Consider the following 57,201-nt stretch of genomic DNA (forward strand, 5'->3'; position numbering starts at 1 on the left):
GCTCTGCTCGTTCATCGCCTCCAGCTTGGCGCGCAGCTCCTCGGCGTTGACCACCATGGAGCGGAACTTGAGCATGTTGAACGGCTTGCCGTGCAGGCCCACCCGCTTCTGCTTGAAGAAGATGGGGCCGCGCGAGGTGAGCTTGATGATGGCGGCCACCGTGATGAGCAGCGGCGAGAGCACCACCAGGCCCGCCGACGACGAGATGATGTCGAACAGGCGCTTGATGGCCATCTGGTGCGGCCGGGGCGCGTGCGTCACGAAGTGCAGGTAGCCGTCGGCCACCGCGTGGTTGTGCTCCGGGCGCGCGCGGTCCATGCGGAACGGGTGGGCCGGCAACGCGAAGGGGATGCCGAAGCGCTCGCACAGCTTGATGGCCGCCTGCATCTCCTGGCCGTGCTTCTGCACGTTGCCCGAGATGTAGACGACATCCACCGGCACGCGGCAGAGCACCTCCTCCAGCTGCTCCACCTTGCCCAGCAGCGGGCCCGGCGAGTTGGCCGTGGTCTGCTCGTTGCTGAAGGCCAGGTAGCCGGTGACGCGGCGCCGGCCGTGCTCCGCCAGGTGCTCGCCCGTCAGCCGGCCCATCGCGCCGATGCCCAGGATGAGCGCCTCGTCGATGGGCTCCTCGCGCACCGCGAGCCTGCGGAACACGAACTGCCGCAGCCCCACCACGCTCAGCCACAACAGCAGCGGGAAGAAGCTCAGCGCCACCACGGGCATGCCGCCCGCCAGCAGCAGGCGCGACAGGTAGAGCATGCCGGTGACGGACACCACCGTGATGGACACCAGCGCCAGGTCATCCAGCGGCGCCCGGTCCGAGAAGCGCGGGTCATACAGGCACAGCGCCGTGCCCAGCAGCAGCCAGGCCAGTCCCGCCTCGCCCAGCAGCAGCCACAGGTCCAGGTTCGCCAGCTGCAGCGAGTGCCCCATCAGCACCGTGGAGCCCAGCAGCGCGACGACCACCAGCAGCAGATCCACCAGCAGGTTCAGCTTCGCCGCGAAGCCCGGCGCCAGGCGCCCGCGCGTGGGCTTCTGCACCACGGGTGGAGGAGGCGCAACCAGTCGCGGCGCCTCCGGAGCCGGCGCTGGCTTCACGGCCTCACCCGCCGGCGAATTCTCGGAGACTTCCTTCTGGACCGATGCGGTTTGCATGCCAAGCTCCCCACGTCCCAGGAAACAGCCCCGGGGTGACGCCGCCCACCTGCGGAAGTGGGCGAGAAATCACGGCACCACCACGCTCTGGACCGCCGAAGATTGTATGGGCCCTCGAAAAGTGCACGCAAGCAAGCTGAGAATTGCCGCCGCCTTCAGACCCCTGGGGTCAGGTCCGACCGCGCCTGATGAAAAATCAACCCTCCCTCCCATCGATTACAGGCGCATCCCCCGGAGAGTGATCAAAACGCATCAAATATGCTGATGACAACCCAGGGGGTTGCTTGCTCGGTCCCCCAACAGGTTTTCCCGGGAGTGCATTGTCGGGGTTTTCCGGGAGTGGGTTGGCGCGCCGTGTCGATGGGGCCGGAGCCGGGCTCACGGGCCGGCCGCGGAGAACGGCGCGAGGATGCGCTCCACGTAGCGCTCCACGGAGAAGTCCCGCTCGGCCTTCTGCCTGCCCCGCCGGCCCATGGCCTCGGCCTCTTCCGGGTGGTCGAGCAGCCAGCGGATGCGCTCGCGCAGCTGGGCGGGGTTGGAGGGCTCGACGTGGAAGCCGGTGACGCCGTCCTCGATGAAGCCCTCCACGTACGGGTTGCGCGTGAGGATGACGGGCTTGCCCATGGCCATGCCCTCCAGCGCCACGGTGATGCCGCTGATGATGGGCCGGGCCAGCGGCACCACCACCACCCGGGACTCGGCGTAGAGCTGGCGCAGGTTGGCGTAGGTGCCCCACGAGCGCATCTCCACGTTCGGCGGCAGCGGCCGCGCCTGCGTCTGCTTGCCCGCCACCGAGTAGCGCCACACCGTGTCCGCGGCGATCTTCACCTCCGCGTCCAGCCCCGTGGCCGCCTCGATGAGCGAGTCGTAGTCGCGGTTCACCGCGCCCGCCGCGCACACCTGCCGCTTCGTGGGCTGCTCGGGCCGGGGCTGGAAGTACGCCGTGTCCACCCGTGAGTAGATGACGGAGACGCGCTCGGGTGGCAGGCCGTACTGCTCCACCAGCACGCGCTGGCTGTGCGGCGACAGGCACAGGAAGTGGTCCACCCGCTTGCCGAGCCCCAGCTTCGCCAGCGCCAGCCAGCGCTTCTTGCTGGAGACGTTGTGCACCAGCAGCACGATGCGGCGCTTGCGGCGGCTCAGCAGCCGGTCCACCCCGAGGAACTGGATGGCGGGGAACTCCTCGGCCAGGAAGAGGTTCTGGTGCTCGCGCGTCTCGCGCCACGCGGCCAGCGCGAAGCGGGCGCAGTCCACGTTGGAGGCCGGGTTCAGCCCCCGCTGCGCCATGGAGAGCACCTGCGTGAAGACGCCGCGGCTCATCGCCGCGAACTCGCCCATGGGGCCCTTCTTCTCCAGCGCGTCGTTGACGCGGCTCACCGGCTCGCCCACGCCGATGTATGCGGAGTCTTTCGGCATCGCGTCCCTCTGGCCGTCAGCGGCCCGTGTGGACGCCATCTATCACGTCCCCTCGGCGGGGCGCGCTGGCAGTGACACCGTGAAGACGGTGCCCACGCCCCGCTCGCTCTGCACCTCGATGTCGCCGCCCAGCCGGCGGACGATGTCCCGGCTGATGGAGAGCCCCAGCCCGGTGCCCGTCGTCATCCCCTTCGTCGTGAAGAAGGGCTGGAAGACGCGCGACAGGTGCTCGGGGGCGATGCCCGGCCCCGTGTCCGCCACCTCCACCAGGGCCCGGTCCCCCACCCGGTGGGACGAGACGCGGATCTCCCGGCGCGGCCCCTTCCAGTCCGCCAGCGCCTGCGCCGCGTTGATGAGCAGGTTGCTGAAGATCTGCGACACGCGGCTGGGGCTGCCCCGCACGTGGAGCCCCTCGGCCAGGTCCACGATGACGGTGGCCGCCGGCGTCGTCTCCGCCCGGGTGATGCGCAGCGCCGAGCGGATGGCCTCGTTCAGCTCGAACCAGCCGGTCGCCGCGTCATCCATGCGAGACAGGGCCCGCATGTCCCGGACGATTTCACAGATGCGGCGCGTGCCCTCGTGCGCCTCGCTCACCGCCTGGAGGACGGACTCGAACTCCTCCTGCTCGCGGGGGCCCCACACGGGCCCGGTCCCCGCGGGCCGGCCGTCGAGCTCCGGGTTCAGGCTCCGGCCCAGCGTGGCCAGCCCCTCCTGGATGTAGCTGAGGTTGCTCAGCACGAAGCTGGCCGGGTTGTTGATCTCATGGCTGATGCCCGCGGCCACCAGGCCCATGGAGGCCATGCGCTCGGAGGCGGAGAGCTGGCCCGCCATCCGCCCGTTCTCCAGCGCCAGCACCGCGTGCGAGGACAGCAGCGAGGCCCGGTCCAGCTCTCCCCGGCTCAGCGGCCGCGTCTCGGAGCGGCGCAGGACGACGAGCACCCCGAGCAGCCGCTCGCCCGCCGTCAGCGGCAGCAGCAGCGCCGACACCTCGGGGGGCAGCTCCTGGAAGTCCTTGAAGCGCCAGTCCCCGCCCAGCGGCCCCAGCACCGCCGGCGTCTGGTCCTGGTGGAGCAGGCGCACCATCCGCTCGCCGAGCGACAGGCCGAGGGCGCTCTCCTTCTCGTCGGCCAGCCCGTGGGCGTGCGCCACCTGGAGCTTGCCGTCCGTGTCCGGCAGCGCCAGCAGCACCGCGTCCGCGGACATGAAGGAGCGCACGCTCTCCACGATGGCGCGCGGCAGCTGCTCGAGCGCGTTCTGCTCGAAGAGGGCCTGGCTCAGCCGCACCAGGTCCGTGGAGACGTTGAAGCGGCGCTTCTCCAGCGCGCGCGAGACGCAGGAGAACAGCTCCTGGAGCTTGAAGGGCTTGCGCAGCAGATCGAACGCGCCCGCGCGCATGCACTCGATGGCCGTCTCCAGCTCGGCGTAGGCGGTGGCGACGATGACCTCGGTGGAGGGCGAGGCCTCGCGCACCCGGCGCAGCAGCTCCACCCCGCCCAGGCTCGGCATCCGCACGTCCGTCACCACCAGGTCGAACGAGGCCTTGCGCAGCCGCTCCAGCGCCTCGGAGCCGTTGCAGGCCTCGGTCACCTCGTGCCCCTCCAGCGACAGCATGTCGCTGAGGAGCTGGCGGATGTCCCGCTCGTCATCCACGATGAGAATCTGTCCGCCCATGCCCGGGAAGTCCCTACTCCGCCGCCGGGAGGACGAGCCGGAAGACGCTGCCTCCGGAGGTGCCTGGAACGACGCTCAGGTCCGCGCCCATGCGGCGCAAGAGCCGCCACGCCAGCGCGAGCCCGAAGTTCAGGCGCATGGTGTGTCCGGCGCGCGAGTCCACCTGGATGTGCGGATCGAAGATCTCCGCGCGCCGCGCCTCGCTCAGCCCGAGCAGCGGATCCTCCAGCCGGATGACGGGGCGGCCCGCCTCGTAGCTGGCGCGGATGGCCAGCGGGACGGGGGCCGTGCCCGGCTTCGGCGGCGTGGTCTCGCACAGGAAGGCGAGGATGCGCCCCAGGCTGGACTCGAGATCATCCCGCCCGACGCGGGCGAAGACGGGCGCGGCGGCCTCCACCTGGAGCGGCCGGCTCAGCAGCCCCTCGCGCATCCACGTGGCCAGCAGCGGCACCACGTCCACGCGCTCGACGGGCGCCACGGGGCTGCCGCCGGACAGGGCGCGCAGCTCCGTCAGCAGCGCCTCCACCCGGCGCATGCCCTCCATGGCGTCCCCGGCGGCCTCCTCCGTGTCCTGGATGGAGGCCTCGGCCTGCTGTCCGGCGGCGGTGAGCAGCTTGCGCGCCAGCTCCGCCAGGCTCGGGTCGTCCCGCCGCGAGAGCTCCGCGGCCACCTGGCGGGCGGTGGACCACAGGGACTTCACGTCCCGCGAGTACGAGGTGAGCGTCTGGAGGCTGGCCTTGGTGAAGGCCAGCGGGTTGCTCAGCTCGTGGGTGATGCCGGCGGCCAGCTTGCCGACGGTGGCCAGCTTCTCGGCCTTCACCAGCTCCTCGCGGGTGGCCTCCAGGTCCTTCACCCGGGCCTCCAGCTCGCCGTTGAGGCGCGCCGTCTCCAGCGCCAGCGCGAGCTGGGCCGCGAAGAGGCTGCCGCGCTGCAGCTCCGAGACGGAGAACACCGGCTGCCCCACGCCGCGCAGCAGGATGAGGCTGCCCGCGGGCGCCGCCCCCACCTGCAGCGAGTACGCCAGCGCCGAGCCGATCCGGTCCACCGGTGAGAAGGGCCAGTCCCGGGACGAGTTCACCACGCAGACGGGCTCCTGGCCCTCGATGGAGCGCCGCGCCAGCTCGCGCAGCGCGTGGGTGGGCACCTCCAGCCCGTCCGGGGAAGAGCAGACGTTCAGCTCGCCCGAGCCCAGCTCCGGCAGCAGCAGCCGGAAGGCCTGGTGCGGCACCAGGTCCAACGCCAGCTCGCCCAGGTGCGAGAGCACCTCGTTGCGCGTGCGCAGCGAGAGCAGCGCGCAGCTCACCTCGTACAGCGGCACCAGCGAGCGCAGGCGCCGCTTCTCCACCGCGCGCAGGATGAGGTGGCGCAGCTCGGCGATGTCATACGGCTTGCGGATGTAGTCGTACGCGCCGTGCTTCATGCAGGCCAGCGCCGTCTCCAGGCTCGCGTAGCCCGTGGCGACGATGACCTCCATGTCCGGATCCAGCTCGCGCAGCGCGGCCACCGTCTCCACGCCGTTCATGCCCGGCATCTTCAGGTCCGTGATGGCCACGTCGAAGCGGCGGGTGCCCAGCACCTCCACCGCGGCGCGGCCCCCGTCCGCCGTCACCACCTCGAACTCGTTGGCGGGCAGCGAGAAGGCCAGCATCTCGCGCATGTCCGGCTCGTCGTCGATGACGAGCACGGAGATGCCGCCGCCGGGCGTCAGCTCCTGCACGCTGCGCTTCGGCAGGGCCGAGGAGGAGCCCCGGGAGGCGGGCACCCCTCCGGCGCTGAGCTCCCAGGAGACGGCCAGCTCCCTTGCCGGAGCCTCGGGCGGATGGACTCGTGGATTCATTTCCATGCGGTCGCCTCCATGCGCTGCGCCTGGGGGGGCGCGCCTGCCGCCGGGAGCCACAGCCGGACCGTCGTCCCTGCTCCCGGGGCCGTCTTCACGTCGATGGCGCCCCCGTGCGCCTCGACGATGTTCCTTGTAATGGACAAGCCGAGCCCTGTCCCCTGGCCGACAGGCTTCGTCGTGAAGAACGGGTCGAAGGCCCTCTGGAGCACTTCCTCGGACATGCCACAGCCGGTGTCCGTGACGACCACCTCGATGCCGGTGTCCTGCGCCACCGCCCGGGCACTCATGCTCACCGAGCCACCGCTCGGCGTGGCATCCAGCGCGTTCGCCAGGAGGTTGAGCAGCGCCGACTCGATCTCCTGCACGCAGACCTCCAGCTCGGGCAGCTCGCCGGGCGGCGTGAGGATCTCCAGCTCGATGTTGGCGCGCCGCGCCTGTCCCTGGACCAGCTCGCGCAGCCTGGCGAAGAGGTCCGGCACCGCGACGCGCTCGCGGAAGGGCACCTTGTTGCGCGAGAAGTCCAGCAGCGCCCGGACGAGCTGCGCGCAGCGCTGGGCCTGCCGCTCGATGGCGGCCACCGCCGTGCGCGAGCCGTCATCCAGCGTGGAGCGCCGCGCCATCCCCTGCGCGAAGCCGAGGATGATGCCCAGCGGGTTGTTGAGCTCGTGCGACAGGCCCGCGACCAGCGTGCCCATGGCCGCCATCTTTTCCGACTGCACGAGCGACTCGCGCAGGCGCTTCACCTCGCGCTGGTCGCGCATGATGAAGACATAACCCAGGGGCTGGGCGGCCGCGTCCGCGATGCGCGTCACCAGCAGCTGCACCGGGATGGCGCCCTGCGTGCGGCTCAGCAGCCCCACCTCGGACTCCACCGGCCCCTCGCTGCCCGAGCGCGTCATGAGCTCGGCCAGCGCGCCCTGCTGGCTGGCCGGCACCAGCCGCTCCAGGAAGGGCCGCTCGGAGATCTCCTCCTGGCTCCACCCGAAGAGGCGCGCTGCGGCCTCGTTCCACACGTGGGCGTGGCCCTGTAAGTCACACATCGCGATGGCGGCCGGAGAGGCCGAGGTGATGTGGGCCAGCAGCGCCAGCTCGTCCCGGGAGCGCTCCAGCTCCGCCGTGCGGTGCTCGAGCTTCTCCATCATCTGGTCGAACGTCCGGGCGATGGAGCCCAGCTCGTCCCGGGACTGGAGCCGGACGCGCTGGCTCAGGTCCCCTCCGTCGACGATGCGCCGCAGGGTGCCCTCGATGCGCCCGAGCGGCCGCAGCAGCAGCCGGGTGCCCCAGATGACCAGCCCGGCGAACACCACCGCCAGGACGGCGCCCGCTCCCATCATGCGCTGGCGCAATTCCTGGAGCGGCCGGAGGATGCGCTCGGCCGGCGCGGAGAGCACCAGCGACCAGACCAGCCCGTGCTCGCGCGAGAAGCCCTTCAGCGGCGCGACCAGGTAGAAGGTGTCCCCGAGCAGGAAGGTGGAGTCCTCGCCCGAGACGGCCCTGGGGTTCCACACCCGCCGCAGCGCCTCCGGGGAGAGCGGCCCGAAGAGCGGCCCCTGCTCGGACAGCAGCGTGACACCGAAGCCCTCCCGCGCGGCCGTCTCGCGCAGCAGCGCGACGTCGAACTCGGACACCACCGCGCCCAGGGTACGCCCCTGGGACGAGAGGGGCAGGCCATACAGCAGGCGCGAGCGGCCCTCTCGCTGGACCAGCGCGACGGCGGGCTGGCCAGTGCTCACGCCCGGCCACCAGGGCTCGCGCGCGAAGTCGACGGAGCTCTCCGGGTGGGCCGGGTGCAGCCCGTTGCGCGCGATGACGCGCCCGCCCGCATCCAGCACCCACACGTCCGACACCTCTCCGCCCAGGCCCGGCAGCTGCAGCCGCTGCATGAAGGGCGCGAGGTACGCCTCATGTCCCCGCGGCTCGGTGACGCTGTTGATCAGGAACGTGTTGCCCGCCAGCGACTGCATGAAGGACCACTTGAAGGCCAGCTCCTCCTCGATGTCCGTGGAGGAGATGCGCGACTCGAGCCGCAGTTGCTCGCCGATGCTCTGCTCGAGCGCCTCGCGCGCGTTGCCGGAGACGGTGAAGATCAGCGCCCCCACCGTGGCCAGGTCGATGAGGAGGAAGAACAGGAGGACCTTGCCTCGCAGGCTCCGGAAGAAGCTCACGGCCGGGCCTCACTCAACACCAGGGCCGCGCACAGCATCCACCCCGGTCGTTGCATGTACGCCCCCCATCGCGGCCCCCCAGGGCTCGCCCTGGATGGAGACGGTGATAACCGGACGAAAACCTGCGCGCAGGAATAGGACGGCGTCACGGACCTGGCAGTCCCCCCCTGGGACCGACGACGGGAAATCCCGCCGCCCGGGGAGCCTCTGCGCACCGCCAGAGGAGCTCTGACCGATACATGACAATGTATCAGGTTCGTAGCCAGAGCCTGCAAGCAGGCAGGCTCCCCGGTATGGTGACGGGTGTGAACACCCCTCGTTTCATCCCGGGCCATGAGCCCCCCGCTCGCGGTCGTGAGCAGGCCCTGCTCTTCGCCGCGCACGGGCTGGAGCTGCTCGTCGAGGAGCGCGATGGCGCCCTCTGCTTTCCCAAGGGCGCCGTGCTCCCGGAGCTGGCCCAGGCCGGGCACTTCCTCGGCACGCTGGATGGCGTGGACTGCTACGCGGCGCCCTACCCGAAAGGGCAGGAGCCGCCCCCGGGCCTGAAGCTGATGGGCGCGCGCGGCCTGTTCCTCAAGGTGGACGAGGTGCTGCTCTCGGTCGCCGGCCGGGCCCTGGCCATCGCCGAGTGGGACATCACCCACCGCTTCTGCGGCCGGGACGGCACGCCCACGCAGCTGGTGCCCGGCGAGCGCTCGCGCAAGTGTCCCGCCTGCCGCACGCCGTTCTACCCGCGCATCTCCCCGGCCGTCATCGTGCTCATCACCCGCGGGGACACCATGCTGCTGGCGCGCGCGCCACAGTTCCCCGAGCCCTTCTTCAGCACGCTGGCGGGCTTCGTGGAGCCCGGCGAGTCCCTGGAGGAGGCCGTGGCGCGCGAGGTGAAGGAGGAGGTCGGCGTGGAGCTCCAGAACCTGCGCTACTTCGGCAGCCAGCCGTGGCCCTTCGGGCGCTCGCTCATGGTGGGCTTCACCGCCGAGTACGCGGGCGGAGAGCTGCGCATCGACGGGCGGGAGATCGCCGAGGCGCGCTGGTTCACCATCGACGAGCTGCCGCGCATTCCTCCCCGCGTGAGCATCGCGCGAGCCCTCATCGACAGCTTCATCGCGAGGGTGAAGGCCAGCCGGGGGCCGCCGGCTCCGTAGCGCGCTCACCCCAGAGGGCCACGGGAGCCGGGTCCCCAGGTGAAGTAGATGAACAGGCCGGGCAGCGCCCACAGCGCCGACAGCACCAGGTGCGCCACCCCCAGCGCGCGCGCCACCTTCGCCTGCGGGATGCCGCGCAGGGGCCCCTCGCCCCGCTCGATGCGGCGCAGCTCGCGCGTGGCCACCCGCATCGCGGCCACGCCCAGCACCAGGTGGGGCACCGCCGCCAGGAACAGGACGAGCGGGAAGACGAAGATGCCGGCGATGCACCCGCCAATGAGCCACTTCACCGCCCGGGAGGGAGGCCCGTTCCTGCGCAGCCAGTCCATGCAGTCGGCGCAGAAGGCCTCCTCGCCCAGCACCTCCGTGCAGTCGCCGCACAGGAAGGTGCCGCAGCGCGAGCACGGCGCCACCGCGGCCGTGTCCGGGTGCCTCGCGCAGCGCGCGCCAGCGAGCTCAGGCGTGACGATGCACCACCTCCCTGCCGAGGCCTTGGCGCCCTGGGCTCAGTAGCCCGGCGGCAGGCCCGTCATCAGCCGGGCCAGGCCGTGCGTCCCCAGCCCCAGGAACACGGCCGCCAGCACCGAGCAGCCGAAGAAGCCCGCGAGGATGAGGTTCTTGCGCGGGTGCTCGAACTGACTGAAGGCGTAGAAGAGGATGTAGAAGGGGATGAGCAGCACCATCATCCCCGTGCCCACGCTGCGGCGGAACGCGTGGAGGAACAGGAAGAAGGCGCAGGCGACGGTGACGAGCCCGAAGAGGGCGGCGAGCGGCAGGAGCGGCACGGTGGCCCACAGATAACACGGTCCGGGCTTTGCGGCGGCCCCGAGCGCATATAAATGATGCTCACCCGCCACCCCTCCGAGGTGCCCCTGCCATGGCCAGGCTCAAGACGGTGCTCACCTTCATGCTCGCCGGTGCCTTCCTGGGCAACCTCGTCGCGTCGCTGGCGGCCCCCCAGTTCATGGAGTGGTACAACTCCACCGCGCTGGCCACCCAGACGATGTGCAACCTGCCCGAGGTGGTGCGCAAGGTGACGGACGACCTCATCCGCGCCCAGCTCATCGGCTCGGGCATCGGCGCCGGGGCCTTCCTCGTGCTGGGCATCCTCTTCGTCCGGGCCCGCACCAAGAAGGAGCGGGCCACGCCGCCGCCGCCCGCGGCGCCCACTCCCACCGCCACGAACTGAAGCGCGCGCGCGCCTAGCGCGGGTGGACCAGGATGGACGTCCAGCTGATCAACGTGGCGTTCTCGGGGTCCTTGATCGTCACCTTCAGCACGAAGGTCCGCGGCGAGCTCACCTCGGGCGCCACCCAGCTCGGCTCTCGCACGGTGACGTCGCTGAACGAGCCGGCGGGCGCCAGCGGCTCCTGGAGCCAGTTGTAGACCAGCGGGTCCCCATCCTTGTCCGTCACCACGAGGTGCATCTGCACCTCGTCCCCGGAGGCCACGTCTCGCGAGGAGACCATGGGGCCCTCGGTGACCAACGGCGAGTTGTTGAAGCCCGTACCGCACCCCGTCCCCAGCGCCGCCACCACCAGCAGCGCCACGACGGCCCAGCGTGAACTCGACGACTTCATGGACGATCCTCCACTCACCTCATCCAGCTCTGGAGGGGACACGATGGCCCCACGAGCCGCACGTTACCCTTCCGGTCCCACACCCGCATGGGACTCAGGTCGAGGGTGTCACGCCGAGAGCAACTCCACGGTGAAGCGCGCGCCTCCCTCCGGGCGGTTCTCCGCGCTCAGCGAGCCGCCGAACCCCTCCACGTACTCGCGCGAGAGCGCCAGCCCCAGCCCCGTGCCCTTGCCCTGCGCCTTGGTGGTGAAGAAGGGTGTGAACAGCCGCGGCAGGTGCTCGGGCGCGAAGCCCGGCCCGTTGTCCTCCAGCACCAGGCACACCCGCTCCCGCCGCGCCTGCACCTTGAGCGCCACCCGCGGCCCCGCCACGCGCGCCTCCTCCAGGGCGTCCGCCGCGTTGAGCAGCAGGTTGAGCAGCACCTGCCCCAGCCGCCGAGCGTCCGCCCGCACCAGCGGCACCTCGGGGGGCACCTCCACCTCCACCGCCAGCTTCTTGAGCCGCACCGAGGCCAGCCGCATGCTCTCCTCGATGACGGTCGGCAGCGGGCAGGGGCTCGGCTGGCGAGCGGCCTCGGCCTCCGTGGCGCCGCGCGCCATCCGCGTGAGGTCCTGGACGATCTGCTGGATGCGCGCCACGCCCTCCTGCGTCTCCTTCAGCGCCGCCGCGTGGTCCGGCGTGAAGCGGCCCTCGCGCGGCAGCTCCTCCTGGAGGAAGCGCAGGTTGGCCTGGATGAAGGCCAGCGGGTTGTTCACCTCGTGCGCCACGCCGGCCACCAGCCGCCCCACCTGCGCCAGCCGGTCCGCCTCCTGCGCCCGCTGCTGCGTGGCGCTCAGCGCCTCCTGCGTGGCCCGCCGGTGGGACTCGGCCTCCGCGCGCTCGCGCTTCATCCGCGCGTAGAAGTACGAGGCCTGCACCGCCACCAGCCCCGAGGCGCCGATGAGCAGCCCCCACGTGGCCACCCGCGACACCGGCTGCCCCTCCAGCACCAGCAGCGTGAGCCCCGACACCAGGCAGGCCACCGCGCTCCACAGCGAGCGGTACACCGCCCCCATCGACAGGGAGATGCCCATCATCGGCAGCGCGCACAGCCACGCGAACGTGGGGCTCTGGCTGCCTCCCAGCCGCCAGATGACCAGCGACAGGCAGACGTTGGGCAGCAGCAGCCCGGTGATGAGCCACCCCACCATGCCGCGGCGCACGGGCGACACCACGCGGTGCACCACCCACAGGCTCGCCAGCGTCAGCACCGCCCAGCTGGCGCGGATGGCCAGCGTGTCCCACGGCACCCGGGCCGGCGAGGACAGCACGTCGATGCCCCAGAAGGGCAGGTTCGTGGTGGCCATTCCCACCACCGCGCGCTCCCGCTTCAGCGCGGAGCCTCGCGCGCTGGCGTCCGACGCGGCCTGCGGCTGGGCGGGTTCCCCCTCACTGCGGGGCACGGAATCCAAGAGAAAGCTCACTTCCCACTGATTTCAGGATTTTTAGCAAAATCCATTCTCACGGCGAGCCATGAGCGTCAAGTACCCGAAATCACAGTTGTATGCCCCCCAGGCGAGCGAGCGAGCCGCTGTGGAGCGGCGCGTCGCCTCAGGCCCGTGAAGGGGCGCGCCGGCGTCGGCGCACGGGGGCAATCAGCTGGAGCTTCTCGAGCCGGGACAGGCGCTTGAGGGCGGCCTCGCGGCGCAGGGCGGCGCTTCGGTCCTCCGCGGGCTCGCTCCACACCAGCGTCACTGGCAGGCGGGCCCGGGTGTACGCGGCGCCCTTGCCCCGCCCGTGCGTGGCCACCCGGCGCTCCAGGTCGTTGGTGGCGCCGGTGTAGAGCGTCCCATCCCGGCAGCGCAGCATGTAGACGGTCCAACCGCCAGAGGCGTCCGACACGCGCGCGACTCTACCGCAACGGCGCTCAGTTGCTGGAGGGCTGCTCCGCCCACTCCCAGCCCACCGCGAGGGGCAACCGGATTCCCTCCCACGGCTCCTCTTCTTCCTCGGGCAGGCCACACCCGGCCATCACCTCGGAGACGAGGAGGAGCGGATCATCTTCCCAGGCTTCGAGAATGTGAGCCTCGCTGATCAGCCCCAGGAGCGCTCCCGTCTCTTCCACGACAGGAAGCAGCCGAAGCTGGTGCTCCTTCATGACCCGCAGGGCACACAGAAGCGTGTCTGTGGGTAAAACGGTGACAGTAACCGATGCCGTCATTTCCTCGCTCATCCCGTGCTGCTGCATCTCAAGGCCTCCCAAGCCAATCTGCAGGGGAGTACTGCAACGGGCCTGCCGACCCAATTAATTGCTCACTTTTCAACGGGGCGCCCGACCTGCCAGGGCGTAAGCTCCAGGCGTGAGGCGAATCCAGACGCCGAGGCTGGTCCGCATGGCGGACCTCTTCTCCAAGGCGGTGAGCCGTAGCGGCGAGGGGCTGCTGACGCTGCCGTTCCGGCCGGACGAGCTGTACCGGGTGCCCACGGATGACGGGGCGGGCATCGCCCTGGGGCGCTACCACGCGCGCGGCGAGCGCCGGTACGCCCAGCCCGTCATCCTCTGCCACGGGCTGGGCGCCAATCGCTTCCACATGGACTTCGACGAGCGCTACAGCCTGGCCCGGTACCTGGCGCGCGCCGGCTTCGAGACGTGGGTGATGGAGCTGCGCGGCCGGGGGCTGGCCGGGAGCGCCTCGGACTTCACCTTTGATGATCAGGCCGAGCACGACGTGCGCACCGCGGTGCGTACGGTGGTTTCTACCGGGGCCAAGGAGGTGCTCTGGGTGGGACACTCCAAGGGCGGGCTGATGCTCTATGCCCACCTGGCACGCAACCCGCAGGCGCCGGTGCGGGCCGCGGTGACGATGGGCAGCCCGTTCACCTTCGCGGTACAGCCGGGCCTGCGCATCTTCATGAAGCGCATCGAGCCGCTGCTGCGGCTGGCCACCATCCCCACGCGGCGGATTACGAACATCGCCTTCCTGGGCGCGCCGCCGGGGCCGATGACGCGGTACATGATGCTGGCCGACAACATGGATCCGGACGTGGTGCGCCGGGCCCTGGCCAACGTGCCCTCGGACCTGGCCGGGGGCGTGGTGCGGCAGTTCGCGCGGTGGATCGACACGCACGCCTTCACCACCTACGACGGGAGCTTCGACTACCGGGTACCGCTGGCCGAGGTGCGCGTGCCCTTCCTGCTGCTGGGTGGGAGCCGGGACTTGCTGGCGCCGCCGCTGGCGGTGGCGCGGGCCAAGGAGCACCTCGGCGGGCCGGTGAAGCTGGTGATCGCCGGCAGGGCGCACGGCTTCGCGGAGGACTACGGCCACGCGGACCTGGTGCTGGGCCGCCGCGCGCCGGACGAAATCTTCCCGCTGGTGGAGACGTTCCTCTCCGCGCACGCGACCCGCGCCTGAGCCGGTGGCTTCGGTTGTTCAGGCCCGCTCGTCGTGCTAGCCCGAGCGCCCGCCTCCATGCCCGCCCCTCTTCGCTCCCTGCTCCTGCTCTCGCTGATGCTCGCGGCGTGCGAGCGCGCTCCGGCGCCCGGCCGCGCCGTGGTGGACGTGCGGCACACCCGCCAGGAGGGCGGCACGCCGGTGGCGCGCTGGCAGGGAGACAGCCTCAGCGCCGAGGCCCTGGAGCAGCGCTTCCTGGAGATGAGCCCGGCGCTGCGCGAGCGCTACCAGACGCCGGAGGCGAAGCGCGAGTACGTGGAGAGCGTGGCCCGCTTCGAGCTGCTCACGCGCGAGGCCATCGCCCGAGGGCTGCAGGATGACCCCGAGGTGATGGCCAGCCTGAAGCGCGCGCTGGTGAACCGGCTGATGCGCCAGCAGCTGGAGCAGGCCCCCGCCACCGTCACGGACGCGGAGGTGGCCGAGGCCTACGCGCGCCAGCGGGCGGACTTCTCGCGGCCCGCCCAGGTGCGCCTCTCGCACATCTTCCTGGCCGCGCCTCGGGGTGACGCCGCGAAGGTGGCCGCCGCCCGGACGAAGGCGGAGGAGCTGATGAAGCAGCTGCGCGCGCTGCCGCCCACGGACTTCGACACCTTCCGGAAGCTGGCGCGCGAGCAGAGCGAGGAGCCGCGCTCCCAGCCGCTGGAGGGAGACATGCGCTTCCTCACCGACGAGGCGCTCGCCCGCGCGTACGGGCCCGAGGTGCTCGAGGCGACACGCGGGCTGACGGAGTCCGGCGCCCTGGTGGGCCCCGTGCAGACGGAGCAGGGCCTGCACCTGCTCAAGCTCCAGGGGCGACTGCCGGCGGTGGACCTCTCGCTGGAGGAGGTGCGCGAGCAGCTGGCCGAACGGCTGCGCGGCGCGAAGCAGACCCGGGCCTGGGCGGACTTCCTCGAGGACGTCGCCCGCCGCCAGGCGCTCTCCATCGACGAGGGCATGCTCTCGCGGGTGAAGGTGGATGTGTCAGCGCCCATGCGCGCACCTTCGGGGCCCATGCCGGGCACGGTGCCTGCCCCCCTCGCTTCCGGGGGAGGGATGCCATGAAGGCAACCTTGCCAGGCGGAGGGGCGGGGAGGACCGTTGCCCTTCTGCCGCGTCCCTCGTAGAGGAAAGCCTGCATGCGCCCCTTTCCTACCCGTTCCTCCTCGCTCCTCCTCGTCCTGGCGCTCGGCGCCGTGGGCGCGGTGGGCTGCAACAAGCCCCCTCAGCAGGAGCCGGACGACAGCGTGGTGGCCACGGTGAATGGCGAGGTGCTCAGTCGCGCCGAGTTCGAGCTGGAGCTGTCGCGGGAGCTGTCCTCCTCCGAGGCCCCGGAGCGCACGCCGGAGGAGATCGAGCCCTTCAAGCGGGCGCTGGTGGACTCGCTGGTGAAGCGGATGCTGCTCTTGCAGGAGGCCAAGCTGCAGAACATCACCGTCACGCCGGAGGAGGTGGACCGGCAGATGCTGCGGCTGACGGGGGACTACCCCACGGACAGCTTCAGCGACGCGCTGGCGCAGGGGCAGCTGTCGCTGTCGGAATTGCGCGCGCGTGAGTCCCAGCGGCTCATCATCGAGAAGCTCTTCTCGATGCACGTGTACGCGCGCGTGGCGGTGACGGAGGAGGAGCTGCGCGCGTACTACACGGCGCACGAGTCGGAGTTCCAGGAGCCCGAGCAGGTGCACGCGGCACAGCTGGTGGTGAAGGGGCTGGACGAGGCGAAGCGGGTGCAGGCGCAGCTGAAGGCGGGCAAGAAGTTCGCGGACCTGGCGCGCCGCTACTCGCTGAGCGCGGACGCGAAGGTGGGAGGAGACCTGGGCTTCTTCCCGCGCGGGCAGATGCCGCCGGCGTTCGACGCGGTGGTCTTCAACATGCGGCCGGGACAGGTGTCGGACGTGGTGTCCACGGAGTACGGCTACCACCTGTTCAAGGTCATCGAGTTCAAGCCCGGACGGAAGCATGAGTTCGCCGAGGTGCGCGGGCAGGTGGAGTCGCGCATCGTGGCGAAGAAGCAGTCCGAGGCGCAGGAGGCCTTCGAGAAGGAGCTGCAGGCGAAGGCGAAGGTCTGGGTGAACGAGTCGGCGCTGCAGGCCATCCGTGGAAGGCCTGTACCGCAGCCGACCGTGGCGAAGTAGAACGGGCTCTTGGGCCTCGGGGTTGCCTGGGGCCGGCATGAGGGACGAGATGAAGACGTGGGTGAGTGTCATCGCGGTGGCCGCGCTCCTGGTGGGCGGCGTGGCGCGCGCGGAGCTGGTGGACCGGGTGGCCGCGGTGGTGAACCGCGACATCATCGCGCTGTCCGAGGTGCAGCAGCGGGCGGCTCCGGAGCTGGCGCGCCTGGCGGCCGAGCGGGATCCGCGCAGGCGGGCCGAGCAGCGCAGCCAGATCCTCAAGCAGGCGCTGGACATCCTCATCGCCGAGAGGCTGGTGGAGGCGGAGGTCCGCGAGCTGGGGCTGACGGTGACGTCGGCCGAGATCGAGGAGGCGATGGCGGACGTGCGCAAGCAGAACAACATCAGCGACCCGGCGCAGTTCGAGCAGCTGCTGTCGCGCGAGGGCTACACGATGAAGAGCTACCGGGAGTTCCTGGGCAAGCAGATCGCCCGGGGCCGGCTGATGCAGCTGAAGGTGGCGACCAAGGTGAAGATCTCCGAGGAGGACCTGAAGGCGGCCTACGCGCAGTACTCGAAGCTGGAGGGCGAGGAGGCGGAAGTGCACGCGCGCCACATCCTGGTGTCGGTGGATCCGAAGGCGACGCCGGAGCAGGTGGAGGAGGCGCGCAAGAAGGCGGTGTCCATCGCGGAGGAGGCGCGGCGGCCGGGGATGGACTTCTCGGCGCTGGCGAAGGCGCGCAGCGACGGCCCGAGCCGGGAGGACGGCGGAGACCTGGGCTTCTTCCGTCGCGGGGTGATGGTGCCGGCGTTCGAGAAGGCGGCGTTCTCGCTGAAGGTGGGCGAGGTGAGCGAGCCCATCCGCACCAACTTCGGCTGGCACGTGCTGAAGGTGGAGGAGCGGCGCGCGGTGGGGGTGACGCCGTACGAGGAGATGCGCCCCAAGCTCGAGCTGAAGCTCCGGGAGGAGAAGACCGAGAAGTTCGTCGAGCAGTACGTGCAGGAGCTGCGCAAGAAGGCCATCGTCGAGGTGAAGCTCTAGCCAGGTCCGAAGGTCTAGCCTCCCGGCGAACCGGTCGCGAACTGGTATGACAAGCAGACCAGTTCGGACAAGGTTCGCCCGGCAGGAGGGTGGACCGGACGCGGGGGCGAGCTCGGGAAGAGGGTCATGGCACTACCCATCGTGGGCATCTCGCTGGGGGACGTCTCAGGCATCGGCCCGGAGGTGACGGCGGCGGCGCTGGCGCTGCCCCGGGTGCGCCGGGCGCTGGTGCCGGTGGTGTTCGGGGACGGGCCCACGCTGGCGCGCTTTCCGATCTTCCGGAGGTACGCGCGGGCGACGCCGGAGACGCTGGGCCGCGCGGTGGGCCCCACCGTGTGCGAGGTGACGACGCTGGCGGAGAAGGATCGCCGGCCGGGCAAGCCGACGCGCGCGGGGGGACAGGCGCAGTACGCCTTCGTGACGGCGGCGATCGAGGCGGCGCGCGCGGGGAAGGTGGACGCGCTGTGCACGGCGCCGGTGTCCAAGGAGCAGATCTCCCGCGCGGGCATTGCCTTCATGGGCCACACGGAGGTGCTGGCGGAGGCCTTCGGGGTGGAGGTGTTGATGTTGATGGACGGGCCGCGGGTGCGGGTGGCGCTGGCCACCAACCACGTGCCCGTGTCGGCGCTGCCGAAGCTGCTCACGGTGGAGAAGCTCACCGAGCAGCTCGAGCTGCTGTCGCGGGAGCTGAAGCCGGTGGTGGGCCGGCGGCCGCGCATCGCGGTGCTGGGGCTCAACCCGCACGCGGGCGAGGGCGGGCTGCTGGGACGCGAGGAGGTGGAGATCATCTCTCCAGCCATCAAGCGAGCGCGGGCGGCGCGGGTGGACGCGCACGGGCCGGTGCCGGCGGACGGGCTGTTCGCGCGGCCGGATGACATCCCCTACGACGCGGTGCTGGCGATGTACCACGACCAGGGGCTCATCCCGGCCAAGGCGCTGGACTTCGAGCGCACGGTGAACGTGACGCTGGGACTGCCGGTGCCGCGCACCTCGCCGGACCACGGCACGGCGTACTCGCTGGCGGGCACGGGCCAGGCCAGCCGCGTGCCCATGGTGGAGGCGCTGCTCAAGGCAGCGCTGATGGCTCAGGCCCGGAAGTAGCTCGCAGGCCCCTTCGGCTCAGAAGACGAAGGGAAAGCGGATGGGCCCCATCTGGGTCTGGTGCTGCGGGAACTTCCAGTCCCTCACCAGCCCCTCGATGCAGGTCGCCAGCGCCGTGCCGCGCAGCGCCTGGGTCTCCATCGCGATGCCATACGTGGAGCCGCTCGGGTAGACGAACCACCGCATCACGAACCTGCCAACGGTCAGCCCGGGGATGGACTCCTTGTGCCGCCGGATGCACGAGGCGATCGCCGGCTGGTTGGTGACCACCACCTTCTGGACGTCCTCCGGCGTCAGGCTCTCCGGGACTGCCTCGGCAGGATCGGGCGGGATCCACACCGACTTCACGCCCTTCGACTCGGGCACCTTGCGGACCGCGTCCTTCGTGAAGCCCAGCTCCCGCGCGAATTCCTTGTCGAACTCCTCGTACTCGCCCGGTTCCGCCGCGTCCGTCGACTCCGCAGCGGCCTTCGCTATCGGCGCGGGGGCCTGCGCCACCGCTGGCTGCTGCATGAAGGGCATCTCTTCCTCCGTCTCCTCCAGGGACGGATCCTCGATGTCACGGCGCTCCTGCGCAGCCTGCGCGGCGGAGACCTTCCTGGCCTGGGCCATCTCGCGCGACTTGACGTTCGTGGGCTGCGTCGGACGCAGGGACTCCTGCGCGGCGTGAGCGATCGCTCCAGGCTCCGGCGAAATACCTGCCTGCGGAATCACCGCGGCCTGGGCAATGGCTCCCGGAGCAGGCTCAGCCTGAGGCGCAGGCTCGCTCGAGGCAGTCACACGCCCAGGAACCAGCGGTCCCGGCAGCGCCTCCTCGGAGGCATCCTTCGCCGTCCTCCAGTCCCCAACGGCCGACTCCGACTGCAGGGAGAGCGGCGAGTCCTTCACGGACAAGACACGCTCGGGCACGGCCGTCGCCGGCGGAGGCGCCACCGCGGCCACCGTCCCCGCGGGCACATAGGCGGCCGCCACCTGGGTCCGATCCGGCAGGCTGTCCCGCACCATCCAGAGCATTCCCGTCACGAGCAGGCTCGCGGCGCTCACGCCCACGAGCGCCCCCGCCGTCACCCACAGCGTCCGGTTGGGCGCCTCGACAGCAGGCGCGGGCACCACGGGAACGTTCCACCCGGGCTGCGCCAGATGAGGAGCCACCGCCAGCCCCGGCAAGGGTGCCTGAGGAGGAGCCCACGGGGCCTCCACCGGGAGCGCCGCCACGGGCGCAATGGGCTCCACCTCCTCGAGCAGCTTCGGCTTCAGATGCTCCGGGATCGGGCACTCCCCACCATCGAGATCCTTCGAGTTCTCCGCGGGCTCCTCGGGAGGCGGCAGCGTGCGCAGCCACTGCTCCTCCGCGGCGGCCAGCGCGAGCACACCCTGGAGACGCTCCGCGGGCTTCTCCTCCACCGGCGGGGGCTTCACCTCGGGCTCGGGCTGAACGAACAGCTCGCGATCCAGATAGGCATCCAGCTCCGTGTCGAGCGCCTCTTGCACATCCTGTTGGACGCCACTGCCCGGCCGGCCCTTCCACTCGGCACCACGAACGAAGGACAGCGCACCGGCTTCCGTCTGATTCTCGACCACGCCCCACCCCCGACCCGTACTGACCCGACCCAGATAGGCCGTGAGAAAGTAAGAACGCGTGGGTGGCGCGCCACCACGGTGTTCATCGGTGGGCAGTGGTTCCTTCCGCTATCCGTCAGACGCGCTCCGGAGCGTCGGGTGTCCCACCCGGCAGCCCTCCCTGGGGGCGCATCCTGCCCGAAGCACGACACTCTCCATCGATTGCGTGGGGCGGCTCCGAGCCGGAGTCTCCGACCTTGGCAGGATGTACTCCCAGAGGATCACATGCGCTCAATCGCCATGCTGCTGTGTCTGCTGTGGAGTCTGGCCGCGCAGGCTCAACAAACGATGGAGCTGGCTCAGGCCCCTTGTACGAGCACCTATGACTGCTGCTTGATGCGCAACCCTGGCACGCCGCAGGTCTGTGGTGGAAGAATAGGTGCCACCAACACCGAGGGGACAGCGGCGCTGGCGACTGCCGTGGATGGCAAGGCGCTCGCGAGTCAGCTGGCTCACATGGCGGCGCATCTTGCTCGGCTCCTCGCATTGTCGGAGGTAGGCGGGGTTCCTCCGGGTGAGCCTCCGAACAAGGACACAGACAAGCACTGGTGGACGGAGATCAAAGCGAGCCTGAAGAACGTCAAGCATTTGCTCAAGAACGCCAGGAGTCGGCGGCAAGTCCTGGCGGAACTCCGAAAAGACGGCCGATTCTCCGAGCAGCAGGTGGCAGACCTCGAAGCGCGCCTTGCCGAGGCCGCCAAGAAGATGGGAGATGACACACCGATGAACCTTCTCCCCAGAGAGTAACGAGCGATGGAGCCCTCCCTCGTCGCACAGACCTTGCTCCCGGACCTTCCTGATGAGGAGCCCTGGTACGAACTGAAGTTCCAGTTCCAGGAACTTCATGAGGATTGCTCCCGGCTCCTGAGGAAGCTTCTACCTCTCGCGCCCCAGCTGACCATCAACGCCAGGTCCCGACATATCTACGACGAGTTGTTCGATATCCATGGAGTCGTCCATCACGATGCGAAGGACCATGCCCGGCGCGCGATGGAACTGGCGGGTTATCTCCTCACCCGCTCACCGGGTTCCATCCCGGAATGGAACCCGGGTGAGGACGGAACCGCGGATTTCTCCATTCCGCTCGAGGTCAGCGCCTGCACCTCGCTCGACACCGCCCGCGCCAGACTGACTTTCCACGTGGAAGGGCTACGCTCCGCCATCGACAAGGCGCTCCAGGCAGTCCTCCGTGCGGCAAGTCTCCGCGGAGCGCGCCATCAGGTGCTGGAAGCCGTGCAGGCTGAAGCCACCGGGATCTACGAAACGCTCCACAATGTAGCTCTACCCCACGCCCAAGCTGCCTACTGCTGGTCCGAGCAACACTGGCGTCTGGCCGACCCGGAAGGCGCCGCCGCCCACGACCAGCGCTCCGCGGAGATCGACGCGGAGCTGGCCTCCCTTGAGGAAGAGTAGCCTCAAGGCCCGATAGGACTACCGGGCCACCGCGCGGGCCTCGGGGAACGGAGCAGGCTCCCTCACGGGCGCGAGCCTCCGCATGGAGGCCTTGCCCACCACCACGTCCACCATCTTCCGCACGCGCGTCCAGACGCTCTCCTGCACGTAGGGCACACCGTACTTCTCGCACAGCGCCCGAACCTTCGGCTGCGCCTCCCGGTACTTGAGCATCGGCAGGTCTGGCCAGATGTGGTGCTCGATCTGGTAGTTCAGCCACAGGTGCGCGAAGTCGTTCAGGTCCCCGCCCGTGCGGTAGTTCGCACTGCCCACCACCTGCTGCACGAAGCGCGCCCCCCGGCTCTCGGGCGACGCGTCGAAGCGGTACAGGTCCTCACCCGTGTGGTTGGGCCCCACCACGAGGAAGGTGTGCAGGTTCGTCAGCAAGTCCGCCAGCACCGAGTTACACAGCACGCTGAACGCCGCCCACACGCCCAGCGGCAGGAACAGCGCCGGGAAGAGCAGGAAGTGGAAGGCCGCATAGGGCGCGTAGCACTTCAGCACCAGCTCCCACCGCTCCGCCCGGGTGAGCGAGGCGCCCTCCCGCCGCCCCTTGCGCCGCAGCGCGCTCAGCGTCTCCGGCGCGTAGTAGCTGGCCCGCCACGTCAGCGCGAGCACCCCCAGCAGCAGGTAGCGCAGCCCCAGCGGCCGGCGCGTGTCGCGCAGCGTGCCCTCGGCGTTGCGCTCGAGCAGATCCGGATCCGCCTCCTCCCCCGTGTGCGAGTGGTGGAGCACGTTGTGCTCGAAGATCCACGCCTCCGGCATCATCCAGTCCAGCCAGTCGAGGAAGCGGCGCCCGCCGCGCGCGAAGCCCTTGCTCGTGCGCGCCGCCGGCACACCCGGCACCCGATCATACCCGCGGTGCCCCACGTGGTGCATCAGGAGCCAGCGCGTGGAGCGGCCCAGGCTCAGCGCCGCGGCGCTCAGCGGGTTGGGCGCCAGCCAGCTCGTGGCCACTCCCAGCAGCGTGGCCACCCGCCCCCAGCGCTCGATCTTCCGCAGGTGCGCGGCGTCCGCCTCCCCCAGCGAGGCATCCAGCTCCTCGCGAAGCGCCTTCAGCTCCCGCTGGAAGGCCTCCATGTCCACGGTGGAAGGATCAAAGGCGCTCTGGGAGGGGGACATGCGAAGGGGCTCGGGCGAAGGTGCGCCGCGAAGCCTATCAATGTTCCCCCTCAGACATGGGAGGCTTCGGACGCGGGAGCTCCATACGGCCGCTCCGGCGGCACGCGTGGCAGCGAGAGCCGGAAGCACGTCCCCTTCCCCGGCTGGCTCTCCACCTCGATGTGGCCCCCGTGCGCGGTGATGATGCCGTGCACCACCGCCAGCCCCAGCCCCAGCCCCATCCCCGGCGGCTTGGTCGTGAAGAACGGCTGGAAGAGGTGGTTCAGGGTCTCCGACGACATGCCCGTTCCCGTGTCGCGCACCTCGATGCGCACCCACGTGCCTTCCTGCCGCGTGGAGATGCTCACCTGTCCCTGCTCCGACGTGGCCTGGCCCGCGTTGACCAGCAGGTTCACCAGCACCTGGGCCATCTGCCGCGGGCGCCCCACCACCGGCCCCACCGCTCCCAGCTCGCACTCCACCTGGCAGTGCCGCAGCTGGCTGTGCGCGATGCGCAGCGCCATGCGGACCTCCGCGTTCAGGTCATACTCCTCGAACGCCTCCGGATCGCCCCGCGCGAAGCGCCGCAGGTCCGCCACGATGCCGTTGACCCGCCTGATGCCCTCCAGCGTCGCCGGCAGCACCTCGTCCCGGTGCTCCTTCAGCGGCTCGGCCAGCTCGGGCAACTCCTTCAAGTCCCTGAGCAGCAGGTTGATGTTGCTGGCCACGAAGCTCATCGGGTTGTTGATCTCGTGCGCCACCCCCGCCGCCATCATGCCCAGGCTCGAGAGCTTCTCCTGCTCGATGGCGCGCGCGTGCATGCGGCGCATCTCCTCGTGGGCCCTCTCCAACCCGGAGCGCTGCTCGAGCACCTTCTCCAGCGCCCCCCGCAGCAGCGAGCCGCGTCGCTCCGCCAGCAGGTAGCCGAAGACACCCAGGATGGTGAAGGCCAGCGCCATGTCGGCCCTGGCCCCATCCAGCAGCGCCATCGAGTTCAGCAGCACCAGATAGACGGCGGTGCGCGGGCGCACCCAGCGGTCCAGCCCGTGGTACCACAGCATGTTGTACGGCACGAAGGCCCAGACCAGCGGTGACCACCCGGTGGCATGTCCGCTCACCGAGATGCCCGCCACGTTCAGCAGCATCCGCGCCGTCTCCACCCAGGCGCGTGACAGCCTCCGCGCCAGCCGCTCCAGAAGCCACACATTGGCGAAGGTCAGCACCACCGCCACCGCCATCACGGTGAGCACCTGCCCCCACCGTCCCCAAAACCAGACGAGGATCGACAGGTTGATGGCCATCGGCCCCATGCCCGCGATGGCCTGGATGCCTCGGTGGACCTGCTCGGGATCGGCGTCCGGCAGCCCCTGCGTCGAGCCTTCCGGGCGCTGCCGCGGCTCCACGTCCGCTGAGCGCTGAGTCGAGCGGGAACTCATCGGACCCCAGCAAAGTCTGTCATGGGTACCCCCCCCTGCTTCCGCCTGCGGAATCCTATCATCTAGTCTGACGGAAAAGCTTTCAACCCTGGAGAGTCCCTGAATGGCAGACACGCTTGGGCAGCACTATCGTCCCCACGAGCAGCCTCAGCTGGATGATCCGCATCCCTTCCTGGCCCGGCTGCGTCGCGAGGCGCCCGTCGTCCTGGCCCCGGCCTTCCACCTCTGGCTGATCAGCAAGTACCAGGACGTGCTGTCCATCCTGAAGGATCCCCGGCGCTTCAGCTCGCAGGACATCCTGCGCTCGCCGGTCGAGCTGCCACCCGACGTGAAGGGTGTCGTGGAGGAGGCGGGCTTCACCCAGGACTATCCCCTGCTCGGAGATGATCCTCCGGCCCACACGCGCATCCGCGGCTTCGTGAGCAAGGCCTTCTCGGCCGCCCGCATGGCGGCGATGGCGCCGCGCATCCAGCAGATCACCGACGAGTACCTGGACGCCCTGGAGCGCCAGGCGGCCGGGAGCGCGGACATCGTCGCCGGGCTGACCTATCCGATGCCCATGCGGATGGCGACGGAGCTGCTGGGGATTCCCAAGGAGGACATGGATCGCATCAAGAAGTGGTGCGAGGAGCCCGTCCTCCTCTTCAACAGCGGCCAGACGCACGCGCAGCAGCTGGAGCGCGCCCGGCGCATCGCCGCCTACTGGCGCTACCTGAGGGACCTGGTCGAGGAGCGTCGGCGCAACCCCCGCCCGGACGACCTCCTCACCACCCTCATCGAGGCCCGCATCGAGGGGGAGAAGCCCCTGGACACCCGGGAGATGGTGAACCTGTCCAGCGTCCTCGTGTTCGCGGCGCAGGAGACGACCACGAACCTGATCGGCAATGCGCTGGTCCACCTGCTGCGCCACCCCGAGGCCTGGCGGCTGCTGTGCGCCGAGCCGGCCCGCGCTCCCCAGGTGGTGGAGGAGGTGCTGCGCTACGACGCGCCCGCCTCGGCCATGATGCGCTCGACCACCGAGGACGTGGTGCTCTCGGGCACCGCCGTGCCCAGGGGGGCGCGGCTGCTGCTGCTCTTCAACTCGGCCAACCGGGACGAGGACATCTTCGAGCACGCCGACCGCTTCGACATCACCCGTGAGAGCTCGGCCCGGCACCTCGGCTTCGGCTATGGCACCCACTTCTGCGTGGGCGCGCCGCTGGCGAGGCTGCAGGCGCGCATCGCCCTGGAGACGCTCGCCCGACGCCTGCCGGACCTGCGCCAGGTGCCCGGCGAGCCTCCCGTCTACGCGCCCAACCTCCTCAACCGTGGGCCGCAGCGGCTCATGGTGGCGTGGAAGGACTGAGCCCACCCGGAATTTCCGGCTGAAACTTTTCGCCTGCTCGCGAGGTGCTCCAGCTGCTCTCCGGAGAGAAGTACGACACCGCCGAGCAGTGGAAGGCGTGGCTCGCGCGCCAGCCCAGGTGAGCCGCCCGGCGACTACCAGCGCTCCTTGTCGGACTGGGGCGACATGGGCGAGGACGGCGCGGACACGCCGTTGATGTTGAGGCCCCCGTGCATGAACATGGGCGCGCCCAGGAGGAAGCCGGCCGGGAAGTTGAGCGTCGGCTTCGACACCTCGTCCAGGGCCGCCACCTGCTGCGGCGTCAGCTTCAGCTCCAACGCGCCCAGGTTGTTGTCCAGCTGCTCCAGCGTGCGCGCGCCGATGATGGTGGAGGCCACGCCCGGCCGGTTCTGCACCCACGCCAGCGCCACTCGCGCCACGGTGGTGTCCTGCTCCTTCGCCACCTTCTGGAGCACGTCGACGATGGAGTAGGCCTTCTCGCTCAAGTTGGCGTCCACCCACATGCCACGGTCCGCCTTCACCTTGCCCGCGTTCTCGCGCGTGTACTTGCCGCTCAGCACGCCGCTCTTGAGCGGAGACCACGGGGTGATGCCCAGCCCCAGCTCGCGCGCCATCGGCACCAGCTCGCCCTCCACGGTGCGCTCGATGAGCGAGTATTCGATCTGCAGCGCCACGAACGGCGCCCAGCCCTTGAACTGCGCCAGCAGCTGCGCCTGCGCCACCTTCCACGCCGGCGTGTCCGACACGCCGATGTAGCGGACCTTGCCCGAGCGCACCAGGTCATCCAGCGCGCGCATCGTCTCCTCGATGGGCGTGTGCGGGTCGTAGCAGTGCAGCCAGTACAGATCGATGTAGTCCGTCTGCAGCCGGCGCAGGGATTCCTCGCACGCGGCCATCAGGGACTTGCGGCCCGCGCCGCCGCCGTTCGGGTCGCTCGGGAAGAGGTTGCCGAAGAACTTGGTGGCGATGACCACGCGGTCGCGCTTGCTGGGAACCCGGCCGATGTGGTCGCCGATGATCTTCTCCGAGTGGCCGCGCGTGTAGATGTTCGCGGTGTCGATGAAGTTGCCTCCCCGCTCCATGAAGCGGTCCAGGATGGCGTTGGAGGCCTCGACGCTGCTGCCCCAGCCGAAGTCCTCGCCGAACGTCATCGCTCCGAGGCAGAAGGGGCTGACGCGCAGGCCAGAGCGGCCGAGGGTGAGATAGGCATTGAGTGCCATGGGTGCTCCAAGGAGTTGGGGTGAAGTGGCGCGGATTGTTAGCGCCGCCCCGCCGCGCTCGCCACCCGATCCTTGCTGGGCTCGGCGCCCAAACGGACGTAGGCTCCGAGGCTCGACCGAGCAACACGGAGCCTGCATGTCCGCGACCCCCGAGGTGTCCGATCCCCACGGCCTGATGACGCGCCAGTTCCAGGTGGACCCCTACCCCACCTACGATCGGCTGCGAGAGGAGGCCCCCGCCTACTTCAGCGAAGCCTGGGGCGGCTGGATCCTCACGCGCTACCAGGACGTGCAGGGTGGCTTCAAGGATCCGCGCCTCTCCTCCAACCGCGCGGGAGCGTTCGGGGCCATGCTCCCGGCGGCCCTCAAGGAGCGGCTGGCGCCCGTCGTCACCAGCCTCAGCTCCTGGGCGCTGCTCATCGATCCGCCGGCCCACACGCGCATCCGTTCGCTCGTCAACAAGGCCTTCACCCCGCGGCTGGTGGAGTACCTGCGGCCCCGCATCCAGGAGCAGGTGGACCTGCTGCTCGACAAGGCCGAGGCGACGGGGAAGATGGACATGGTGCAGGACGTGGCCAACCTGCTGCCGGTGGCGGTGATTGGCGACATGCTCGGCATCCCCCGCGAGGACGGCCTGAAGCTGCGCGCCTGGGCCAACGCCTTCGCCGTCTTCTTCGGCACCACCAAGTACACGCCGGAGGTGCTGGACCTGATGCGCACCGGCATCGTGGAGATGGAGGAGTACTTCCGGGGCCTCATCGCCCAGCGGCGCAAGAGCAACACCGTGGGCAGCGATCTGCTGAGCACGATGATGGCGGCCGAGGACCAGGGCAACATCCTCTCCGAGCAGGAGGTGCTGGCCACGTGCTCGCTGGTGCTGTTCGCCGGCCACGAGACGACCACGCACCTGCTCGCCAACGGCCTGTACCTGCTGCTGAAGAACCCGGAGCAGCGCGAGGCCCTGCTGAGCTCCGACGAGCAGCTCGCCGCCTCGGTGGAGGAGATCCTCCGCTACGAGAGCCCCATCCAGCGGCTCAGCCGCGTCATCGCCGAGGACTTCGAGCTGCACGGGCAGACGCTGCGCAAGGGCCAGAAGGCCTTCCTGATGATCGGCGCGGCCAACCGCGACCCCCGCCAGTTCCCCGGGGCGGAGCGACTGGATCTGCGGCGCCAGGACAACCGCCACATCGCCTTCGGCTTCGGCATCCACTACTGCCTGGGCGCGGCGCTGGGCCGGCTCGAGGGACAGATCGCCCTGCGCACGTTGATGCGCCGCTTCCCCCACATGAAGCTGGAGCAGGAGCCGGAGCGCCTGGAGAACGTGGCCTTCCGCGGCTTCAAGTCCCTGCACGTGGCCCTGCGATGACCGCCGCCGCGAACGCGCTGGGGCTCGAGTACCAGCCGCTCGCCCCGCCTCAGCTGGATGATCCGTTCCCGCTCTATGCCCGGCTCCGGCGGGAGGCGCCCGTCACCTTCGCGCCCGGCTTCCACCTCTGGCTCGTCAGCCGCTACCAGGACGTGATGACCGTCCTGAAGGACACGCGGCGCTTCAGCTCGCGCGACATCCTGCGCCCGCCCGTCGATCTCCCCAAGGAGCTGGTCGAGCTGCTGACGGCCTCCGGCTACTCCGCCGACTATCCGCTGCTAGGAGATGATCCGCCCGCCCACACGCGCATCCGCGCCCTGGTCGGCAAGGCGTTCTCCCCGCCCAACGTGAGCGCCATGGAGCCGCGCATCCGGGCCATCGCCCGCGGCCACCTCGACGCGCTACTGCGGAACGGCACCCGCGCGGACCTCATCTCGAACCTGGCCTGGGCGCTGCCCATGGACGTCATCACCGAGCTGCTCGGGGTGCCCCACGCGGACCGGAATCAGATCCGCGAGTGGACCGAGCACGAGAAGCTCATCTTCGTGCCCCAGATTCCCCCCGATGCGCTGCGGCGCGCCGTCGAGGGCGTGGCCGCCTTCCGCCGCTACCTGCGGGCGCTGGTCGAGGACCGCCAGAAGAACCCTCGGGAGGACATCCTCTCCACGCTCATCTCGGCGCGCATCGACGGCGAGAACCCGCTGACCACGCTGGAGCTGATGAACCTGGCCTCGGTGCTCGTGTTCGCCGGCAACGAGACGACCACCAACCTGATCGGCACCACGCTCCTGCACCTGCTGCGCAAGCCCGCGCTCTGGGAGGAGCTGCGCGCCAACCCCGCCGCCATCCCCAACACCATCGAGGAGGCGCTGCGTTTCGACGCGCCCGTGGTGGGGATGATGCGCACGGCGACCGAGCCCGTGCAGCTCGGCGGCGCGAACATCCCGGCCGGGGCCCGGCTGCTGCTCCTGTTCGCCTCGGCCAACCGGGATGAGACCGTCTTCACGGACGCCGAGCGCTTCGACCTCCACCGCGCCAACGCGAGCCGCCACCTCGGCTTCGGCCATGGCACCCACTACTGCGTGGGCGCGCCGCTGGCGAGGCTCGAGGCGCGCGTGGCCCTGGGGCTGCTGATCGAGCACCTGCCCAACCCGCGCCTGGCGGCCGGGGAGACCATCTCCTACCTCCCCAACCTCATCCACCGGGGGCCCGGCCGCCTGATGGTGGAGTGGGACGCTCCGCCCGCCCTGTGAGCACCGAGAGGCTCCCCTGCGCGTGGGAGCCTCCCGGCGTCTCAGGGCTCAGGCCACCACGAAGGTCGCGCTGCCGCGCAGCTCCACGGTGTCATGGGTCTGCAGCTGGACGTTGGCCGGCAGGCGCGGAGGCAGCCGGCTGCGCGTGAAGATCGCCACCGCCTCGACGGGCTGCTCGGCGACCGTCGACATGAGCGCGACGCGCGGGATGAGCACGGAGAAGATGAGCGAGCCGGCGTCCGCGTCCGGCTCCAGCGTGATGCTCACCAGGGTGCCGATCTCCGACTCCACCTGGCGGATCTCCTCGCCGCGCGCGTTCACCTCGTGCACACGGTCCTTGTAGTGGAACAGCGGCTGACCCGTGAAGCTGGTCGCCGAATAGGACACGGAGATGCGCCGGTTCTGGAGGTTGAACGTGTTGGCGAGGATGACGGGCGGGCGAACGACGGTGGTGGTCTCTGCGGTAGCGGTGTCCATGAAGGTTCCTTGTTTCCGGGTATGCCGCGTGGGGTCATCACGCGGCTGCAGGGTTGGAGGAACCTCCGTGTGGATGTGATGGGGCTCGGCTCAAGCAGCCTGGCCTTCGAGCGCTGAGCGCGCCTGGCGCACTGCCTCGCCGACCTGGGCGCGCAGCTTCTCCGGATCAAAGGGCTTCTCCACCCGGGGGTTGCGCACCCGCTCCAGGAAGGCCTTGGCCGCCGGCGTGTACGCCCCACCGGTGATGAACACCATGCGCTGGGCCCGCTCCGGCACCGCCGCCTCGAGGTGCGCGTGCAGCTCCATGCCCGTCATCTCCGGCATCATCAAGTCACAGAGGATGACGTCGAAGGCCCCCTCGGGCGAGGTGAGCAGCTCCAGGGCCCGCCGCGAGCTCACCACCACCTCCACCTCGTGCTCGCGCGCGAGCGTGCGCCGCAGCGCCGAGCTCACCAGCGGATCATCGTCCACCACGAGCACCCGGCCCCGTACCGAGCCGCCCGTCCGCGCCTGCCCGGCCCTCGGCGCCCGCTCCGGCTTCGCGGCCGTCGCGGGCAGCGTCACCCGGAACACCGTCCCGTGCCCCAGCTGGGACTCCACCTCGATGCGCCCGCTCATCGAGGTGATGAACGCATGGCACAGCGCCAGCCCCAGCCCGGTGCCCACCCCCACCGGCTTGGTGGTGAAGAACGGATCGAAGATGCGGCCGATGACCTCGGGAGGAATTCCGCTGCCCGTGTCCCGCACCTCCGCCACCACGTACCCCTCCGCGCCGCGCTCGAGCACGAGGCGCACCTCGTTCTGCTCGGGCCGGCCCTCCGGCAGCGCCTGGGCCGCGTTGATGATGAGGTTGAGGAACACCTGCGCCAGCCGCGCCTCGTTGCCCTCCACGAGCGGCACGTCCCCCGAGTAGTCCCGCACGAGCTGAGCGCGGGGGCGCAGCTCTCCGGCCGCCATCTTCGCCGCCGAGTCCATCACCGCCCGCAGGTCCACCGGCCCGCGCGTGTCCTCGTCCTGGCGCGAGAACGTCCTCAAGTCCCGGACGATGCGCCGCACCCGGTCGGCGCCCATCAGCGCCTCGCGCAGCACCTGCTGCATGTCGCGCAGCCGCTCGCGCAGCGGCTCCGAGCCGTCCGCCAGCCGCCCGAGCATCTCCGCCTCCTCGCAGGCGTGCTCCAGGTTGGACACGATGTAGGAGAGCGGGTTGTTGATTTCATGCCCCACGCCCGCGGCCAGGGTGCCCACCGCCGCCATCTTCCCCGCCTGGACGAGCTGGGACTGGGTGGCGCGCAGCGTGCGCAGGTTCGCGTCCAGCTCCTCGTTGGCGCGGGCCAGCTCCTGGGTGCGCTCCTCCACGCGGGCCTGCAGCCAGCGCTCGCGCTGCTTGAGCCGGCCCACGCGCCACACGTAGATGCTCGCCGCCAGCCCGCCCACACCCAGCGCGCACAGCAGGTAGAACCAGCCCGTCTGGTGGAACCACGGCCGCAGCGTCACCTCCAGTACGGCGCCGGGCTCGCCCCAGCGCCCCTCTCGATCGAGCGCCTGCACCTGGAAGGTGTAACTGCCCGGCGGCAGGCGCGTGTACGTGGCCACCCGTCGGCCCTCGGCGTTCACCCAGCCGCTGTCGTGCCCCTCCAGCCGGTAGCGGAACTGCACCCGCGGGGCGCCCTCCACCAGGATGGAGGTGAAGCGGATGTCCAGGTCCCGCTGTCCGGGCTCCAGCTCCAGGCGCTCCGTGAGTGGCACCGGCTGGCCCTGGACGCGGACCTCCTCGATCCTCGGCTGGGGCGGGGTGTGCTGGAGCCGGACGTCCTTGGGGTTCACCATCACCGCGCCCCGCAGGTTGGCGAACCACAGCCGGCCATCCCGCGTCTTCCACCCCGCGAGCTGGGAGCCGCCGTTGCACTCCCCCACCCTCATTCCATCGCGGTCGTCGAAGAAGACGCCATTCACGCGCTGGCGACTCCCCTCCGCCACCTCCTCCAGCTCGCGCTGGCTGACCCGGGAGACGCCCTTGTTGCTGCTCATCCAGAAGAAGCCGTCCGAGTCCGGCAAGATGGTGAAGATGGTCTCGTCCGGCAGCCCGTGCGCCGCGGTGAAGGAGTCGAAGCGCCCGTCCTTCAAGCGCGAGAGGCCCGAGTTGGTGCCCACCCACAGCGTTCCATCCGGCTCCGCGTACAGGCTGTTGACCGCGTCTCCCACCAGCCCGTCCTTGCTGGTGAAGCGGGTGAAGGTGCCGCGAGAGAAGCGAACCAGCCCCGCGTGGGTGCCCAGCCAGAGCGTCCCCGAGTCCTCCCGGATCATCGCCAGGACGTACTCGGGAGCGAAGCCCTGCTCGGGGCCGTACACCGTGGCGCGTCCTTCGCGCACCTCCACCAGGCCCACGGACGTGGCGAACCACATGCCGCCGCCCGGCTCCAGCACCAGGGCCCACACGGTCATCCCCACGGGCAGGCCCGGCAGCGGCCCCAGCAGAGCGAAGCGCTGGCCGTCGTAGCGGTAGACCCCGGTGACGGTCCCCACCCAGATGACCCCGTCCGAGCCTTCCGCGAAGGAGAGGACCCGCTCGTCTTGCAGCCCCTGCGCCGGCCCCATGCGGGTGACGACCCCGTCCTTCACCCGCTCCATGCCCCCCGCCCCCGAGCCCAGCCACAGCACGCCATCCTGGGCCTCCAGCACCAGCCGGGCGCCGTCGAAGGTGGACCCCTCCGGCTTGCCGAACGGCACGAACGGGCCGTTGCTCAGGTGGTGGACGCCATTGTTCCGCGTCCCGACCCACAGGTGCCCGTCCCGGTCCTCCAAGAGGGCGTACACCCCGTCATCCACCAGCCCCTTGCTGCCGGTGAAGGGGGTGAACCCCGCCGCGTTGTGGCGCAGCAGCCCCTGGACGGTGCCCACCCACAGGTTGCCGTCGCGATCCTCCAGGAGCCGGATGACGTGCACGCTCGGCATCCCCTGCTCCGGGCCGTACGCGGTGAACCTGCCCTCTCGCAGGGAGAGCAGCCCATGCGTCGTCGCGATCCACAGCGTCCCATCCCGGGTCTGCTCCAGGCCGAAGACCTGTCGGGGCTCCGGGGTGGGCCAGGCAGTGAGCCTCACCGTGTCCCTGGAGACGTGGCCCATGCCCACCGAGGTTCCCACCCACGCTCCGCCCGCGCCATCCACGATGACGGCCTTCGTGCCTCCCGCGGGCAGGCCCTCCTGGGGCGTATAGAACCGCCAGGGGCCCTTGCCGGACACGGGGGCTCGCGCCAGCCCCACGCTCGAGCTGATCCACACGGACTTGCCATCCGCGGCGAGCCCCTGGATGGAGGCCTCCGCCAGCGGGCCCGCCTCGGGGGGACGGCGGAGCTGGCCGTTCTCGAAGCGGAAGATGCCCTGGTTGGTGCCCACCCAGAGCACGCCGGCGGCGTCCTCCACCAGCGCGAAGATCTCCTGCTCGGTCACCTCCGGCGAGGTCCTCCGGTCGAAGACGGCGAAGCGCGTGCCGTCGAAGCGGGCGAGCCCCTCGTACGTGCCGAACCAGAGGTAGCCGTCCGCCGTCTGCACGGCGGAGAGGACCGAGTTCTGCGGCAGGCCGTTCTCGCTGTGCCAGCTCTCGTGGTTGTACTGGGAGATACGCCGATGCGGCTCGAGCGCCAGGGCCGGCGTGCCCAGCCCCAGCACCGCGACGCACCAGAGCCCGAGGAGCCCGCTGGCCCCTCGCCAATGTCTCCGTGTTTCCATGGAGCGCATAGTGTCCAGCACAGGGGCCTCCGTCCGCAAAGCAGGGGCATGACAGACCCCCCTGGCACGCTATTCCCGGCGTTTGGGAAGCCGGGCCTGGGCTCCCTGTCCGGGCTCGGGCGAGCGGGGCTAGAGTGACCCTGTTGGGAGGAGCACCACATGAGCGAAGTGGTCCCCGTCTCGAAGGGTCGGACGACGCTGATCGGGTTCTCGACGCCGCGCAGCTTCAACCCCGTCTCGTGGCTGGTGCGGCTGTTCACCAGGAGCGAGTGCAGCCACAGCTTCTTCGTCTACTGGGATGACGACTTCCAGTGCGACATGGTGCTGGAGGCGCACGAGCTGGGCTTCCGGCTCATCTCCTGGCCGCGCTTCGTGAAGAAGAACCGGGTGGTGGCGCTTCTGGAGCCCGCCTTCCCGCTGGACCCGGGCTTCCTGCGGCTGGGCGAGTGGGTGGGCAGCGTCTACGACTTCGGCGGCCTGGTGGGCCAGTCCGTCGTCCAGTTCGGCCGGTTCCTGCAGCGCAAGTGGCGCAACCCCTTCCGCTCCTCGCGCGCCATGTTCTGCAGCGAGTCCATCGCCCGCTGCATGCAGTGGGCCGGGCACCCGGACGCCAGGCTGTTCACCCCCAAGGAGACGACGCCGCAGGATCTGCTCGTCTTCTTCCGAGGCCCGGGGCGGGCCACGATGCTCGACATCAAGCGCTGGGACTGAGCGTCCCGGGCGCGGAGGCTCAGCGCACGGCGAGGGTGCGGCTGCGCCAGTCGGCGGTGCTCCAGCGCTTGAAGGTGCCCGAGTCATCGGGCCGCTCGGCGGTCTTCTCGGGCAGCAGGGTCTCCCGCTTGAGCACCTGGAAGGAGGACTTGACCTTGCCCTCCACGAGGGCCTCACGGGCCACCAGCACCCGGGAGCCGTCCGGGGTGAAGCCCGCAAGCTCCACGTAGCCCACACCCGGGTCCATCGTGGCCGGAGAGAGCGCGTCCAGCAGCCAGCCGTCTCCCTCCTGGTGGAAGACCCACAGCTCCGTCCAGCCTTCCAGGAGCTGCACGGCCACCGTCACCACCGTGCCCTGCGGCGAGCGGCGGATGGAGCTCGGCCACACCAGCCCGTAGGTGCAGTGGGCGGCCAGCGACGTGCCGGGGGTCTTCGCATCCACCAGGCGCAGGCACGTCTCCCCCGGCTTGCCCTGCGTCAGCTCGAGGCCGGGGCTGGAGCCCGGCTGCTCGGGGGCGGGCACGGAGGCCCAGCGCGAGGCGGCCACCCGGACGGCGGCCACGGCGTAGGCGGAGCGGTCCTCTTCCGCCAGCTCGGACTTGAGCACCCGCGCCAGCTCCTCCACGGAGCGCTCGCTGGCCCTGGCGCCTCGCTGCGCCTCGCCCCGGCGGGCCCACTGGTAGGCCAGCGCCGCGTACACCTCGGCCCGCCGCAGGTGGAGGCGGTTGGCCTGCCAGGCGGGGAGCTGGGCGGTGTCCACCTGCTCCAGCACCGCGGCGCGCCACTCGTCCAGGGCCTGGCGCTCCACCTGGAGGAGCGCGGGGTCGATGCACTCCGGCCGCGTCAGCGCGAGCGCCGCCCGGAGCCGGGCTTCCGGAGAGCCTCCCAGTCCCAGCACCCGGCGGAAGGCCTCGCCGTCGTAGCAGAGGCGCGTGCGGCCCTCCTGCTCGATGGTCAATAGCTTCACCCCGTAGCTGGAGGCCACGTCGAGGTGGGCGGCCAGGGCCTCGTCATTGGACTTTCGGGAGGAGGCCCGCTTCGCCAGCCGCTCCGCCAGGGTGCCCATGGCGTCGAAGAGCTCCGGGCCCACCTGGGAGGAGTTCGCCGCGCGCAGCAGCGCCGCCGTGTAGCCGATTCCCAGCGCCTCCGCGCCCGGTGTGTCCCGGAGGAAGTCCACCACGGCCTGGAGCTGAGGCACGCTCGTCTCGTCCAGGGGGTAGACGCGGACCTGCTGCTGGCGGATGTAGCCGGGGCGCTCGCGGCGGTGGTCGTAGACCTGGAGAAAGCCCTGGCGCTCCCCGCGGACTTCGAGCCACTCGCCCTGCCACAGGGTGGCCTGGCGGGGGGCGGCATCTTGGGGCGAGGCGCGCAGGGGCGCCTGGTCCTGCACCACGAGGGCGACGGTGAGAATCGCGGCGGCGAGCATGGGTTACTCCTCCTGTGACTGCGCGTCCTCGGAGCCGTCGCCGGACTCGGACCCGTACTCGGAGGAGTTCGAGTGCCTGGCCCCGGACCGGTTCGAGCCCATCGTGTTCGCGTGCCGAGGCGACGGCGCGGCCTGGCCCAGCAGGTTTCCGGCGATGAAGCCACCGGCCTGGGGCGGGGCGATGATGACCTGGATCTTGTCGGACAGCTTGTCCGCCAGGGTCTTCTGGATGAGGAGGGGGTTCTTGGTGATGAGCTCGGACTCCCGGGCGAGCTGCTCGGAGGAGGCCTTGCCCGTCACCTCCAGGCGGTAGGCATCGGACTCGGCGAGCTTGCGGCGGGCGTCGGCCTCGCCCTCGGCCTCGATGCGGCGGGCATCCGCCTCGGCGCTGGCCTGGGTGAGGCGGCTGACCTTGGCGGCCTCGGCCTCCAGGCGGCGCTGTTCGATCTCCTTCTCCTTGAAGGGGAGGATGTGGCGCATGGCCTCGGCCCGGGCCTTGGCGGCGATGATCTCCTCGGCGGCGGAGGCCTCGGCGGCCTTCTCGCGCCGGACCTTGTCGGCCTCGGCGTGGAGCGCGGTCTCCTTGATCTGCTTCTCCTTGAGCTCCAGGGTGTAGCGCATCTTCTCGGCGCTCAGCTCCTCGGCGAGCAGGGACTCCACGCCGGTGCGGTACTGCTGGGGCAGGTCCACGTTGCCCAGGGTGACCGAGCGCAGGATGACGCCATCCTTGGCCAGCATGGGGGTGATCTCGTCGGTGATGGCCTTCTGGATCTCCCGGCGCTGGGTGGCGAAGATCTCCCGGACGGTGTGCTGGGCGAAGTGGCGGCGGAGCACCCCGTCGATGACGGGCTCGACGATCTCCTGGCCCACATCCTCGGGCATCGAGGTGGCCAGGGCGGAGATGCGGGCCGGGTCGAGCGCGTAGCGCAGGGTGACCTCGATGCCGATGGACAGGCCCTCCGCGGACTGGAAGGGGGCTGGGCCGTTGGCGTGGATGCTGCGCTCGGGCCGGTAGACCTGGTCCTTGAGGCTATAGAGGTGGAGCCGGTGGACCTGGGGGACGAGCAGGGCCCAGCCCTCGCGCAGCTCGGAGGCGTTGCCGGTGACCAGGTTCATCCGGATGCCGAGCTGGCCCGGCTCGACCAGGGTGATGGGGGGAGAAGAGGCGACCATGAAGACGGTGCCGGCGAGTGCCAGGCCGGTCGCGATGCGGCGCCCTTTCGGGGTGAAGGCGAACCACCGGACCCTGCTGACCACCGCGGCCCCGGCCGTGCGGGCCAGGAAGACACTCTGCTTCAAGACTTCGCTCAACTTCTCTTGGATGTTCTGGATGTTCATGGCTGCGCTCTCCCTCGCGGGAGAGGCAATGCATGACGGATACCCACCGCGTGGGCGCAGGGCCTCGAAAGTGGTCCGCTCTGTGAGCATGTGCCGCGTGCGTGAGCCCACGAGAGCGCGTGGCCGCGCGGACTCACGCGGTGTGGCTCCAGCGGCGCAGCGTCGCGAGCGGGTGCGTCCGGCGGCACACAGGACGCGAAGCGCGGTGAGGGGGTTCTGCTATAGCCTGTGCCTGCCACCGGAGGGGCTGCGCGTGTCGACCAGGCCATGCACATGGACCTGATGGAACGGCTGAAGGATGGCCGGTGCAGCAAACAGCAGCGCGAGCTCTACTGCGCCGAGGGTGAGGACCTCGAGGAGTGCCTCGAAAAATGCGGGTGAACTGGCGCACGCTGCTCGCCATCCTGGGTGGGCTGCTTCTGACAGTTCCTCTCGTGGCTATCCTCTGGAGGGCGTGGGTCCCTGGCCCACCCGTCCACTCCCCAGGAGGAAGGCCCGTCAGCCCGGTGCTCTCGGCCGAAGAGCGCCTGCGCCTCCAGACCTACCACCGGGAGTGCCTCCACCCAGAAGACTGTGAGCCCCCGCTGGGCTGTCTCTTCGACTCCCGCGCGGGGTGGTTCTACTGCGCCGACAGCACGTGCGAGACGGATGCGCAGTGCCCCGCCGGCTTCGCCTGCCATCCGCTACCCACCCGGGAACAAGGCCCGTTGGTGCGCCACTGCATCCCTCCAGGCCTGCGAAAGGAAGGAGAGAGCTGCGTGTCCATCCCCAGCCATCCCGCCAGCGCCTGCGAGGCAGGGCTGCTGTGCGCCGACGGCTGGTGTGGCCGCCCGTGCCACAGGGAGGATCCGCAGAGCTGCCCGGTAGGCTTCTTCTGCGCGGACACCATCCCAGGCCCAGCGTGCCGCCCGACCTGCGACGGGCGAGCCTGTCCTGAAGGGCAGCAATGCATCCACGACCTGGGCGGTGCCTCGGCCTGCGCGGTGGTCTACGGGCAGAACTGCGAGCAGACCCCCTGCGCCACGGGGCAGAACTGCATGGCCGTCTTCGCCACCCGCCGGGTGGGACACGTCTGGATGGAGTGCTTCCCTCAGTGCGACAAGGGGCTCCCCCCATGTCCCGAGGGCGCAGTGTGTGAAGGGCGCGTGTGCCGCAAGGCCTGTGAGCCCGAGGGCCCCAACACCTGTGAGCCGGGCTTCACCTGCCAGCGCCGCATCCCACAGCAGCCCTGGATGTGTCAGCCCGACATGGAGCCTCCTGAGTCCCCCTGACCGGGTTCGGCGAGGGGGTTCTGCTAGCCTGTGCCTGTCACCGGAGGGGCTGCGCGTGCGCTGGAAGATGGCTGGGCTGTGTGCGCTCTCACTCGTGGGGGCACTGGGGTGCCCTCACTCCTTTGGAAGGGGCGGCACCATCGACACAGCCGTCCATCGAGACGTACGGGAGAACCTCGATGAGGATGGGGAGGGCTGCTCAGCCGAAGAGTACGAGAAGTATTGCGTCCCAGACCCCAACACCGAGCAGTGCCGTAGAATATGCGGGTGAACTGGCGAGCCGTTGCGGGAATCACGGCTGGGCTCCTTATTCCGATTCCCCTCCTGTACGTGCTCATGAACACGGGGCCTCGAGAGCCCCTCGTCCAGGTCCCCGAGGGTGTGCAGGTCAGCCCCATGCTTTCCCCTGAAGCGCGGGGCCGTCTGGGGACCTACGAGCGTGATTGCCGGCAGAGCACGGACTGTGAGCCTCCCTTGGGCTGTCTCGCGGATCCTCGCGTGAGGAAGAGCTACTGCACGGACAGCCTCTGCGTCACGGACACCCAGTGTCCCGAGGGCTTCGCGTGCTCCCCCTTGCGCGCGGCACCAGGGAGTCCCGCGATCCGGTATTGCATCCCTCAAGGCATGCGCAGAGAGGGAGAGCGCTGCATCAGCATTCCTTCCAACCTGGAATCCGCATGCGAGGCCGGATTGCTATGCGGCAATGGCTCATGCAGCCGGCCCTGTCAGAAGAGTGCTCCCTCGACCTGCCTGGAGGGTTTCTTCTGCGCGGACACCATCCCCGGACCCACCTGCCAACCGGCCGCCTCTCAAGGCTCGCCCTGACCGGGTTCAGCCCTCGTTCTGCCCGCCGTTCGAGCCCTGCGAGGCGGCCGCCCGCACCACCGTCTCCGCGTTGAAGTCCTCCGGGCTGCTGACCCGGTGGCTGGAGGATGACAGGCGCGAGCTGGCCTTCTTCCAGTACTGCCTCGGCGGCAGCGGCTCCACCTGCGGCCCCGGAACGATCCGCGGCCAGAAGTCACACTCGGCGAGCCCCAGCTTCTTCACCAGCACCTGTCGCGCCTCATAGTGCCGGGCCGCCCCCGCCACGTCCCCCCGCTCCTCCAGCGCCTCCGCGTACCGCTGCAGCGTGGGAATCTGGTTGCTCAGGTTCTCCACCGCCCGCAGCCGCTTCAGCGCCTCGTCCGCCAAGGCCTTCACCTGCTCCACCGCCCCACCCGCCAGGGCCTGCAGGTGCGCCAGGCCAATCAGGCACAGCGGCGCCGCCTGCTCGTCCATCGCCCCCGCGTTGGCCAGCTCCAGGCCCTTCTCATAGGCCGTCCTCGCCTCGACCTGGCGGCCGGCCACGAACTCCACATCCCCCAGGAACGCGTACGCCAGGGACATGCCATACGAGGTGCCCTGCTGCTTCGCCAGCCCCAGCGCGTGCGTCAGCAGGTGCCGCGCCCGATCCAGCCGGCCAATGTGGAACTGGTGCCGGCCCGCATAGAAGGTACCCATGCACAGGTACAGCCCGGTAATCCCGTAGGCCTCGCTGAACGCGAGCAGCTCCGCGCTGCGCTGCACCCCTTCGTCCCAGCGGAACTCCGCCTCCGCGATGACCGAGTAATAGAAGGTGGAGGCCGCCATCCGCACCGGGTTGCCCAGCCGCAGGGCGATGCGCGCCGCCGAGGACGCGTACTCCCGGGCCTTCTTGAACTCGCCGCAGTACGCCAGCGACAGCGCCAGGATGCCCTCCGAGTGCGTCTGCTCCACGTACTCGCCGGCCTCCGCCGACTGCGCCGCCGCCTCGGTGAGCATGGACACCGAAGGCCCGAACCGCCCCGAGCCCGACAGCGCACGCCCCATGATGCTCAAGGGGGCATAGAGGTAGGAGCGCAGGTGCGGCTCCGCCGCCGCCTCCAGGCACCTCTCGCTGTACTCCAGCGCCCGGGGGAAGTTGCCCTGCGCGTAGTACGCCCGCGCCCACGAGCTGTTGAGCGCCAGCCGCTGCTCCGGGGTGGGCTTCTCCAGCATCGCCTGCCCCAGCTCCAGGTACCGCAGCATCTCCGCCGCGCTCCCCAGCAGACAGCCGATGCGCACCAGCCCATGCAGCGACTGCACCAGCAAGTCATCCCGCTCCGCGGAGACGGGCTGGGAGCTGGCCACCGTGAACGCCTTGCGCAGGTGCTGCCCGGCCCCGATGGGGTCCAGCAGCCGGTCCGCCTCGAGCCCCGCCTCCAGGTACGCGCTGGCCGACCGCAGCGGCTGGCCCGCCTTCTCCCAGTGGTAGCCCAGCGTCCCCGGAGGCGCCGCCCGCTGCCGCAGCCGCTCGCCGATGCGCCGGTGGATGTCCGCCACGTTCTCCAGCTTGCCGTCCGCCGCCAGCCGCTCGCGCAGCGTGTCATGCACGAAGGTGCACCGGTCTCCCGACACGACACACAGCCGCTGGTCCTCCGCCGCGGTGATGGCCGCGCGCACCTCGAGCGGCGAGAACAGCCCCAGCGCCTCCAGGTCCGACAGCCGGAACCGCCGGTCGAAGAGCGCCGCCACCCGGAGCACCTTCAGCACCTCCTCGTCCAGCCGATCCAGCACGCGCCCCACCACCGTGGAGACGGAGTCCGGAGGCCGGTACTCGCCGCGCAGCCGGTCCGACAGGCGGATGCGCCCGTCCTGCTCCCGCGACAGGTACCCGCTCGCCTGCAGGTCCCGGATGATCTGCGCCGTCACGAGCGGGTTGCCGCTGGCCAGGAATGGCACCGACTGCACCAGCGCCTTCACCACCGCCGGACTGGCCCCGCCCGCCAGCGTCGCCAGCAGGTGGTCGTTCTCCTCGGGGCCCAGCGCGTCCAGCGTCATCATCTCCAGCTCGCCCGCGCGAGCCAGCCGGGGCGGAGGGCGGGTGGTGCACAGCAGCAGCACCCCCGGCGGCGGCGAGGCCGTGAGCTTCGAGAGCACCGCCAGCGTGCCGTCATCCGCCCAGTGGACGTCCTCCAGCACCAGCACCAGCGGCCGCGCCGAGCCCAGGGCGGTGAGCAGGTGCATCAGCGCCTTGCCCACGCGCTCGGCGCCCAGGCCCTGGACGATGACGCCCTCGTTCTCGCGCTCGGAGCTCTCGGGCAGCAGCCGGCTCAGCTCCGGCACCAGCCGCCGCAGCTCCTGGGCATCTCCCGCCAGCGCCTGCCCCGCCACGTACCGCACGCGGTGCCCGGGCTCGCTGCGGATGCCCATCAGCAGCTCCACCATCTGCCCCAGCGCCTCGCGCAGCGGGGAGTACGGCACCAGCTCGCCCAGCTGCCGGCACCGCCCGTACCCCACCAGCACCCGAGCGCTCACCTCCTGCGACAGCAGCACCTCGGAGATGAGGCGGCTCTTGCCCATGCCCGCCTCGCCCACCAGCATGAGCGCGCGGCCCTGGCGGTCCACCACCGCGTCCACCGCCTCGCGCAGCAGCGCCACCTCCCGCGCGCGCCCCACGAAGGGCACGTCGTCCGACACCATCTCCGGAGGCAGCGCGGGCATCCCCTCGCCCGTGTTGCCGTGCAGCAGGTCGAAATAGAGCCCCTTGAGCCGCGCGGCCAGCCGGCTCGCCCCGCCGAAGCGCTGCGTCACGTCCGGCTCGAGCAGCGAGCGCACCAGCGCCGCCACCGGCGCGGGCACCAGCGGCGCCGCCTGCTCCAGCGGCGTCATCTTCCCCGCCCGCTTGAGCGAGCCCAGCGCCGCGTACGAGGCGTTGCTCGGGTACGGCAGGATGCACGAGAGCATCTCGTACAAGAGCGTCCCCAGCGCGTAGAGGTCCGCCTTCTCCGTGAAGCGATCACCCGAGCCGAAGAATCCCTCGGGGGCCATGTAGGCGAGCGTGCCGGCCATGGGCCCGCCCTCGTGCGTGCGGAAGCCGCTGGACAGCCGCGCCAGGCCGAAGTCCAGCACCTTCACCTTCGGCTCCACCGGGTCCACGATGATGATGTTGGCCGGCTTCAGGTCCAGGTGGAGCACCTTGGACTCGTGGCAGTACGCCAGCGCCTCGGCGATGCGGCGCGTCAACTGCAGCGCCTCGAGCACTTCCAGCGGCCCCTTCTCCTGGAGGTAGTGGCCCAGCACCGCGCCGTGCACCATCTCCATCACCAGGTACAGGCGCCCATCCTCCATGAAGCCGTAGCCCAGCACCTCCACCAGCGAGGGGTGCCGCAGCCGCGCCAGCGCCTCGATCTCGTTCTGCTGCCAGACGAGCTGCTGCGCGGTGATGGACTTCGCCGAGTGCTTGCTGACCTTGATGGCGACCTGCCGCTGCTCCGGGTCCCTTGCCCGGTACACCACCCCGAAGCCGCCGGAGCTCAGCATGTCCTCGATGACGTACGTCCCCACCTGTGTCCCCGGCTCGAGCGCCCCGGAGACACCCTTCACGTCGGCTCTATCCGGCGGAGGAGGTGCCATCGTCCTGGAAAACTCCAAGCATGCCAGCTTGGGGCGGGTGAAGCGAATCGGCAGAGGCTTACCCAACAGAAAGGCGGGGTTCCAGTGACTCAACCCGCCACATCCCACGCGGCACGCACGAGGTGCCCCTCTCCCGTTGCGAGACTCCACCGGGCGACCTAACGTCCGGAAATTCCATCGGTGCGGCTCCTCGGAGGCAGGCAGCTGCACGGCACGCGGCCTGCTCGGCCCGGAGCCCGGCACCTCAACCTAGGAGAGCCCCGTGGCAGACCATGTGCCGCTCGAGGAGATCGGCCGGGAAGTGCGCAACATCATCGCCAGCGCGCTGAAGCGTCCGCTGGAGCAGGTGCCCCTCACCGCCAGCCTGGAGGGCGGGCTGGGCATCGACTCCATGGCGATGATCGAGATCAACATCGCCCTGGAGGAGCGCTTCCGCTTCGTGATGCCGGACATGGCCTCGCCGGCGGAGGCCAACCTCAAGACGGTGGAGGACCTGGCGCGCTTCGTGGCGGCGCAGCTCGCCCAGCAGAAGAAGGGGAGGCCCGTATGACGACCCAGTCCGTGAACCTGGAGCTGCGCCACCCGGACGAGCGCGCCGCCGCCCAGCGCACCCCGGAGCAGCAGCGAGCGCACGAGGCGCGGGAAGTCGCGCAGCACTACGAGCACAACCCGGAGATCTTCAGCCTCGTGCTGGACAAGCGGCTGGCGTACTCCACGGGGGTGTTCCTGTCGCCGGAGGAGGACCTGGAGACGGGGCAGGAGCGGAAGTTCGCGCGCGTGGCCGCCAAGCTGAACATCCAGCCCGGCGAGAAGGTGCTGGACGTGGGCTGCGGCTGGGGGAGCCTGCTCCTGTACCTGGCGCAGCACACCCAGGGGCAGTTCCAGGGCATCACCCTGAGCAGCAGGCAGCGCGAGGTGGCGCTGCAGCGCGCGAAGGACTGGGGCGTGGCGGACCGCGTGCGGGTGGACCTCAAGCACGTGGAGGAGCTGAACCCCGCGCCGGAGAGCTACGACGTGGTGCTCTTCTCCGGGAGCATCGTCCACATGCACAACCGGGAGACGATCCACCAGCTGGTGGGCCGGACGCTGAAGCCCGGGGGCCGGCTGTTCATCTCGGACTGCTACTTCCCGGCGGAGCAGCGCGGGGACCGCGACAGCAACGCCACGCGCTACATCTTCGTCACGGCGCTGGGCTACTGCCGGCTGCTGAGCCTGTCGGAGGAGCTGGCCCTCATCGAGCGCGCGGGGCTGGATCTGCTGCACGTGGAGGACCTGACGAGCTCGTACGTGCAGACGCTGGGCTACTGGATCGACAACGTGCGCAAGAACCGCGAGCGCATCGAGGCGATGGCGCCCGGCTTCTCCAAGGTGCTGCAGGGCTATATGACGGTGGCCAAGCTGTCGTTCGCCAGGCGCACGGCGCTCGAGTACATGATCCTGGCCACCAAGGGCGCGCCCAAGGTGCACGTGGCGGGCTGGCCCATCCCCGGGAACGCGAAGTGACAGCCCCCCGGACGCTGGCGGGCCTGCTGCGTGCTCGAGCGCAGGCCCACGGGGAGCGTCTCGCCATCCGCTATAAGGAGGGGGACGCGTGGCTGTCCCGCTCCTGGAGCGAGACGTGGGAGGAGGCGCGAGCGGTGGCCGCGGCCCTCCATGCCCGAGGCGTGCGCCCGGGGGATGGGGTGATGATGCTCGTCCCCGACGTCCGGCCCTCCGTCAGCACGCTGTTCGGCGTGTGGGCGCTGGGCGCGGTGCCGAGCATCCTCGGCGTGCCGTACCGGCTGGCGGACCTGGACAGCTACCTGGAGCAGCTTCGGAGCACGGCGAAGAAGCTGGACGCGAAGGCGCTGGTGCTCTCGGAGATGCTGGCGGGCATGGCCAGCGGGAGCAGCGGCGAGGGGCCCACGCTCATCATCGCCGACACGCTGGTGGAGGAGGGCCGGGCGTCCAGCTTCCAGCCCGAGCCGGACGCGGCGCCGGGCCCGTGCGTGGTGCAGCTCACCAGCGGCAGCACGAGCCACCCGCGCGGGGTGGTGCTCTCGCACGAGAAGGTGATGCTCCACATGGAGAGCATGAGCCGCGCCCTGCCCTCCCCGGCGCATGCGGTGGCCGTCTCCTGGCTGCCGCTGCACCACGACATGGGGCTCTTGGGCGGGCTGCTGTTCCCCTTCTTCAACGACTTCCCGGCGCACATGCTGTCGCCGCTGGACTTCCGGCAGCGGCCGTTCTCCTGGCTGGAGGCGATGAGCCAGTTCCGCGCCACCATCTGCGCGGCGCCTCCCTCCGCGTACGCCATCTGCATGGCGCTGGCGAACCGGGCACGCGAGGCGGGGCTGGACTTGAGCGCGTGGGAGGTGGCGATGATCGGCGCGGAGCCCATCTCGCCGGAGCTCCTGCGGCGCTTCAGTGACAGGTTCGCCCCGTGCGGCTTCAGGGCCGAGGCCTTCTTCCCGGTGTACGGGCTGGCCGAGACCACGGTGGCGGTGACGTTCCCGGAGAAGCTGGCCCCCACGGTGGTGGACCGCGTGGACCGCGCGCTGCTGGAGCGCGAGGGCCGGGCGGTGCCGTGCGAGGAGGGCCCGGGCGCGCTGGAGCTCACGGGCGTCGGCCGCCCCATCCCCCACACCGAGGTGCGGCTGGTGGACGAGCAGGACCAGCCGGTGCCGGAGCGCACGCAGGGAGAAGTCCTCGTGCGCTCGGCGACGCTGATGGATGGCTACTACCGCGAGCCGGAGCTGACCGCCTCCGCTGTGCGGGAGGGCTGGCTGCGGACGGGGGACCTCGGCTACCAGGCCCAGGGCTCGCTCTTCATCACCGGGCGGAAGAAGGAGCTCATCATCAAGGGCGGCCACAACCTGATTCCGTCCATCCTCGAGGAGCTCGCCTCCGCGGTGGAGGGAGTGCGGGCCGGGTGCGTGGCGGCGGTGGGCGTGCGCTCGGAGCAGCGGCAGACGGAGCTGGCGTACGTGCTGGCGGAGACGAAGCTGGAGCCCGAGGCCCAGGGGTCGCTGGGCTTTCGCATCCGCGAGCACCTCCGGGCCCACGGCATCGCCATCGACCACGTGCTGCTGGTGCCTCCGGGCACGCTGCCGAAGACGACGAGCGGAAAGCTCAAGCGCAAGGCCATCTCCGAGGCCATCGCCGCCGGGCAGCTCACCGGCACGCTGGTGTGAGCCCGGCCCGGGCCGTCACTGCCCGATGGCCTTGGCCTCGAAGCCCATGAGGGTGGGTGGCCGCACGTAGCGGCCGTACCGCTGGCTCTCGGCGTACCAGGCGATGTGCCCGTTCACGCTGTCGATGATGGTCGTCGTGTAGGCGCTCAGGTCTCCATCGTCCGGGAAGGCCTCCTGGAGCTTGAGCGCGATGTGGGCGATGTCCGCGGCCAGGGTGTTGAGCTGATCGAGCAGCGTCTTGAAGCGGTAGGCCAGGGAGCCGCGGTCCTTCTCCGGGTCCAGCAGGAAGACGTTGTCCAGCTCGCCGCAGGCGATCTCCTTGGCCAGCGAGAACACGTCGTTGATCAGGATGACGTGCCGGCAGGCATTGGTGAGCAGCAGCTTCACGGGATGGAGCTGCCGGTGCGCCGGGGACAGCGAGATGCCCTGGATGATGAGGAACGACTCGATCGACTGGAGATAGGAGATGGTCTGCTCCCGGTTGTGCATGTACGTGGACAGCGAGGGCGCGTAGCCCGCCACGGTGTGCGCGCCATGCTCCCAGGCCAGCGCCTCGAAGTAGTGCGCCATGCTGGCGATGAACCAGGAGAGCTCCATCCCGCTCTCGAGCGCGCGCTGGCGCACCTCCACCAGCACGTCGCGGAACGGCTCGACGAGCGGGAAGTCCGCGACGGAGCCCTCCACCCGCGGGTTCTCTCCCACCAGGGCCCTCATGAAGAGGCCGAAGACCTCCTGGAGCTGCCCGTAGCGCAGGTACTGCTCACCGGCGCGCAGATCGACCAGGTTGTCCAGCGCGTCATCCAGCGTGAAGATGAACGCCTGCAGCTGGATGAACCACACCGAGCGGTGGATCGGCACATCCGGCAGCGTGCAGGCCGCCAGCGCGGCCAGCCGGGACTGACCGAACTTGTGGAAGTAGGGCTCGCCCTTCTTCACGAGCCCCGTCTTCAAGGCCCAGGCGATGCACTCCTGCTCCGCCCGGGAGATCTCCTCGGCCGTGGCCACGGGGCGTGGCCAGCCATGCCCGGGAACATCCACCAGGTGGAGCCGCCCCTGGAGGCGAGCGCGCGAGACGGTTCCGAGATCGAACTCGACAGCCGGCGAAAGGCTGAGACTGTGCATGGCGGAGGCCTCCAATGAGACGAGCGTTCGTCGGGCCTTGTCAGCTCATGCACAGGGGAGGTCGAGCGGGGAGAGGGAGAGCAGGCCGCGACGAATCGGAACGGTAAGCTCTCCGACAGACGCAGCCCAGTCTTGCACTTCATGCCTCGCTCCTCTGGAGAAGCCTTGCACCGCTCCCTTGCACCCTTGCTCCTGGTTTTCCTGGCAGCTTGTAACTCCTCCACTCCCAGTGTGACTCCGGAACCCGACGCGGGTACTCCGGACGGCGGGAGCGTGGGCCCCATCTCCGCGCCCGAGAACCAGTGGACGTGGGTGCCGTTCCCGGAGACGCGGTGCGGCAACGGCACGCCCGCGGGCATCGGCCTCAACCCGGCACCCGGCGGCAGCCGACGCGTGTTCGTGTACATGGCGGGCGGTGGCGCCTGCTGGGACTTCATCACCTGCTACCAGCTGAGGACGTCCGCCCACGTGGAGGACACGTATACGCAGGCGCTGCTCGACTCGGAGGTGGCGGGGCTCTCCGCGGCGAAGGTGACGGAGCGCCAGGATGCGGCCAACCCCTTCCGCGACGCGCACTTCGTCTACATCCCCTACTGCACCGGAGATCTGCACGGGGGCGATGCCATCCGCGGCTACGACAGCACCCGTCCGGATCGGAAGATGCACCACGTGGGAGCCTCGAACGTGGCGGCGTTCCTGGAGCACCTGAAGGCCACCTTCCCGGACACCGAGCAGATCTGGCTCACCGGCACCAGCGCTGGTGGCTATGGGGCCCAGCTCAACTTCGATCAGTTCTCGCTGGCCTTCCCCAACGCGCGCGTGGACCTGCTGGCCGACAGCGCCCAGGTGGTGATGCCCTCGGCCGAGCGCTGGCAGGCGATGTTCACCGCGTGGAAACCTCGCTTCCCCGAGGGCTGCACGGACTGCGCGCAGCGGCTCCCGGCCCTCATCGACACGCTGGCGACCCGCTGGCCGGACCGGCGGCTGGGGCTGCTCGCCTACGACAACGACGGCGTCCTCAGCTCCTACTTCAACTACTCGGCGGGCCAGATGGTCAGCGCCACCAACGCGCTGCTGGCCAACCAGTACTCGCGCCCCAACACGCGCTCCTTCGTCGTGACGGGCAACAGCCACGGCATGCTGGACGACTACAAGACGCTGATGGGTCCCGGAGGCGTGTCGCTCGAGAGCTGGATCCGTCAGTGGGCCGTCGGCGACCCGGGCTGGAGCAACGTGCGCTGACGCTCGCGGCGCCCCATCGACGGGCCGGCAGCCCGGTGTCGGACCAGAGCGCCGCCGACTGGTATGCTTGTCATACCAGTTCGCCGCACGAGGTCGCCGCGTCGAAGGCGGCATGGGCCTGCTGGTCGCGGGACGAGGTAGCCCCTACGCTTGATTTGTCGGCACAGATAGGGCCTGAGCTTCGTCCCATCTCTTTCAGGCTCGTTGTCTGCAGGGCCGAGGACGTTGCGAAAGGCCTCGGGCGAGGTGGAGTACCGCGCAGCCGACGCCTCCTCGCGCAGCCTCGCGAGGAAGATCGAGGACTCTGGCGCCGCGCTCTCATGGCACCCGCGTTGCTCAGGGAGTGTTCATCCCGCCACACCGGCGGGACACACTGGGAGCGTCCGGATGCGTCTAGAGCGAGTCGTCTTGTGCGCGGTGTCGTGGGTGCTGGTCCTCGGAGCCTGTGGGCCCGTTCCCGATGGCGAAGAATGGGAAGGCGCCGAGCCCGAGACGGGGCCGGTCACCGAAGCACAGACCGTGTCTCAGCAGGCCTTCATCGGAGATCTGGGCAGCGCGCTGGGAAACGCCGTGGCCGTCCACAGCACCTGCGGCGTCTCCAACCAGTGGCGGACCACCTGCGGCTCGGGCCCCTCGGGAGACATCTCCTTCGTGTGGAGGGCGCCCTCGACGGGGGCCTACACCTTCACCACGAGGAACTCGACCTTCGACACGGTGCTCGAGATTCGCAACTACCGAGCCACCTCGGAGATCCTCGCCTGCAACGACGACTCCGGAAACAACCTCTGGTCCGCCACGGCTCTCAACAGCCTCATCCGAGGCACCCTGCTGTTGATAACCATCGAGGGATACGGCGAACGCGAGTGCGGCGTCGCCCACCTGAACATCGCCAGGAGGTAGAAGGGAGACCCAACCACGGAAGAGACTGAATGAGCACCCCTCGGAAGACCGAGACGAAGAAGAAGACCGGAGCGGCGAAGAAGGCCGGAGCGACCACGAAGCGGACGCCGAAGGCGAAGACGGCGTCCCCGGAGAAGGCCCCCAGCGAGTTCCCCATCGTCTTCTTCGAGGAGCCTCGCGAGTGGTCGGCCTGGCTCTCCAAGAACCACGCCTCGTCACGCGGCGTGTGGCTGAAGATGGCCAAGAAGGCGTCCGGCATCGCTTCGATCACCTACCAGGAGGCGGTCGAGTCGGCGCTCGTGTGGGGCTGGATCGACGGCCAGGCGAAGCGCAACGACGACACCACCTGGATCCAGAAGTTCACGCCTCGCGGCCCCAGGAGCATCTGGTCCAAGATCAACCGGGAGAAGGCGCTGGCGCTCATCGCGGCGGGCAAGATGAAGCCGCCCGGGCTCGAGCAGGTGGAGCGCGCGAAACAGGACGGCCGCTGGGAGGCGGCCTACGACTCGCCGAGCCGTGCGACGGTGCCCGAGGACTTGTCGGCCGCCCTCGCCGCGAACCCTCGCGCGGCCGAGTTCTTCGCCACGCTCACCGGCTCGAACCGCTACGCCATCCTGTTCCGGGTCCACAACGCGAAGAAGGCCGAGACCCGCGCCCGGCGCATCGCGCAGTTCGTCGAGATGCTCGCGCGCCACGAGAAGCTGCACTCCTGATGCGCGGTGGCTCGCCGGCTCAGGCGGAGACCGGGAGCGGCGCCTCCGAAGGTGAGCGTGGGAGCGCCGCCTCGATGAGCTGGTGACACGCCGTCGACGCCGCGACGGCCGCGTCATGGGTCTGCTCCAGCGGTCCCATGGGGGGATGGATGAGGACGTGGACCGTCCCCTTCCGGAGCGCCCAGCTGCTGTGCCGGGGCATGACGTCGAACGAGCCGGAGACGGTGACGGGCAGCACGCGCACCCCGGCGCGAGAGGCGATGTGGAAGGCGCTGTTGTGGAACGGGCGCATCCTCCCGTCCTCGCTGCGCGTGCCCTCCGGGAAGAAGACGGTGGACCAGCGCCGGGCCACGCCCTGCTGGGCCTGCTGGAGCCCGGGGAGCGAGGCACGCATGCTGCGCGGGTCCACGGAGATGTGACCGAACAGCCGCATGCCCCAGCCCATGAGCGGGATGCGGAAGGCGCCGCGCCGGGCCACCATGCGCACGGAGGTGAGCGGCTGGAGCGCCGCCACCATCACCATGGCGTCGAGGATGCTCTGGTGGTTGGCGACGATGATGTAGTGCTCGTCCCGGGAGACGTGCTCGGCGCCACGCACCACGAGCCGAGCGCCCACCAGGGCGAGGATGCCGCGCGCCCAGAGGACGGAGCAGACGTCATGCACGCGCTGCCGCCGGTCCACGGGCAGCGCCAGCAGGGCGAGCGGGATGAACACCCCCAGCGAGAGCATGGCCCAGCTCGCGGCCAGCGCCGTCCTCAGGATTCGGACGGGGCGGGAGAAGGTGCGCTCGGACATGGAGCGCTTCTACCCTTCGAGGAACTGGCGACTCCAGTGGCGAAACGCGGGGATGGAGCGATCTCCGGCCGAGAGCAGGGGGCGTGTCCGGTAGATCTTGTTCTCCCAGATGGGGATGTCCTCCTCCACCTGCCGGATGATCTCCGTCACCAGGGCCCTGCCGACATTGTGGGTGGCGCCGACCTCCGGGGGCATTCGGGCGAAGAAGGTGTGCCGGAGCGCGACGTGCTCGGGGCCCACGGGGGTAGCGGCGGAGATGAACGTCACGTCGGTGATGCCCGTGAAGCGGATGGCCCAGTAGCCGGCCCCGTGGGCCTCGGCCTGGATGCGCCCGTTGACGGGGCCTCGAGGCGTGGGCTGGACCACTTTCGAGTCGATCCGGAAGACGTGGCCCTCGGAGGAGAACTCGGCCTCGGGCAGGGAGAGGGTGCCGTGGACGTAGCGGAAGTGGACGGGGTCCACGATGTTCTCGGAGATCTCCTGCACGTGGGTGCGGATGCGCCACTGCTTCTTGTGGAAGAGGACCCAGTCCTCGGAGTGGGCCTCGGGGAGGGCCGGCACCCGCCACGTGGGCTCCGAGTGCTCGGGCGCGTGGTGGACGAGGATGACGCCATCGAGCTCGTGCACCGGCCACGCATCGAGCTTCGCGCCGGGGGGAACCTTGTCCGCGTGAGGAATGGCGACGCAGGAGCCCTGGCCGTTGAAGCGCCAGCCATGGAAGGGGCACTGGAGGTGGCCGTCCTGGACGCGGCCTCCGTGGCCGAGGTGGGCCCCCATGTGGGGACAGTAGGCGTCGAGCACGTGCGCCCCCCCGTCCTCGGTCCGGAAGAGCACCAGCTCCCTGCCGAGACAGGACAGAGGCATGACGCCTCCCACGGGCAGCTCATCGGACCAGGCGACCTGGAACCAGCCCCGAGGATAGGGAGTGAAGGGGTAGCGAGCGTCCATGGGCGGCACCAGGGAGCCGGGAGGCTCCTCGGTCACCCATGATAGTGACGGGAGCGAGCGGCTCCAACCGGCCTCCCGGACAGGCGTCCGCTTCCAGTGCTCCACGCAGGGTCCGAGCCCGTCACACCGCCCCTGGCCACACGGTGCTCGCGGAAACGGGTGGCAGGTCGGGGAGCCGGGTCGGCTTGAGGTGACGCTCATGGTCATAGAAGCAATCGGGCCCGAGATGCTCGATGAGCGAGCGTTCGCGCCTGACGCCTTCATGGGTGCCTGCCATGGAGGGATCTTCGTAGGGCTGCACGAGGACGACGCCTCCACCGAGTTCCTCCTTCGTGCAGCCCTCTGGCAGGGAAGCAAGGCGCTCACCGAACAGGCGCACGAAGGGAGGTCCGAAGAAGTTGCGCCAGTAGACTCCGGTGAGCCCTTCTGAGTAGTCGCGCACCGTGGGAACCAGCCGCCGCCCGAAGCCATCCGGGTTCGGGACGAGCCGGTGGGTCTTGCGCTCGAAGTCCTCGTCGAGGCCAGCCTGGGCCAGAGGTGAGCCCGCCGACTGCATGATCTCTGATACCTGTCGCAGGTGCGCTGCACGCCAGCGAGACTTTTCAGCCTCTTTGCCGGACGTCTTCCAAAGGATGCTTCCGGTGTAGGGGGGGACGTTGGGCCTCGCCGGATCAAGCAAGAAGTAGTCTCGATCCGTTCGAGCTGCCACCGTCACGGTCTTCCACTCGTCGTAGAAGGCAATCAGCGCGGCGTAGTCGATGCGCTCCGGGTCGATCCTCTCTTTCAAGGAGGCATACCCATAGCGCATGGGCTGAAACCATCGGTACTCCTCGAAAACCCGCTCGAGGAACACTCGTGCCCAGGAACCCGATGGAACACCTGGCGGGAGACAGATGAACGTTTCCAAGTACCTCATCCAGGTGCTCTTCCCTCAAGGGTAGTACTGCACGGCGACCAGGCCTTGGTCCCCGAGTCTCTTCAGCCGATCCTGAAGAGGCGAGGAGAGCCGCGTCCGACCTTTCGAGTGCGCGGAAGACCGGAACCATACTTCGAGCTGCCCCCCATATTTCTCCACGTACGAGATCATGGCGTCCAGGTTCCCCGTGAGGGCCATCTCCTCGCGCCCCTTCACCTCCACGAAGCGGTAGGGCTTGCCCCACACCAGCTCGCCTCGATGGCCCACGACTGAATCCGCGATGAAGCCCCGCGCGCCACCGCCGGGCGGAGGCATCATCATCGTCGTGTTCTTCTCGTAGCCCCGTGCCTTCAGGATGGACTGCTCGAACTCACTGCCCGCGGCCTTGTTCTCCAGGATGGAGCGGTAGAGGCGGTGCCACTCCGGGTCCGGCTTGTAGGCAAAACGCGGGTACTTCTCCGGATGGCGGAACTGGTACTCCACCCAGGCCTGCGAGAGATGCTCGGCGCTCCCGGGCACCAGCCGCGCTCCGGCCATGTCCGCGCGCGCCCCCACCAGTGACACCCGACCGCCCTGGCGAAAAGTGCTGGCCGCCTCGGCCAACGGCTTCTCCAGTCTCTGTGCGACGCGCTCGAGCAACTGCAGGTGTTCCTCTGTCAGCCGACCGTCTCGGGCAGCGGCCTGGAGAACCCGGTCCACCTCCTTCACTTCCTGGGGCGAGAGCTGCTGAGCCACCCGCTGCAGGACCCGGGCTTCCTCCAGGCTGCGTCCGGTGAGCAGCGCCACCCGCTCCAGCGTCTCCTCCCCTGCACTCACCGCGCGGGAGGAGATGAAGGGCAGCATCACGCACAGCAACGCCAGCTTGCGCTCCTCTTCCCTCAGCTTCCGGCCCGTGAAGCTGAAGCCCGTCACCGCCGCTTTCGCGTCCGCCAGCTCCCCAAGGCCAGGCACCAGGCCCACCATCAACTCCACTGCCAGCTCCAAGGGAGGAGCATCTGTCCCATCCGGCAGCGGCGTGTAGTCCAGGTGAGGATGCGCCTCCTGCCCCACCTTCACGACCTGCGCGAGGGCGCTTCGCTTCGCCAGCAGGTAGAGCCCTACCTCGCTGGGACTCTTGCGCAGGAAGTCCGGATCGTCCGTGTGCGTCCAGGCCCAGTCGAGGACCGCGGCGGCCAGCACTTCCAGGGACTTCTCGCGCAGGAAGCTCTCGGTCAGCAGGTACTCACGCCCTACCCTCCGGAAGCGGCTTCCCGAGGCGCTTCGCACCTGTTGCGCCCACGCATCGTACTCATCGAGCTTCTTCTCGACCGCGGACCACCGAGCCGACTCGCCCTCGGTCCTCCCAGCTTCGGAGAAGCCTCTCGCGTAGCTCCCTCTCTGGTCTCTCAGCACGCGCCTCGGGGGTGGGCCACTCGCGCAGGACGCGTGCAGCACCCAACCCAGCAACACGAGGCATCTCCCGAGCAGCTTCGGTGCCCTGAAACGAGCAAGAGACTCTCCTGGATCCATCCAGAGAGCATATCGAGAAGGCGAGAGCGCGCGACGGACGGGCGGCTCCGAAGCGCCTATCTTCAGGCCGGCTCGCGTCGCAGCAGCCGCTCCAGGCACGCGAGCAGCTCTTCCACCGGCTCGCCCTTCTCGAACACGGCATCCACGGGGGTTTTCGCCCAGAAGCCCTTCTGCCCCGACACGAGCACGAGCTTCGCCTCGGGCACCTGGCGGCGAATCAGCGGAACGAGCTCCCGCCCATCCCCGTCCCCCAGCCTCGAGTCCAGCAGCACCGCGTCGTACCGAGGCTGCCCCTCCAGGAGCCGGGCCGCCTGCGCGCACGTCTCCGCCACGGCCACGGTGAAGCCCGCCTCCTCCAGCACCGCGGAGAGCGTCAGCCAGTTGGCCGGATCATCCTCCACGAGCAGCAGGCTCCGTCGCGCGCCTCCCTCACTCGCTCCTCGGCTCATGTCCCGGCAGGCGCTCCGGCCTCTTCCACCAGGGGGAAGGAGACCCGTGCCCACGTGCCCACCGACGCCCCCGGCCTCAGCTCCACCCACGCGCGGCTGCGCAGCGCCAGCCGCTGGACGATGCAGAGCCCGACTCCCGCATGCCCGGCCTTCGTCGTCATGAAGGGCTCGAACACCCGCGCCCGCAGCTCCTCGCCGATTCCAGGCCCGGTGTCCGTCACCTCCAGGAGGATGCGCCCGTCCTCGCTCCGGAGCGTGCGCAACCCCAGCGTGCCGCCTCCCGGCATCGCCTCCACCGCGTTGTCGATCAGGCAGCGGACGAGCAGCGCGAGGCTCTCCCCGTCTCCCTCCACCCGCCCCCGCTCCTGCCAGGTGCGCTCCACGCGGATGGACGGCGGCAGCCGCGAGCGCGCCAGGGCCTGCTCCGCCACCTCGCACAGCGCCACCCGGCTGCGCACCTCCGTGGGCACCGTCAGGCCGCGGGCCGACAGCAGCTCCTCGGCGCTGGCCAGCTCGCTGTCGATGAGCTGGAAGAAGACCGCCACGCGAGGGTCCGCCTTCCACAGCTCCGACTTCTGGGCCTGCTTCATCAGGTAGTACGAGGCGTTGCGGATGCTGGAGAAGCGGTTGCGCAAGTCGTGGCGCAGCACCGCCGTCACCACCTCCGCGACCGCGGCGCGCTCGCGGGCCTCGACACCTGGGGTTTGCTCGTCCATGTCAGTTCCTCGTCAAGGTCCGCCCGCGGGTCCGGGCAATCGTCTGGGCCAGCTCTCGAATGGAGATGGGCTTGCGCATGCAGGACACGTCTCCCAGCGCCGCCACCTGCCGCATCATCTCCGGTACGTCATGCCCGGAGACGGCGATGAAGGACACGGGCCGCCCCACGCCCCGCAGCTGCTCCACCACCTCCGGGCCCGTCATCCCTGGCATCACCAGATCCACCACGCACACGTCGATGCTCCCCGAGCGCATGCGCTCCACCGCCGCGTCCCCGTCGTAGACGGCCTGCGCCCGCACACCGCACATCCGCAGCCCCTCCACCGTGGCCTCCGCCACATCCTGGGAGTCGTCCACCACCAGCACCTCGGGCGTGCGAGCCGCGCGCTGCAGCGTCCGCAGCAGGTGCTCCACGTCGAAGGGCTTGTGCAGCACGGTGAAGACGCCCTCGGCGAGCGCGTCCTCCACCAGGCTCTCCTGGGCGAACGCTGTCATCAGCACCACGGGCAGCCCGGGCCGCTCGCGCCGCAGGTGACGGTGGAGCTCCACGCCGTGCAGCCCCGGCATGCGGATGTCCGCGAGCACCACGTCCACCGGCCGCTCGCGCGCCACGCTCAGCGCCTCCTCGCCGGTGGAGGCCTCCAGCACCTCGAAGCCCTCCAGCTCCAGGTTCGCCGCGAGGGTGATTCGCATCGACTCCTCATCATCGACGACCAGGATGCGCGCCGTGCTCACCGGGCTCTCCTAGGCTGCCCTCGCCACGGCGGGCGGGAGCTGGATGATGAACTCACTGCCACGGCCGGGCTCGCTCACGACCTGGAGCGTACCGCCGTGGCGCTGGACTCTCGTGGCGACGATGGACAGCCCCAGCCCCGTGCCCTGCTTCTTCGTCGTGAACAGGGGCTCGAAGATGCGCGGCAGCACGTCCGGGGGGATGCCGCCCCCGTCGTCCACCACGCGCACCCGCAGCGGCTCGGCGCCGCCACCGTCGGCGCGCACCACCACCTCTCCGCTCCGGCCAACGGGGATGGCCTCCACCGCGTTCTGCACCAGGTTGATGAGCACCTGCCGGAACTGCTCGCGGTCCAGCAGCGGCACCGGCAGCGACTCCGGCACCTGGTTGAGCACGCGCACGCCCTCGCGCGCGGGCACCACGCCGATGGCCTCGTCCACCAGCGGGCGCAGCGGACACGGCTGGAGGCTGAGCGAGCGCTCGCGCGCGAAGTCCAGCAGGTCCGAGATGATGCGCGCGCAGTTGCTGAGCTCCCGGTCCATCAGCGCCAGGAACTGGGGCACGCGCGCGTCCGTCGCCGCCTCCTCCGGCTTCGCCAGGCGCTTGGAGAGGTAGGCGTGCGCGTTGCGGACGGCGGCCAGCGGGTTGCGCAGCTCGTGCCCCACGCCCGCCGCGAGCTGCCCCACCGCCGCCAGCTTCTCCACGCGGATCAGGTGCTCGTGGGTGTTGCGCAGCTCGCTCATCGCCCTGTCCAGCTCGTACGCCTTCTGCTGCTCGCGCTCGGTGGCCAGCTCCGCCGCCGCCCGCCGCTCGGCCATCTCCCGCATCTCCCGCACCGCGCCATGACAGGACAGCAGCAGCACCATGTCGATGAAGAACACCCAGAAGGAGTGCTCCAGGAAGCGCCACCACTCCGGACTCGGCGAGCCGTAGACGGACTCTGGCCAGACGGCGCCGCGCAGGTAGTGGTCCGCCACCACCACGCCGGTGGCGCTGAGCAGCACCGGCCAGTCCCGGTAGAAGGCCAGGAAGGCCAGCGAGCCGAAGATGTGGAAGTGCGTCTCGATGCGGCCCCCCGTCAGGTGGATGAGGAGCGCGGACCAGAGCAGCTGCGAGACGGCCACCACGTGCCGGGTGAGCACGCTGCCCGGGCGCAGCCACACCAGCGCGAGCGGGAAGGCGCTGAGCGCTCCG

At 70.1% G+C, this 57,201-nt stretch carries 48 protein-coding genes (1 of these 48 only partly in view); 19 read left to right on the plus strand and 29 right to left on the minus strand.

All coding sequences use genetic code 11. The features are described from left to right. The 5 genes from KY572_RS41035 to KY572_RS47950 form a co-directional block, all read right to left on the minus strand. Positions 1–1,155, minus strand: a 1,155-nt coding sequence (locus KY572_RS41035; RefSeq protein WP_224249202.1) for a sugar transferase, incomplete at its 3' end; no start/stop codon positions are given. Positions 1,156–1,533: 378 nt separating this feature from the next. Next, complete coding sequence (locus KY572_RS41040; protein ID WP_224249203.1) at positions 1,534–2,571, minus strand: glycosyltransferase family 4 protein; 1,038 nt, start codon at positions 2,569–2,571, stop codon at positions 1,534–1,536. Positions 2,572–2,613: 42 nt separating this feature from the next. After that, a complete protein-coding gene (locus KY572_RS41045) occupies positions 2,614–4,242 on the minus strand; it encodes a response regulator (RefSeq protein ID WP_224249204.1) in 1,629 nt (542 codons plus the stop codon). Positions 4,243–4,255: 13 nt separating this feature from the next. Beyond that, positions 4,256–6,085, minus strand: coding sequence for a response regulator (locus KY572_RS41050; protein ID WP_224249205.1), 1,830 nt, complete (start codon positions 6,083–6,085; stop codon positions 4,256–4,258). Continuing rightward, positions 6,076–8,247 (minus strand): ATP-binding protein, encoded by a 2,172-nt coding sequence (locus tag KY572_RS47950; protein ID WP_224249206.1) that lies wholly within the window; start codon positions 8,245–8,247, stop codon positions 6,076–6,078. Before KY572_RS47950 ends, KY572_RS41050 begins: the two co-directional genes overlap by 10 nt. Before the next feature lie 305 nt (positions 8,248–8,552). Here KY572_RS47950 and nudC point away from each other — a divergent pair, with 305 nt between their 5' ends. Then, entirely contained in the window at positions 8,553–9,392 is an 840-nt protein-coding gene (nudC, locus tag KY572_RS41060) for an NAD(+) diphosphatase (RefSeq protein ID WP_224249207.1), read from the plus strand. A gap of 5 nt (positions 9,393–9,397) precedes the next feature. Here the strand turns inward: nudC and KY572_RS41065 are convergent, their stop codons facing one another. Both KY572_RS41065 and KY572_RS41070 read right to left on the minus strand, forming a co-directional pair. Continuing rightward, positions 9,398–9,805 (minus strand): hypothetical protein, encoded by a 408-nt coding sequence (locus KY572_RS41065; RefSeq protein WP_224249208.1) that lies wholly within the window; start codon positions 9,803–9,805, stop codon positions 9,398–9,400. Positions 9,806–9,898: 93 nt separating this feature from the next. After that, positions 9,899–10,249: a hypothetical protein gene (locus tag KY572_RS41070; protein WP_407660101.1), complete on the minus strand. Its 351-nt coding sequence runs from the start codon at positions 10,247–10,249 to the stop codon at positions 9,899–9,901. A 20-nt stretch (positions 10,250–10,269) separates the two neighbouring features. Here KY572_RS41070 and KY572_RS41075 point away from each other — a divergent pair, with 20 nt between their 5' ends. Then, complete coding sequence (locus tag KY572_RS41075) at positions 10,270–10,581, plus strand: hypothetical protein (protein WP_224249209.1); 312 nt, start codon at positions 10,270–10,272, stop codon at positions 10,579–10,581. 13 nt (positions 10,582–10,594) lie between these two features. Here KY572_RS41075 and KY572_RS41080 read toward each other — a convergent pair whose 3' ends face one another. The 4 genes from KY572_RS41080 to KY572_RS41095 all read right to left on the minus strand — a co-directional run bounded on the left by KY572_RS41080 (position 10,595) and on the right by KY572_RS41095 (position 13,200). Continuing rightward, a complete protein-coding gene (locus tag KY572_RS41080; protein WP_224249210.1) occupies positions 10,595–10,972 on the minus strand; it encodes a hypothetical protein in 378 nt (125 codons plus the stop codon). Positions 10,973–11,080: 108 nt separating this feature from the next. Further along, the gene (locus tag KY572_RS47955) at positions 11,081–12,415 is read right to left on the minus strand and encodes a sensor histidine kinase (RefSeq protein ID WP_224249211.1); all 1,335 of its coding nucleotides are present in this window, start codon (positions 12,413–12,415) and stop codon (positions 11,081–11,083) included. 148 nt (positions 12,416–12,563) lie between these two features. Then, positions 12,564–12,821, minus strand: coding sequence for a GIY-YIG nuclease family protein (locus KY572_RS41090; RefSeq protein ID WP_224249295.1), 258 nt, complete (start codon positions 12,819–12,821; stop codon positions 12,564–12,566). A gap of 58 nt (positions 12,822–12,879) precedes the next feature. Next, entirely contained in the window at positions 12,880–13,200 is a 321-nt protein-coding gene (locus KY572_RS41095) for a CBS domain-containing protein (protein ID WP_224249212.1), read from the minus strand. Between the two features lie 145 nt (positions 13,201–13,345). Here KY572_RS41095 and KY572_RS41100 point away from each other — a divergent pair, with 145 nt between their 5' ends. The 5 genes from KY572_RS41100 to pdxA all read left to right on the plus strand — a co-directional run bounded on the left by KY572_RS41100 (position 13,346) and on the right by pdxA (position 18,634). Beyond that, positions 13,346–14,365, plus strand: a complete 1,020-nt coding sequence (locus KY572_RS41100) for an alpha/beta fold hydrolase (RefSeq protein WP_224249296.1) — start codon at positions 13,346–13,348, stop codon at positions 14,363–14,365. 57 nt (positions 14,366–14,422) lie between these two features. Continuing rightward, positions 14,423–15,445, plus strand: coding sequence for a peptidylprolyl isomerase (locus tag KY572_RS41105; protein WP_224249213.1), 1,023 nt, complete (start codon positions 14,423–14,425; stop codon positions 15,443–15,445). Positions 15,446–15,519: 74 nt separating this feature from the next. After that, the gene (locus tag KY572_RS41110; protein WP_224249214.1) at positions 15,520–16,515 is read left to right on the plus strand and encodes a peptidylprolyl isomerase; all 996 of its coding nucleotides are present in this window, start codon (positions 15,520–15,522) and stop codon (positions 16,513–16,515) included. Between the two features lie 49 nt (positions 16,516–16,564). Beyond that, a complete protein-coding gene (locus tag KY572_RS41115; protein ID WP_224249215.1) occupies positions 16,565–17,533 on the plus strand; it encodes a peptidylprolyl isomerase in 969 nt (322 codons plus the stop codon). A gap of 126 nt (positions 17,534–17,659) precedes the next feature. Beyond that, positions 17,660–18,634 (plus strand): 4-hydroxythreonine-4-phosphate dehydrogenase PdxA, encoded by a 975-nt coding sequence (pdxA, locus tag KY572_RS41120; RefSeq protein ID WP_224249216.1) that lies wholly within the window; start codon positions 17,660–17,662, stop codon positions 18,632–18,634. An 18-nt stretch (positions 18,635–18,652) separates the two neighbouring features. Here pdxA and KY572_RS47960 read toward each other — a convergent pair whose 3' ends face one another. Further along, a complete protein-coding gene (locus KY572_RS47960) occupies positions 18,653–20,215 on the minus strand; it encodes an AgmX/PglI C-terminal domain-containing protein (protein WP_224249217.1) in 1,563 nt (520 codons plus the stop codon). A 264-nt stretch (positions 20,216–20,479) separates the two neighbouring features. Between KY572_RS47960 and KY572_RS41130 the strand changes: the two genes are divergently transcribed. Both KY572_RS41130 and KY572_RS41135 read left to right on the plus strand, forming a co-directional pair. Further along, positions 20,480–21,001: a hypothetical protein gene (locus tag KY572_RS41130; protein ID WP_224249218.1), complete on the plus strand. Its 522-nt coding sequence runs from the start codon at positions 20,480–20,482 to the stop codon at positions 20,999–21,001. A gap of 6 nt (positions 21,002–21,007) precedes the next feature. Continuing rightward, positions 21,008–21,667 (plus strand): hypothetical protein, encoded by a 660-nt coding sequence (locus KY572_RS41135; protein WP_224249219.1) that lies wholly within the window; start codon positions 21,008–21,010, stop codon positions 21,665–21,667. A gap of 18 nt (positions 21,668–21,685) precedes the next feature. Here KY572_RS41135 and KY572_RS41140 read toward each other — a convergent pair whose 3' ends face one another. Then, positions 21,686–22,828, minus strand: a complete 1,143-nt coding sequence (locus KY572_RS41140; protein WP_224249220.1) for a fatty acid desaturase family protein — start codon at positions 22,826–22,828, stop codon at positions 21,686–21,688. A 50-nt stretch (positions 22,829–22,878) separates the two neighbouring features. Continuing rightward, entirely contained in the window at positions 22,879–24,243 is a 1,365-nt protein-coding gene (locus KY572_RS41145; protein ID WP_224249221.1) for a sensor histidine kinase, read from the minus strand. A 103-nt stretch (positions 24,244–24,346) separates the two neighbouring features. On the opposite strand from KY572_RS41145, the gene KY572_RS41150 reads away from it, so the two are divergent. Further along, positions 24,347–25,588, plus strand: a complete 1,242-nt coding sequence (locus KY572_RS41150; protein ID WP_224249222.1) for a cytochrome P450 — start codon at positions 24,347–24,349, stop codon at positions 25,586–25,588. Positions 25,589–25,722: 134 nt separating this feature from the next. On the opposite strand, the gene KY572_RS41155 is transcribed toward KY572_RS41150, so the two are convergent. Continuing rightward, complete coding sequence (locus tag KY572_RS41155) at positions 25,723–26,808, minus strand: aldo/keto reductase (protein ID WP_224249223.1); 1,086 nt, start codon at positions 26,806–26,808, stop codon at positions 25,723–25,725. 136 nt (positions 26,809–26,944) lie between these two features. Here KY572_RS41155 and KY572_RS41160 point away from each other — a divergent pair, with 136 nt between their 5' ends. Both KY572_RS41160 and KY572_RS41165 read left to right on the plus strand, forming a co-directional pair. Beyond that, entirely contained in the window at positions 26,945–28,174 is a 1,230-nt protein-coding gene (locus tag KY572_RS41160) for a cytochrome P450 (RefSeq protein WP_224249224.1), read from the plus strand. Next, positions 28,171–29,427, plus strand: coding sequence for a cytochrome P450 (locus KY572_RS41165; RefSeq protein WP_224249225.1), 1,257 nt, complete (start codon positions 28,171–28,173; stop codon positions 29,425–29,427). Before KY572_RS41160 ends, KY572_RS41165 begins: the two co-directional genes overlap by 4 nt. Positions 29,428–29,475: 48 nt before the next feature. Here KY572_RS41165 and KY572_RS41170 read toward each other — a convergent pair whose 3' ends face one another. Together KY572_RS41170 and KY572_RS41175 are read right to left on the minus strand one after the other, a co-directional pair. Next, a complete protein-coding gene (locus tag KY572_RS41170; RefSeq protein WP_224249226.1) occupies positions 29,476–29,904 on the minus strand; it encodes a hypothetical protein in 429 nt (142 codons plus the stop codon). Between the two features lie 90 nt (positions 29,905–29,994). Then, entirely contained in the window at positions 29,995–33,630 is a 3,636-nt protein-coding gene (locus KY572_RS41175; protein ID WP_224249227.1) for a two-component regulator propeller domain-containing protein, read from the minus strand. Between the two features lie 159 nt (positions 33,631–33,789). Here KY572_RS41175 and KY572_RS41180 point away from each other — a divergent pair, with 159 nt between their 5' ends. Continuing rightward, positions 33,790–34,341: a C40 family peptidase gene (locus tag KY572_RS41180; RefSeq protein WP_224249228.1), complete on the plus strand. Its 552-nt coding sequence runs from the start codon at positions 33,790–33,792 to the stop codon at positions 34,339–34,341. A 19-nt stretch (positions 34,342–34,360) separates the two neighbouring features. Here KY572_RS41180 and KY572_RS41185 read toward each other — a convergent pair whose 3' ends face one another. The 3 genes from KY572_RS41185 to KY572_RS41195 all read right to left on the minus strand — a co-directional run bounded on the left by KY572_RS41185 (position 34,361) and on the right by KY572_RS41195 (position 42,789). Continuing rightward, a complete protein-coding gene (locus KY572_RS41185) occupies positions 34,361–35,767 on the minus strand; it encodes a hypothetical protein (protein WP_224249229.1) in 1,407 nt (468 codons plus the stop codon). Between the two features lie 3 nt (positions 35,768–35,770). Continuing rightward, complete coding sequence (locus KY572_RS41190; protein ID WP_224249230.1) at positions 35,771–37,105, minus strand: SPFH domain-containing protein; 1,335 nt, start codon at positions 37,103–37,105, stop codon at positions 35,771–35,773. Between the two features lie 2,102 nt (positions 37,106–39,207). Then, a complete protein-coding gene (locus tag KY572_RS41195; protein WP_224249231.1) occupies positions 39,208–42,789 on the minus strand; it encodes a serine/threonine-protein kinase in 3,582 nt (1,193 codons plus the stop codon). Between the two features lie 262 nt (positions 42,790–43,051). Here KY572_RS41195 and KY572_RS41200 point away from each other — a divergent pair, with 262 nt between their 5' ends. Genes KY572_RS41200 through KY572_RS41210 form a run of 3 tightly spaced genes read left to right on the plus strand, consistent with a single transcriptional unit; the run spans position 43,052 to position 45,962 of the window. Beyond that, a complete protein-coding gene (locus tag KY572_RS41200) occupies positions 43,052–43,339 on the plus strand; it encodes an acyl carrier protein (RefSeq protein ID WP_224249232.1) in 288 nt (95 codons plus the stop codon). After that, complete coding sequence (locus KY572_RS41205) at positions 43,336–44,292, plus strand: SAM-dependent methyltransferase (protein WP_224249233.1); 957 nt, start codon at positions 43,336–43,338, stop codon at positions 44,290–44,292. Before KY572_RS41200 ends, KY572_RS41205 begins: the two co-directional genes overlap by 4 nt. After that, positions 44,289–45,962, plus strand: a complete 1,674-nt coding sequence (locus tag KY572_RS41210; RefSeq protein ID WP_224249234.1) for an AMP-binding protein — start codon at positions 44,289–44,291, stop codon at positions 45,960–45,962. Before KY572_RS41205 ends, KY572_RS41210 begins: the two co-directional genes overlap by 4 nt. A gap of 15 nt (positions 45,963–45,977) precedes the next feature. Here KY572_RS41210 and KY572_RS41215 read toward each other — a convergent pair whose 3' ends face one another. Beyond that, on the minus strand, positions 45,978–47,084 hold the full coding sequence (locus KY572_RS41215) for a terpene synthase family protein (RefSeq protein WP_224249235.1): 1,107 nt from the start codon (positions 47,082–47,084) through the stop codon (positions 45,978–45,980). A gap of 273 nt (positions 47,085–47,357) precedes the next feature. On the opposite strand from KY572_RS41215, the gene KY572_RS41220 reads away from it, so the two are divergent. The 3 genes from KY572_RS41220 (at position 47,358) to KY572_RS41230 (ending at position 49,939) form a co-directional block, all read left to right on the plus strand. Beyond that, the gene (locus KY572_RS41220) at positions 47,358–48,326 is read left to right on the plus strand and encodes a pectinacetylesterase family protein (RefSeq protein WP_224249236.1); all 969 of its coding nucleotides are present in this window, start codon (positions 47,358–47,360) and stop codon (positions 48,324–48,326) included. 387 nt (positions 48,327–48,713) lie between these two features. Next, positions 48,714–49,226 (plus strand): hypothetical protein, encoded by a 513-nt coding sequence (locus KY572_RS41225; RefSeq protein WP_224249237.1) that lies wholly within the window; start codon positions 48,714–48,716, stop codon positions 49,224–49,226. Between the two features lie 29 nt (positions 49,227–49,255). After that, complete coding sequence (locus tag KY572_RS41230; RefSeq protein WP_224249238.1) at positions 49,256–49,939, plus strand: YdeI/OmpD-associated family protein; 684 nt, start codon at positions 49,256–49,258, stop codon at positions 49,937–49,939. A 19-nt stretch (positions 49,940–49,958) separates the two neighbouring features. Here KY572_RS41230 and KY572_RS41235 read toward each other — a convergent pair whose 3' ends face one another. The 8 genes from KY572_RS41235 to KY572_RS41270 form a co-directional block, all read right to left on the minus strand. Further along, complete coding sequence (locus KY572_RS41235; protein WP_224249239.1) at positions 49,959–50,735, minus strand: lysophospholipid acyltransferase family protein; 777 nt, start codon at positions 50,733–50,735, stop codon at positions 49,959–49,961. Positions 50,736–50,744: 9 nt separating this feature from the next. Then, positions 50,745–51,683: a Rieske 2Fe-2S domain-containing protein gene (locus KY572_RS41240; RefSeq protein WP_224249240.1), complete on the minus strand. Its 939-nt coding sequence runs from the start codon at positions 51,681–51,683 to the stop codon at positions 50,745–50,747. Between the two features lie 121 nt (positions 51,684–51,804). Then, positions 51,805–52,590 carry a hypothetical protein gene (locus tag KY572_RS41245; protein ID WP_224249241.1) on the minus strand — a complete coding sequence of 262 codons (786 nt, stop codon included), beginning with the start codon at positions 52,588–52,590 and terminating at the stop codon, positions 51,805–51,807. A gap of 24 nt (positions 52,591–52,614) precedes the next feature. After that, entirely contained in the window at positions 52,615–54,048 is a 1,434-nt protein-coding gene (locus KY572_RS41250; RefSeq protein ID WP_224249242.1) for a hypothetical protein, read from the minus strand. Between the two features lie 122 nt (positions 54,049–54,170). Continuing rightward, a complete protein-coding gene (locus tag KY572_RS41255; RefSeq protein WP_224249243.1) occupies positions 54,171–54,557 on the minus strand; it encodes a response regulator in 387 nt (128 codons plus the stop codon). Next, positions 54,554–55,273, minus strand: coding sequence for an ATP-binding protein (locus KY572_RS41260; protein ID WP_224249244.1), 720 nt, complete (start codon positions 55,271–55,273; stop codon positions 54,554–54,556). Before KY572_RS41260 ends, KY572_RS41255 begins: the two co-directional genes overlap by 4 nt. Position 55,274: 1 nt before the next feature. Beyond that, positions 55,275–56,009 (minus strand): response regulator, encoded by a 735-nt coding sequence (locus tag KY572_RS41265; protein ID WP_224249245.1) that lies wholly within the window; start codon positions 56,007–56,009, stop codon positions 55,275–55,277. 9 nt (positions 56,010–56,018) lie between these two features. Beyond that, positions 56,019–57,201, minus strand: partial view of a sensor histidine kinase gene (locus KY572_RS41270; RefSeq protein ID WP_224249246.1) — the 3' portion only. 233 nt of this gene lie beyond the right edge of the window; the window shows 1,183 of its 1,416 coding nt (coding positions 234–1,416); its start codon lies beyond the right edge, outside the window — the gene reads right to left on this strand; it ends in the stop codon at positions 56,019–56,021.

It is taken from the genome of Hyalangium gracile, assembly GCF_020103725.1.
Taxonomy (GTDB): Bacteria; Myxococcota; Myxococcia; order Myxococcales; family Myxococcaceae; genus Hyalangium; species Hyalangium gracile.

Excerpts from the sequence above, each read along its gene's own strand:
- KY572_RS41050 (WP_224249205.1), bottom strand. The coding sequence starts at position 6,085 with ATGGAAATGAATCCACGAGTCCATCCGCCCGAGGCTCCGGCAAGGGAG.
- KY572_RS41260 (WP_224249244.1), bottom strand. The coding sequence starts at position 55,273 with ATGGACGAGCAAACCCCAGGTGTCGAGGCCCGCGAGCGCGCCGCGGTC.
- KY572_RS41105 (WP_224249213.1), top strand. The coding sequence starts at position 14,423 with ATGCCCGCCCCTCTTCGCTCCCTGCTCCTGCTCTCGCTGATGCTCGCG.
- KY572_RS41040 (WP_224249203.1), bottom strand. The coding sequence starts at position 2,571 with ATGCCGAAAGACTCCGCATACATCGGCGTGGGCGAGCCGGTGAGCCGC.
- KY572_RS41215 (WP_224249235.1), bottom strand. The coding sequence starts at position 47,084 with ATGCACAGTCTCAGCCTTTCGCCGGCTGTCGAGTTCGATCTCGGAACC.
- KY572_RS41240 (WP_224249240.1), bottom strand. The coding sequence starts at position 51,683 with ATGGACGCTCGCTACCCCTTCACTCCCTATCCTCGGGGCTGGTTCCAG.
- KY572_RS41075 (WP_224249209.1), top strand. The coding sequence starts at position 10,270 with ATGGCCAGGCTCAAGACGGTGCTCACCTTCATGCTCGCCGGTGCCTTC.
- KY572_RS41180 (WP_224249228.1), top strand. The coding sequence starts at position 33,790 with ATGAGCGAAGTGGTCCCCGTCTCGAAGGGTCGGACGACGCTGATCGGG.
- KY572_RS41045 (WP_224249204.1), bottom strand. The coding sequence starts at position 4,242 with ATGGGCGGACAGATTCTCATCGTGGATGACGAGCGGGACATCCGCCAG.
- KY572_RS41140 (WP_224249220.1), bottom strand. The coding sequence starts at position 22,828 with ATGTCCCCCTCCCAGAGCGCCTTTGATCCTTCCACCGTGGACATGGAG.
- KY572_RS41135 (WP_224249219.1), top strand. The coding sequence starts at position 21,008 with ATGGAGCCCTCCCTCGTCGCACAGACCTTGCTCCCGGACCTTCCTGAT.
- KY572_RS41165 (WP_224249225.1), top strand. The coding sequence starts at position 28,171 with ATGACCGCCGCCGCGAACGCGCTGGGGCTCGAGTACCAGCCGCTCGCC.
- KY572_RS41080 (WP_224249210.1), bottom strand. The coding sequence starts at position 10,972 with ATGAAGTCGTCGAGTTCACGCTGGGCCGTCGTGGCGCTGCTGGTGGTG.
- KY572_RS41145 (WP_224249221.1), bottom strand. The coding sequence starts at position 24,243 with ATGAGTTCCCGCTCGACTCAGCGCTCAGCGGACGTGGAGCCGCGGCAG.
- KY572_RS41170 (WP_224249226.1), bottom strand. The coding sequence starts at position 29,904 with ATGGACACCGCTACCGCAGAGACCACCACCGTCGTTCGCCCGCCCGTC.
- KY572_RS41185 (WP_224249229.1), bottom strand. The coding sequence starts at position 35,767 with ATGCTCGCCGCCGCGATTCTCACCGTCGCCCTCGTGGTGCAGGACCAG.
- KY572_RS41225 (WP_224249237.1), top strand. The coding sequence starts at position 48,714 with ATGCGTCTAGAGCGAGTCGTCTTGTGCGCGGTGTCGTGGGTGCTGGTC.
- KY572_RS41230 (WP_224249238.1), top strand. The coding sequence starts at position 49,256 with ATGAGCACCCCTCGGAAGACCGAGACGAAGAAGAAGACCGGAGCGGCG.
- KY572_RS41235 (WP_224249239.1), bottom strand. The coding sequence starts at position 50,735 with ATGTCCGAGCGCACCTTCTCCCGCCCCGTCCGAATCCTGAGGACGGCG.
- KY572_RS41100 (WP_224249296.1), top strand. The coding sequence starts at position 13,346 with ATGGCGGACCTCTTCTCCAAGGCGGTGAGCCGTAGCGGCGAGGGGCTG.
- pdxA (WP_224249216.1), top strand. The coding sequence starts at position 17,660 with ATGGCACTACCCATCGTGGGCATCTCGCTGGGGGACGTCTCAGGCATC.
- KY572_RS41130 (WP_224249218.1), top strand. The coding sequence starts at position 20,480 with ATGCGCTCAATCGCCATGCTGCTGTGTCTGCTGTGGAGTCTGGCCGCG.
- KY572_RS41115 (WP_224249215.1), top strand. The coding sequence starts at position 16,565 with ATGAAGACGTGGGTGAGTGTCATCGCGGTGGCCGCGCTCCTGGTGGGC.
- KY572_RS41190 (WP_224249230.1), bottom strand. The coding sequence starts at position 37,105 with ATGAACATCCAGAACATCCAAGAGAAGTTGAGCGAAGTCTTGAAGCAG.
- KY572_RS41195 (WP_224249231.1), bottom strand. The coding sequence starts at position 42,789 with ATGGCACCTCCTCCGCCGGATAGAGCCGACGTGAAGGGTGTCTCCGGG.
- KY572_RS41150 (WP_224249222.1), top strand. The coding sequence starts at position 24,347 with ATGGCAGACACGCTTGGGCAGCACTATCGTCCCCACGAGCAGCCTCAG.
- KY572_RS41155 (WP_224249223.1), bottom strand. The coding sequence starts at position 26,808 with ATGGCACTCAATGCCTATCTCACCCTCGGCCGCTCTGGCCTGCGCGTC.
- KY572_RS41090 (WP_224249295.1), bottom strand. The coding sequence starts at position 12,821 with ATGCTGCGCTGCCGGGATGGGACGCTCTACACCGGCGCCACCAACGAC.
- KY572_RS41095 (WP_224249212.1), bottom strand. The coding sequence starts at position 13,200 with ATGCAGCAGCACGGGATGAGCGAGGAAATGACGGCATCGGTTACTGTC.
- KY572_RS41205 (WP_224249233.1), top strand. The coding sequence starts at position 43,336 with ATGACGACCCAGTCCGTGAACCTGGAGCTGCGCCACCCGGACGAGCGC.
- KY572_RS41110 (WP_224249214.1), top strand. The coding sequence starts at position 15,520 with ATGCGCCCCTTTCCTACCCGTTCCTCCTCGCTCCTCCTCGTCCTGGCG.
- KY572_RS41175 (WP_224249227.1), bottom strand. The coding sequence starts at position 33,630 with ATGGAAACACGGAGACATTGGCGAGGGGCCAGCGGGCTCCTCGGGCTC.
- KY572_RS41160 (WP_224249224.1), top strand. The coding sequence starts at position 26,945 with ATGTCCGCGACCCCCGAGGTGTCCGATCCCCACGGCCTGATGACGCGC.
- KY572_RS41255 (WP_224249243.1), bottom strand. The coding sequence starts at position 54,557 with ATGAGCCGAGGAGCGAGTGAGGGAGGCGCGCGACGGAGCCTGCTGCTC.